Here is a 54,323-nt window from a genome sequence, read left to right as displayed (position 1 = left end):
CCCGTATTACGGGTGACGCCTAATACGGGCTACAAACTGGTGCCATGCCACATTCAGGAGATCCTTCGCGCCAAAAGACGCGATCAGGACGACGTGGAACTGGAGTGGCACAGTCTAGTAGCCCGGTCTGCTTGCAGCCGGGATCGAAGTGGCACGATCCCGGCTGCAAGCAGACCGGCTACACTACTAATTTAATCCTGAACATAATCCTGAATCTTCGCCTAATAAAGGCTTTTTATCCTCAGATTTATCGGTGCTTCCCATAAAGAAGGTAGAAGCTAATGGCACGGATTTTTTATCCTCACACTCAATATTCGTGCAAAAAGTGCGGTATTCGTCTTCATCAAAGGATTTTAATTCATCCTTAGCTGGCTTGAATATCGCATTAATCATTGAGTTAGAGACTATAGCCAGTAAGAGTCCCGCCCCCATGACTGCGAGACCAACTCCCAATGGTACAAAGACCAGGCCGACAAATACCAGTGCAGGAACCAACGCATCAATGACGATGGAGCGAATCAAATGCATGGTTTGAAATACGATCATTTGTTTTTGGTATTCATTTTCAGCTTTTAGCTTTTTAATTTCCAGGAACAGGAATTTTTTCTCGTTATCGTCCAAATCAGGATTTTCCAATAACAATAATTTGAATTCCTCAATTTTCTTAAGATAATCTTCCTTGGCCTCTTTCTTGGTAACATGGGTTTTATGCAATTCGAGACCACCTCTTACCCCACTGTAAATAACAGTGAAGGCGAAGCAAAGTACGGCTCCGGCAATTCCTATAATCAGAGCTGCAGGCCCGGTGATCGGCAGGAAAGGCATCGCAAGTAAGGCAAAAGCAATCATTAAACCAACAGCATAACCTATGGCCGCTATTAAACCCGTTTGCTGATGATCCCAATCTCTTTTGCCTTGTTTCTGTGCTCGTGTTAAAGCATCCAGTTGCAAATGATATTCCTTGAGTTTTTTCGGATCTTGCCCATTTTTTATATCCTGTTCTTCTTTCTCTATCAGTTCCCTGACTATCGCTATTTCTTTCTCAAAATGAAGCATTTCCTTATTATGTTTGGTCTTTTGTTCTTCATAATCCCAGACCGCTAAAGTAATATCAAAGACAAGCAAACCTAAAGTCAGTGCATCACCCCATACTCCCAATGCCTTTCCGGTAAGCCAAAAATAACAGGCCAGGTTGCCGGTGGCCCATATGGAGTCATTGAGTAAAGTAAATTTCCTTTGATCCCATTGGGTCATGAATCGTTCATACCAGGGCGTTTTCTTCTCTTCGGCATCCATCCAGGGGCCACTGATCGTATGTTTGAGTAATAAAGATAAATTAAGGCCAAAGCGGAAATAGTACAAAATCCAGCTCAACGCCCCAGTGTAGGGATCGGGTTTTCGGATGTTTACTGTTGCATCCTGAAGGTTGAAGAAATCAGGCGGCAAAGCATCAAAAACCGTTTTTAACAGAGCCGAATCCCAGACCCAGTTCAGCCTTTTTTCATTAAACCAACCCATAGCTTCTTTAATGGTTTTGGTTTGACGGTTCATCATGCCAATGATTTGTTCAGCCAGCCACTGACCCAGGAAGAAGCCCAGGAATTTAGCCGGATAACCATCCGTCGCAAAACCGTATTCCGGAGCTGGTTCTTCATTTTTTTCTTCACATGATTTTTTATAATTCAGGACATCAATTAATTGTTGGCATTTCCTGATGCTGCTGTCATACGATCGTGCATTTTCAATCTTCTGATGCGTGAGCTCATATTTTTTTTGTGCTAATAAAAGCAGATACGTCACCTGCAGGTCACGTAAGAGCTCATCTTTTTTTTCCTGGCTCATATAATGAAGCATGACTTCATCAGTATTTTCCAAAATGCTCAGGTAAAAACTCAGCGGAATAAGGAAATCTCCCCCGTGAATTTTTTTATTGTATTCCAGTAGGTCGTCCACGGTTTTATTACGGCGCAAATCATCCAGCTTCTCGTTCGTCATTGTTTGCAGATACGATTGGAGTATTAAGCCAGCGGTTGCCATAATGTCACCTCATTCATTAAATGTTTATTTTGGTGATTACCTATTTAATAATACTATAAAAAAGTAAACGTGTTCTTTTTTATAACATAGCATTTATTTTAAAAACAAGCTGAATATTTATGTATTTACGGAATTGATACTAAAGTTTGCATATATCAAAGATTTGGAATCTTGACTTTCAGATTACATGATGGGAGTAGATATCATGCTGAACGCACTGCGCTATTCCGGAGCAACTTCTCCCCGAATCCACGTCGTCCTGAGCGCGTCTTTTTGCGCGAAGGATCTCCAAATACTGGTACTATGCCGCGCTCAGGACGACGTAGATCGGACTACGACAAAGAGGTGTAGAACCTTAACCTTGCTGCATGAAAACCTTGATTACGCTATCGCTGCATCAAGGCTACGCCTAAAAAAACGCTACACAACAGCTTCCGCTTCAACGCCTCTGCGAGAATAAATATCATCGTAACGTTTAATGTCATCCTCACCCAGATAAGAGCCGCTTTGCACTTCAATAACGTACAAAGGTTCTGTGCTCGAATTACCCAAACGGTGTAAGGTATTTTGTGGTATGTAAGTAGATTGGTTTGCTGATAAATGTATGGTTTGTCGGTCATTGACTACTTCAGCCTTGCCACTAACCACTACCCAGTGTTCTGCACGATGCTGGTGGGTTTGAAGTGACAGCTTGGCTCCAGGTTTTACCATAAGGCGCTTTACCTTAAAGGTAGGGCCTTCGGCTAAAATCTCATAATAACCCCAGGGTCTTGATACGCGTTGGTGGTCTTGGGTCAGTTGATGATGATCTTTTCGTAAAGAGTTGACTAATTCCTTGACCTGTTGAGAATACTGTTTGTCAGCAACCAAAACAGCATCTCTGGTCGCCACGATAATTTGATCCTTAATTCCTACTGTGGTAACCAATAAATCCTGGCTGTTGATCAGGCAATTCTGACTGTCCTGAGCAATAACCTTTCCCGTTATTGTATTGCCCTGGCTGTCTTGCTCATTGGCATCAGCTACGGCTGTCCAGCAGCCTAAATCACTCCATTGCATGGAAACAGGTATAACCACTGCCTTGTCTGTTTTTTCCATAATGGCGTAATCTATAGATTCATCCTGACATTGGGCAAACTGATCTGCATCAAGACGTAAAAAATCATGATGCTGCTGTGCATGCTTCAGTGCTTCATGACTGAAGTGATGAATATCAGGAGCAAATTGTTCCAACTCTTTAAGATACACTTCAGCGCGGCACACAAACATACCACTGTTCCAGAAATAATTATCTCTGGCTATAAATTCCTCTGCCGTTTTTAAATCCGGTTTTTCACGGAAACTTAAAACCTTTTGTACTTCAGAGGCTAATTCATTTCCTCCCTCAATATATCCATAGCCAGTTTTGGGACTATCCGGTTTGATACCAAAGGTAACTATAGCTTCATTATCCGCTGCAAATTGCGCTCCGATGTTCATGGCCCTTTCCCAGGCAAGATCATCTGCTATCCAATGATCCGAAGGCAATACCAGCATCACAGCGTCTTTACCTGCCAGACGGATCAGCTGATGGGCAGCACAGGCAATAGCAGGGGCTGTGTTGCGTGCACAAGGTTCCAGCAAATAGCTGGTTTTCCTGTTAAAGCTCTGTAGTTGTTCCTGACACAGAAAGTAATGGGCATCATTACTGACTATTAATGTATGATCGCTATTCAGGTTCATCGCCCTTTTGATGGTTTGTTGTAAAAGGGATAATTCGCCATTCAGAGTTAAAAATTGTTTGGGAAAATTCTGGCGCGATAGCGGCCATAAGCGTGTTCCGGAGCCACCGGCAAGAATTACTGGATAAAGATTAGTCGTCATCACATTCCACATTGTGGCATAATTGGCCTGCATTTTAACAATATTTTTTAAGAGCAGGCAATGCCTGGTACGCACTTCGGGTTTTTTTTGCCAGGTTACATAGGTTAATACAGGGTTTTATTATGATGAAAAAAGCAGTCGTTTTACTTTCTGGCGGCCTGGATTCCACTACATGTCTGGCTTTAGCCAAATCAGAGGGCTATGAGTGTTTTGCATTGAGCTTTTCGTACGGTCAGCGTCACGGAGCGGAATTACTGGCTGCTGCTCGCATTGCCCGGCATTTTGCGGTCAAAGAGCATAAAATAGTGAATCTGGATACTGGTTTGTTTGCAGGTTCAGCCTTAACCGATGATACGATCAGTGTACCCGATTTTCAGGAAAGCACGGAAATCCCGGTTACTTATGTGCCTGCTCGCAATACCATATTTTTATCCATGGCCCTGGGATTTGCAGAATCTATTGGTGCCCGGGATATATTTATAGGAGCAAGCTCAGTCGATTTTTCTCATTATCCTGATTGTCGCCCCGAATTTATTCAGGCTTTTCAGACATTAGCGAATCTGGCAACAAAAGCAGGTGTTGAAGGTGATTCCTTTGTAATTCATGCCCCTTTACAATATTTAAGTAAAGTACAGACTATAGAACTGGGTGTCACCTTAGGGGTAGATTACGGTTTAACCCTTTCCTGTTATCAGGCTAATGAAGCTGGTGAAGCCTGTGGGCAATGTGACAGTTGTACGTTTAGAAAGCGGGGCTTTGCCAAGGCGGGTATAGCCGATCCAACAAAATATCATAATTTTGATCATAAATAGTGCACTTTGTCGGTGCAAAATGGTACAATCTTCGTAATTTTTAATTGGGGATCGGTTATGTGGGATAAAATAAAAGATTGGTATCACCGAAATAAATCCTATTTGGTAACACTTCTTCTTGCATCTTTGGGTGTTGGATTGGGTACAGCCTGTATTTGTCTTGCCTTTCCGGCAGCGTTACCCGTTTTTGCCAGTATTAGCCTGTTGGGATTAATTCCCTTAGCTTTCCTGGACACAATTCCTTTTGCTCTTGCTGTACTGGCCTTAAGTGCCATTATGGTTGCTGTCAGTTTCGCAGCCGTTGCTGTAAGTATTGTAGTATTAAAACAGTTGGCCAGTATCAGTATCAATCTGTATGAACTGGTCAGTGGAGAGGGTGAAACAAGCGAAGTGCCTCTCGAAAGCAGTCATGATTATTTACGCAGACATTTACAGGTAGAATCTTCCAGCTTGCGCCGCCCTGATTCAGACAATGAATTCGACGAGATAAGCTCGGATGAGATGAGGCCAACACCCAATTTGCTCACTCCTGCCCCTACAAGCCCTGCAGATGATGGGCATGCAGAACCAGGAGTTAGCTCCCTTTCATTCAGTTAAACTTCGTAGCCCGTATTAGCGAAGCGTAATACGGGAAATTGCCACTTCGATCCTGTATTACGCTTCGCTAATCAAGAGTACAAAAGAGCATCATGCCAAGAAAACCGAGCCGCGACCGTAAGGAAGCGGAACAGTTCGCTGCACTCCATGGTTGATTATTCATTAGGTGTACATCCAAAATTTCCGCTCCCTCACGGTCGCGGCTCGGTTTTCTTTAGGTAATGAGAGCATAAGCAAACAGAAGACGTGCTCAGGACGACGGATTTTGGTGCCACATTAACACCCTTGGTGTCTCTTTATTTCCCAGTTGAAACAATTAACAATCATAAGCGCCTCGCTAATTATTTGATTTATAGCCATAAATTTGTCAATACAGATATTTTACTTTACATTATTGTAACAATATACTGAACACTTTTGATTCACACATCGCTATAGGATTGCTACAATCCGCCTGGATTTATAACCTAGGAGTAAGATATGAAATTCAGTGATGTTGTTACATGGATATTTTATTTACCAGCGAGGATTTTTTCTGGTATGACCAACCTGTTATTGGGTTCCACATCTGTTGACAAATACGGTGATGAAGAACACTCTCGTGGCCTTTTTGGTTTTGTTGTTGATGCAGTCAGATTTGTTACTAATTTACTTTTTGATGCAACCAAATACGTAGCCAGAGGCTTTGCCGGTCTTTTAGGTAAACAAATGTTACCTATTACCGTAGCGCTATGGACTGCTTTAGCTGTTGGGTTAACTGTTGCTTTCTGGCCTGCTGCTTTAGCTGCTATTGCTAACTTCACCATTGCTGGTGTTTCTATTGCTTCTTTAGTCGGTAGCAATGTTATTCTTCAGGCTCTTGCTACCACTGGTCTTGCTGCTCTTGTAACAGGTACAGCTACATTCATTGGTGCCACAGCTGTTAGTGTGTTCAATGCAGTGAAAAACTTCTTTTCTGGTAGTAAACCACCAGTTGATCCTAATGAGCCTGCTTTTGAAGGAGACGATCTTGATGCTACGTCTTCTGCCGCTGCTCTGGCCGCGTTAAGCACCCAAAGTGCTCCTGCAAAAACGTCCTCCAGTTCCAGCGAAGAAGATGCTGAGCCAGTTCACACTGTCAGCCTGCATCAGGACGAGCCAGTTGTTTTATCTGCATCAGAGGCTACTCCTGCTCCTGCTGCTGGACCAGCTCAATAATCCTGTTAATAATCCTGTTATTGAGACACACTTTAAACGCGGCTCAGGCCGCGTTTTTGTTTTCTTCTGTCCTATTCCTCCATCTTTAAGTATAAAGAGCAGCATTTCATTTCTCTTTGCGTTATAATTAGTCGTTTTTATCTTCGAGAGTATTCTTAATTTATGGCTACAGAACGTAAAATGCTGGTGACCAGCGCGCTTCCCTATGCTAACGGACATTTACACCTTGGGCATTTGGTTGAGCACATTCAAACGGATATTTGGGTACGTACCCATAAAATGCTTGGCATTCAGTGCATTAGCGTTTGCGGTGATGACGCGCACGGAACGCCTATCATGCTCAAAGCAGAACAGATGGGGATTACTCCTGAAGAGCTGACGGCACAAATTAAATCGAGCCATGAAAGTGATTTTAAAGGCTTTGCCATTGATTATGATTGTTACCATACCACTCACTCTCCAGAAAATCAGCTTCTTGCCTCCGCCATTTACGAGCAATTGCAGGCAGGCGGCGATATTATTAAAAAAACCATTCGTCAGGCTTATGACCCTGAAAAACAAATGTTTTTGCCTGACCGCTACGTTAAAGGCACTTGCCCTAAATGCGGCGCTTTAGAGCAATACGGCGATAATTGTGAGTCCTGTGGTGCTACTTATGCTCCAACCGAACTGATCGATGCTGTATCTGCAATTTCTGGAGCCAAGCCCATTGAAAAAGATTCAGAGCATTATTTTTTTGATTTGCCAAAATACGAAACCTTATTGAAAGAATGGACGGCTAATGGCCATTTGCAAACCGAAGTAGCCAACAAATTGGGCGAATGGTTTGAGGCAGGATTAAAGCAATGGGATATTTCTCGTGATGCACCTTATTTTGGTTTTCCCATTCCCGGTACTACCGATAAATATTTTTATGTCTGGCTTGATGCACCTATAGGTTATATGGCCAGTTTTAAAAAATATTGCAATGAGCAAGGTGTTTCTTTTGATGAATTTTGGAATAAAGATTCCAAAACAGAATTATATCATTTTGTCGGCAAGGACATCGTTTATTTCCACGCCCTGTTCTGGCCCGCAATGTTGGCTGCCAGTGGTCATAGAATGCCTACAGCTGTATTTACTCACGGTTTTTTAACTGTAGACGGCCAGAAAATGTCAAAATCGCGCGGTACCTTTCTTGAAGCGCGAACTTATCTTGACCATTTAAACCCGGAATATCTACGCTATTATTTTGCTGCCAAATTAAATGGCCGCGTAGATGATCTGGATTTGAATTTTGATGATTTCACCAACAGGGTTAATGCTGATCTGGTAGGTAAAGTAGTCAACATTGCCAGCCGTTGTGCCGGATTTATTAACAAACGTTTTGATAACCGCTTAAGCGATTCATTGTCTGATCCGCAATTGTACGCTGATTTGCTTGGTGCCCGTGCAGCCATTATCGAATCCTTTGTCAGCCGTGATTATGCCCGTGCTATCCGACAAATTATGGAGTGTGCTGATAAAGTCAACCAATACATCGATGCGAATAAGCCCTGGGTTCTAGCAAAGGATGCAGACAAGCTGCCGGAAGTTCATGCGATTTGTACCATGGGGATCAATCTGTTCCGCGTTTTAATGACTTACTTAAAACCGGTACTGCCTACAATGGCTAAGGCTGCAGAGCAGTTTTTAAATTGCGACTCTTTGACCTGGAATGCTATTGATACTCCATTATTAAACCACCGGATTAACGATTTTCAACCTTTAATGGTTCGCGTTGAAAAAGAAAAAATTGAAGCGATGTTCGCCCAAACCAAGGAATCTTTGATGACAGCAACTGCAGTTAAAAGTGAAGCAAAGAATGATGAAAACATCATTAGTATTGAAGATTTTGCTAAAGTTGATTTGCGTATTGCCAAAATAGTAGCTGCGGAACCTGTTGAGGGTGCCGATAAACTGTTACGCCTGACTTTGGATTTGGGTGAAACGCAAAAGCAGGTTTTTGCTGGAATCAAGAGTGCTTATGAGCCTCAGGAGCTGGTTGGTCGCCTCACGGTTATGGTGGCAAATCTGGCACCGCGCACCATGCGCTTCGGGGTTTCTGAAGGTATGGTTCTGGCGGCTGGTGATGGTAAAGGAATCTATCTGTTACAACCTGATGCAGGAGCGCTCCCAGGCATGAAGGTAAAGTAATGGCTACTGTAAAAGAAATTGATGCCGTCTTGCCGCAAACGCAATGCGGCGAATGCAATTATGCTGGATGTTTGCCTTATGCGGAGGCTTTGGTTCAGGGTGTTGCCCCGATTAATAAATGCCCACCTGGCGGCGTTGCCACGGTGAAGGCACTGGCTGCCTTGTTGCATGTAGATGCTTCACCTTATCTGTCAGAAGCTTTAGAAAATACTCGAGAGCCTTCTGTGGCATTAATTCGTGAGGCTGAGTGTATAGGTTGCACCAAATGCATTAAAGCATGTCCAGTGGATGCTATCCTGGGTAGTGGCAAGTTAATGCATGCGGTAATAAGCCATGAATGTACTGGCTGTGGCTTATGCGTTGAACCTTGTCCTGTCGATTGTATTGAAATGGTTACTCTGCCAGAACCTCTATATCAAAAAGATACAGCGCGTGCACGGTTTATGGCAAAACAAGCCCGTCTGTTGCGTGAAGAACATGAAAAGCAGCAGATTTACCGTGAAAAACGCCAATTAACCCGTGACAGCGATGGCCACACAGAGGATGTTCAAGCCAAGCAGGATTACATCCAACAGGCATTGGCTCGAGTTAAAGCGAAACAGAATAAATGAACAAACAAAAGCGTCATGAAATTTTTTCCCGTTTTCGCCAACAAAATCCCCATCCCACAACGGAGCTGGTTTATAACTCTCCCTTTGAGTTATTGATTGCAGTAATACTTTCGGCTCAGGCAACCGATGTAAGTGTGAATAAAGCCACGGCGAAATTATATCCGGTAGCCAATACTCCTCAGGCTGTACTTGATTTGGGATTGGAAGGATTAAAAAATTATATTAAATCAATAGGTTTATATAACAGCAAAGCGCAAAATATTCTTAAAACCTGTGAATTGCTGTTAGAACGGTATCAAGGTGAGGTGCCCAATCAGCGGGAAGCCCTGGAAGCTTTGCCAGGAGTAGGGCGTAAAACAGCGAATGTAGTATTAAATACAGCTTTTGGCCAGCCGACCATGGCTGTGGACACTCATATATTCAGAGTAGCGAACCGTACGGGCATTGCCCCGGGAAAAACGCCTCTGGCAGTCGAGTTGGGATTATTAAAAAATATTGAGCCCGAATTTTTGCAGGATGCGCATCACTGGTTAATTCTGCATGGGCGTTATGTCTGCACCGCCCGCAATCCTAAATGCAGCACATGCCTCATTCGCGATCTCTGCGAGTATAAAGACAAAAATTTGCCGTAATTGTAGTGACTGTAGCCCGTATTAGCGAAGCGTAATACGGGATCGGAGTGCTTCTGTCCCCGTATTACGGCTATCGCCTAATACGGGCTACGCACTGTGCTATTCCGGAGCAACTTCTCCCCGAATCCGGGTAAATTCCTCTGCCCCCTCTATCTGCAAAAAGTCCAATTAAAACACTGGCATTTGTATTTTTTTACCCATAGAATGAAATTCCCGCTGTTGCAAGGAGTGCATTATGAGTTGGTGGTCATCAGTTGTAGATGGAGTGAGTTCTTTTGGTAGTGGCGTCAAGACTGGAGCCAAATGGCTTTGGAATAACGCATCCCTTTCCAGGATAACTGTAGGAGCTGTGACGTACACGGCAAATACAACCTTCCAGTTGTTAGAGCAAGGATTGGCTTTACGTAAAGCTGTTCCTACCTTGATTAATAATCCGGAAGCCCGCAAGGTGGTGAGTGGAATGGCATACATCGTCGTCAATGATGTATTACCCTTGCTCGCTTTGAATTATGCGAATAACACTGTTCAGGGTTATTTCCGTGAAGGGCATGAAGAAGATCCATGGCTTGCCCCTTATTCCGCTTTTTTATCGGCATTGACCCTGGTCAATTATGGAGTCAAGGCATATACCCTGCGTCAGGGAACTCAATCCTTTGTCCGCATCACTATTCTGGACGCTGTAGGGCCTGCCGCTTTTAATTCAAACAAAACCGAACTCCCGCACTCTTTGTGTTCAGAGCTTGATTGCAACTACAAGCGCAAATTAAAAGGTATGGGAAGAGAGCCTCTAATCCTGATGGCTAACGATGCTTTGACTTCTGCGATTAGTTATATTCCTTATGTGGGTATGCCCGCCTCGCAGGTATTAAGAGTCTATTTTAATGGTCGCTACATCACCAGACTGGCAACTCCAGAACGCTGCGAACGGCATAAGGCAATGATGCAGGAGTCTGTTTTAGCCCTAGGCTTGGGTTTTGAAGCGTCAACCATGCTTATGGATTATTTGCTGGAAGCAACGACTGGAATACCGCCATTTCTATATCACAGAACCATGCGCCATTTATTGCTTTTAATGCACGTCAATCTGGCAGCACACATGACAATTCCCCTGGTGGAGGATAAGGATGCAACTTTGCCTGCAGATCCCTTAAATATTTATGAACGGATTTGTCGCTTCATTGCCGATGTCATTTTTTCCGGTTTGGTGAAACGGGTACCTATTGATTTCAAACCGGAAAAAGGTGCTCCTCCATTAATCCCATTATCCCCTACGCTGCAATTGGGTACCCGATTGTTAAACAACGATTTGGAACGTGAAAATAAAAACATGCCTGGTTTGATTAAGAGGGTAATGAACGAAGCCAGTCAATGGGTTTTACCCCCTATATTTCAGGGTTCTGATGGCTTAATTAATGATCCCATAGTGAACATGTATTGGCCTAAAATAAGACAAGGTGGAATTTCGGCAGTTGAATTTGTTCAGTCAGTTGGAAAAACCAAGACTGCTGCGGCTTTGGCCTGGGCTCCTAAAAGCGTTGCTACCGCGTTAAACATTAAGTTCGGTATTCCCAAAAAACTGACCCGGATCGTTTTAATGCTGACTCAGGAAAAGGATTTTTGGGATTTTGCAGAAGCGATGAAACGTTGGTTTGAACGCCATAATATTAAATGTGACGTGGTGCTGGTAACAGATAACAATGCGCTGATTTTGCACGGTGAGAGACCTATTATTCCTTTGCCTGAGCAGGTTGACAATACACCTCATGTTGGTGTGGAAGAGGTCATTACCAAGAGGGCTGCATCAAATGATAACGCTATGATTTCTATCGCCCAATTACTTTCGGACAGAAGGTCGAAACCGGTGATTGAGGAACTGCCGGATGAGGATAGTGAGAGCTCTGCAGAGCAACTGATTACAAGGAGAAAGCCAAGCCCTGTGATTGTTTTGCCTTCTCACAGCGCAGAAAGTTTATTTACAACCCGCAGGCGTGGGGTAGCTGCAGTTAAAAAAGAACAGGTGATTGTCGAAGAGCTCGGCTTTGGAGGCGGCCCTGGTTAAGATGTGCAGGTTCTGTAGCCCGGCCTGCTTGCAGCCGGGATAGTGCCACTTCGATCCCGGCTGCAAGCAGACCGGGCTACACATCTAAAACAGTTTTTTACGCTTGAAATAATACAACATCAGAACCACCAGCAGAATCATACCCGTCAAAACTATCGGATAACCATAACGCCAATTGAGTTCAGGCATAAATTTAAAATTCATCCCATAAACCCCGGCAATGAAGGTTAAGGGAATAAAAATGCTGGCGAACAAAGTCAGAATTTTCATGGTTTCGCTCATGCGGTTATTGATGGTGGATAGATAAATATCCAGCATGCTGGCAGTCATTTCCCGGTGCAGATCAATAGACTCCACCAGACGCAGGCAATGATCATGTAAATCGCGGAAATAAAGGTTATAGCGATTATTGATAAGGCCACCATCATCGAGCAATAACAAATGGACAATATCACGTAATGGGGATATGGTTTTTCTTAAGGTCATAGTGCGTCTTTTGATCGAGTACAGTGATTGTAATTCAATACTTTCGGGTTTATTAATTAACTTATCTTCTATTTCTTCCAGTAAGTTAGCCGTGGTTTCAACGAAATTAAAATAATCATCAATGATATAATCCATGACCAGATAAGTCAGATAATCACTGCTGTGTTCACGAACCAGGGAATGCTCTGCGCTAAGCCGTTTATAAAGGGAGGATAGGTCATACTTATCAGACTCCCTGAATGTAATGAGTATATTATGTTTTATGATTAAACTAAATTGTTCCGAACTGTAGCTTAAACAATCAGAGGGTGATTCCAGCAGTTTAAAAACAATAAACAGATAATCATCAATGACATCCAGTTTGGGTCGTTGCCGCGTATTAAGCAAATCTTCAATAACCAGTGGATGAATCTTATATTCCAGGCATAATTTAGTGATTTTATCCGTATCTGCCAAACCATAAACATCAATCCATACATGCATGCCCTGACTTAAAGCCTCATTGATGGCTTTAAAATTAAGCTCTGTTAACACTTTATAATTTTTAGCGTCGTAAATATGGACATTAACTCGCGTAGGCTGTGGTGGATTTTCTCCCACATAGACCGCTGTCCCTGGTAATAAGCCTGCCTTTGATGAGGCTTGCTTTTTATGATGGTGCATCGCTCTCCCTTTATATAAGTGATACTCAAGGTTAATACATGTTTCAAAAACTATACCATAATAAAGTGTTCACTTCCCCCATGGAAATTATGATCTGTGTATATAATTATTATTAAGCAGGTAGATAAATCATTGGAAGGTATCCATGGCAAATGTAAGAAAAGAGACTGATGAAGAGTTAGGCAGAAGAAGAATAAAAGAAATAATTAAAAAAGAGCCTGAGCTTACCCAGTTACTATTAAATCCTGAACTCAATAACCGGCTCAAAGCGCCTGATATGAGCCTGGCTCATATTATTGCCTGTGTTTTTGATTGTTATGGTGACAGGCAGGCATTAGCTGAACGTGAATATGAGCTTGTCGTTGATAAAAAAACAGGCCAGACTTCAAGACATTATCTCCCGCGTTTTAAAGGTATAAGTTATGCTGATTTACATGCGCTAATTAAACAATTGGCTAATGTATGGAAATCCGGGGCTATTGTACCTCTTGAAGCAGATGATTTTGTATGTTGTATCGGTACTACAGGTATCGACGCAGTAATCGTAGACTATAGTTTAATTTATAATCACGTAACCATTGTGCCTTTGCCTCCTTGCAGCAACCTGAAGTATTCATCTGAAATTATTCAGGAAATTAATCCCAAGGTTGTCGTCACTACCCCTAAGGATTTGCCGCAGGTTGTAAAACTTGCCAATCAAAATAAAACGATAAAATACATTGTACTTATCAACTACGATCAGCGTGTTACTGAGGATTATTTAAGCTATGAGTCAGCCCAAAACATATTAAAAGAAAATCCGGCCTCTCCCGTCCTTGTCAGCCTGCATCAGTTGTTAGCATCAGGAAGAGATGAAGAGTGGCAATTTCTGCCTTTTGATAGCAGTGTGGAACAACGGATCACTTCTATTTTGTATACTTCAGGCAGTACGGGTTTACCGAAAGGAGTTCTGCGCACCGAGTTTCATGAAAAGCAATTATGGCAAACTGCCTTTTATCCATTTCCTGTCATTACTTTGCTCATCGTACCACTGTATCACCTGGGTGGAAGACGCATACTGGAAACAATTTTTATCAGGGGAGGGATCGCCTACTTTCCATGCAATCATGATATATTTTCCGTTTATGAGGACATCAGGTTAGTTCGCCCTACCTTCATTTCTGTATTCCCGCGCTTTTATGAGTTTATCTATACCTATTATCAAAATCAGATAAATCAAAGGATTAAAAAGGGGCAGGAAAATATTGAACTCGTCAAGGAGCAAGTGAAACAGGAAATCGGTAGCACCTTTCTGGGAGACCGTCTTGTTTTACTCGAAACGGGCAGTGCCCCCATTACGGCTGAAGTAAGTAAATTTATGGCCGAGTGTTTTGATGCCTGCTTTGTTCTCAGTTATGGATGCACAGAAGCCAATGGCATTATTACGATCAATGAGAGAATTAACAGGGCAACTGTCAGAGACTATAAATTGCGTGATGTACCTGAGCTTGGATATTTTAGTACAGATAAACCCTGGCCTCGTGGAGAACTGTGTGTAAAAGTAACCGCAGCAACAACACAATATTATAAACAACCTGATGCGACTAAACATCTTGCCGACGCCGAAGGATTTATTTTTACCGGTGATATAGTAGAAGATCAGGGAAATGATAAGGTCATTGTGATTGACCGATTAAAAAACGTGATCAAATTAACGCAGGGAGAGTTTGTTGCTTTAGATCGACTGGCGAATCTGTTTGAAACACACAGTCGTGTCATTCATCAGGTTTATTGTTATGGTAATTCAAGTTATTCCTACCTGTTAGCGGTGATAGTTCCTGAATTATCGGTCGCCCGGGAACTGCTCGGAGATGATTTTGATGTGCTGCAATTGAAACAGCTTATTAAATCTGAATTACAACGAGTGGCTCATCAGGAGAACCTTAAAGCATTTGAGCTACCCAAAGATTTTATTTTAGAAATGGAGCCATTTAGTGAAAACAATGGGTTGCTGTCTCCTTTACATAAGCGCCTGAGAAAGGTGTTAAAAGAAAAGTATGGGGCACGTCTTGACGACTTATATCAAAAATCAATACAGCAACAAGACCTGACGAGCAAAAAAAGCTTTAATTCAAGGCAAGAGGTGCTGGATCACTTGCTTGAATTAATCAAAATAAATTTAAACAGTGAAGAAATCGATTCTTCAAAAGAGCTGACTTATGCACAATTAGGTGGCGATTCTTTAAATGCCATTGCCCTATCTATGGCGATAAAAGAACAGTTCGGCATCCAATTAGCTGTAGATAGCCTGTTAAGCCCCAACGCCAGTATCAACCGCTGGACTGATGACATTATTAGCGCCTTGAATGACGAGGAAGAGAATTGTTTGTCCTTTGCAAATGTTCATGGAGCTAATGCAAAAAATCTGAAAACGGAACATTTGAATTTACAAAAATTGTTAGGAACAGAGTTTATTGAACAAGCAAAAACAAAACCGTTTACCCAAAATACCAAAACTGTCTTATTAACAGGGGCAAATGGCTATTTGGGGCGTTTTATCTGTCTGGACTGGCTTAAAACATTGGCAGCTACCGGAGGAAAATTGATTTGTTTAATCCGTGCACCAAGCCATGAGGAGGCTCAAAAACGCCTGGATGACGTATTTACAGGAAATGACAAGCGTCTTGAAGAGGAATATCTTGCCCTTAAAAAAGAGACACTGGAAGTTTTGGCTGGTGATATTTCCGCTGTCAATTTTGGACTGCGTGCCGCGGAATATCAACATTTAGCTGAACAGGTTGATCGCATTGTTCATGCTGCAGCATTGGTTTCACATATTTTATCTTATGAAGATTTATTCGCTCCCAATGTGCTTGGAACATTGGAAGTGATTCGCCTTGCCTTAACACATACGAAAAAACCCATTGATTATATTTCTTCCGGATCAATAGAACTGCATTTGGAAAATCCGCAAAGCATCAATGAAAATTCCCCTCTAAAACAGGAAATTTCACTACAAGAAGGGTATGCTGCAGGATATGCCGCCAGCAAATGGGCAAGCGAGCGATTATTGCATGATGCCCATGATCAATCGGGGCTGACAATTAATATTTTCAGAAATAATATGATGTTGGCTCACCAAATTTATCAGGGACAGATTAATACTCGTGACTTTTTTACCCGATTGCTTTACAGCATATTGGCCACTGGCCTGGCTCCAGAGTCTTTTTACACTAATAAAGACAAACCCGGTCATTATGATGGTTTGCCGGTTGACATCGCTTCGTTATGTATTGTTGCTGTGGGCTCCTCTTATCATCATGAATGCCATACTTACACCATGCACAATTATCATGTGAATGATGGTAATTCTCTGGATTCATTTGTTGACTGGATTATCAAAGCAGGTTATCCGGTACAAAAAATTTCTGATTACCAACAATGGCTGAAAGACTTTACGTTAAAATTACATCAATTGGATAATGCGACACAGCAGGATTCCATTATTGCATTACTCCATGCCTTGACCCATCCTTTTTATTCCGATTATGTAGCATCCGACTGTAATAATTTCAAGCATTTAATTAAAACAATAAACCCGCCGCTTAAGATACCGCATTTACATGAGGCGTTTATTCTAAAATGTATCGATGATATAAAATGCAATTACCAGGACTTTCCAACATTGATTAACAGGGTTCGAAATACCTGAATAATATCTGTCATTCTTTGTTGGCTCATATAGGGTTCAGCATAATTAAATGCGCCCTGGAGCTCATCATTGATGGTTGCAATATGAAAGCAGAAAGGCGAATCTCCAAATTGCCTTCCCGTGGCACGATGAATTGCATTTATTTTTAACATTTGGGGCTTCTCATTAAGAGGCACCCTACCCCAGTTGCTGACCACAAGGCCCAAAAGAAATCGGTCACGCTCCCAAACGGCCGACGATCTGAATAGTTGGTATAACTTTTTGGCTGGGTAATCATCTGAAGGGATATAAAACATCTTAAAATTTTCCGTAAACTGGCCTTGGTAATCCTGAGCCAACCGCTCAAGACTGTTATATTCGCCAATAGACTTCATAAGAACTTTTACACCATTTTCATAACAGCCAATGATCTCATCGGATAATTCTGGCTGCATCTGCTTTCTTAAATTGACCGGGATTTGTAGGAATGTTTCTTCCTGTCCAGTGACTACGTATGTTGCTCTGAGCAGGCTGGCAATTAAAACTGAAGTTATTGTAACACCATGCAACTTTGCAAATGCGACTGTCTTATCCAGAATATCCTTGGTAAAATCACAAAGTATTATGCGGGTTTTGGTTTCCGTTGGCAGAACCTTTTTTTCATACGCGAGTTCTTTAACCTTTCCGTATTTCCTGAAAAGAATCTCCTGGTTTTGGCAATGCTGGGCGTAATTCTTTTTCTCATTAATTAACACGCTCGCAGAAGGGCTGATCTTTAAACTTTTTGAATTAACTGTCTTTTGAGTTGCTAAGGCATGATAATAGTTGATTATACTTTTAACTACATTCAATACAGATATCCCATCAATGATGGCATGATGGAAGCCTAATACCAGATAATGGACAGGTTTTTCTCCTGTAGAACGTAATAAATTGACTCGCCAAAGTGAGCCTCGCGGTTTATATAATGTTCTGATGCAGTCTTCCAATGCAGCAATGCCTGATGACAGGTTGAGTACATCGACGTCTGTTATTGTTATTTCTATCTCATCAAATTCAATATCAAATTGAAAAAAATATTGGTATGTTTCAGTATCCTTTTCATAGCGAGATCTTAATGCAGGATTTCTTGCATAGACGTGATATAAAGCTTGTTTAAACACTTCAACGTCAAGGTTCCCTTCTATTTCAACTAAGGAAGCTGTATTACTGTTGTCTAAATTTAATTCGTGAACCAAACAGAAATATGTTTCTGAGAACCCTAATGGGTATTCTTTATTCATCAAATGGTGCCCCTGCATCAGGATTGTATTATTTCTTCATGATCATCATTAATTTATAGCATAAGAACTCTTCTATGTTCGCTAATGCTCGCAGAGGCGGACATCTTTTCATGCCTGGCTCTCTTTGTTCGATATCACAACTTGCTAAAATTGAGTCAATAGTGTTATATTTGTGATCCAGGTAGCACAATAAGAGACATTCGTCTCCTGAACATGAATAAATCAGTCCCCTCCCAACAGTCTCCCGGCTTTCTACTCTTGTCAGTAAGTATGATTACCTGTCTTATTTTATTGATCAATGTATCCTTTAAGATTGTTCTTTTGGAGGGCCTGGTTTTTTCCGTAAACAGCCTTCTTGCTCCCTTAATTGCGGGTATCTACCTTTTTACTTTAAGAAATTGTAATTTCAGAGAGCAACGTCATTTGCTGAATATCTCTTTGATGACCTTATATTTGTTTTGTATCGGTGTTTATGTACTGGTTAATTTACCTGCGGCTGATTACATGCATGATAACCCTGTTTATCAAATCATTTTTGAAGACATTCCCAAGAAATTTTTTGCTACAACTATTTCATTTACTTTGAGTTTTTATTTACCGCATTTATTGCTTTGCAACAAGACCAGGGCGTTTTTGTCCTCCCCCAAACAGTGCACGATGTTGAGTGTTTTTGGGGGGCTAAGCTTTTTTTGTATTGATTTTTATCTGCTGTTTTCAGATCCCCATGCCCATAGTTTCAAGCAGATTTTCATTGACTCCTTCATGATTACTTCTTTGTTGCTCTTGCTCATAGCTGTGAGTTATTTGTCTTTCTTTTTAGAAGAAAAGCATTCTGAGCAGAAGGAGCCGATACTAAGGAACGACATTGTTCCTTTTCCCATATATCATTATCTGCTCTGTTTTGCTGTGGCTGTCATGCTCGTATGTCTGGCCTGTGAATACCGTATCGTTTCTTTTAGTAAAGACAGCATTCTGTCTGCCAGTTGTATTTTTTTCCCCATCACGATGGTTATTAGCGCCATTATTGGCGAACTGTGGGGCTATAAAGCGAACTTGAAACTGGCTTTTACCCTGATCGCAGCTCAATTTGCTTTTGATGCGTTACTGATGACTATTGTGGCCTTTCCTTCTCCTCCCTTTTTTAATTTAAATCCCTTTTATCATTATATTTTGCCCAGAAGATTGCCGGCCGCTTCATTGTCCTTGTTTGTAACTTTTCTGGGTAATGCCATGTTGTTGCATTATTTAAAGCATTTGAAATGGGAATTGCAACGCCCCTTGCGTATCGTTATTGCTAATATTTGTTCCAGTTCACTCTTGTGTCTGGTGGACTATAGCCTGTTATTTGGCGGCATTTACCCCGCTGAGCAAATCATCAATCTGGCAGCTAACGTGTGGCAATACAAATTGTTTATGACTTTTATCACCTTACCTGCCATACTTTGGTTTTGCCGGATTCTTGAAAAAAAAGATTCCAGGTGGTATCGCCAGGTTCATAATAAATAATTAGTTTTTTAGAATCCCAGCCTTCGATTGCCTTTGTGCTGTATTTGCCTCCTTTGATTTTTTTTTAACCTGTCCTATAATTAAATTATCTGGAATAGCGAAGTATTGCTGTATTGCCAGGCTCTAACTAAATTAATGACTTGGTAAGGAGATTACGATGTCTGATGACACAGTTGGAAAAGACGCTCAGCAAGCGTTTTTAAACACTATGGATGATCCAAAACTTGATGCTGCCGACATGTTAGAACGAGGAACCTCTCAACAACAAGTCGGGGAGATGGGTGCGGAAACTTCTGTAACAATGCAAAAGGCGGATGATAAAAATACGGTATCTCATGCTCAGGCTGAAGCACAGGCAATGGGAATAGCTGATCAGGAAAAAAATAAAGAAAAGACAGAAGATACCATGACTGATGCTGCAGATGATCAGGTTACTAATGCGACATCTCTTGAGGATAGTGGAACTGGCGCTGTATCCGGTGTAGTTGGTGGTATAGGTGGCGTGTAATAAATGTTTGATTAAAGGCTTTTATCATATCCCGCGGGTTAATCCGCGGGATATGTTTTGGTATGATCCTTCATTTTTTTTTCACAGGTCTTTTCCACCCTGACAACGTCTTTTGCCGGGATTCTGTTAATGTAAGTTCATTTGCCGGAGCATTTTTCCGTATAGTACTTCCTGCGCCTATGGTAGCGTTAGCTCCTATAGTGACTGGAGCCACCAATTGCGTGTCTGAACCTATAAATGCACCGTCTTCTATAATGGTTTGATGCTTGTTTGCACCATCGTAGTTGCAGGTTATCGTGCCTGCACCAATATTCACTTTTTTGCCTACGCTGACATCACCTAGATAACTTAAATGATTAGCCTTGGAGCCTTCATCAAAAATCGCCTTTTTGGTTTCCACAAAATTGCCGATTTTGCAGTGTGCGGCGAGTCTGGTTCCTTCCCTTAAGCGGGCAAATGGTCCTATCTGGCACTCTTCTGCTGTAATACTTCCCTCCAGGACACTATTGGGATAAATTTCGGTACCAGCGCCCAAAGTGACATTGGTCAAACTGCAATTTGGGCCTATCTTGCAGCCATCCCCTAGAATTACGGTACCACTCAACACGCAATTAACGTCAATGAATACGTCTTTACCGCAGGTTAATTCTCCACGTAAATCAAAACGGTTTGCATCAGCTATCATCACTCCATCGGCCAGAAATTGTTCTGCTGTCCTTTTTTGCCAGACCCGTTCTAACTGCTGTAATTGTAAACGGTTATTTACCCCCTGGATTTCAAAACAATCGTTAACCGCCAATGAGGTAATAGGTACCTGATTTTTTACGGCCATGGCAATAATTTCAGTCAAATAATATTCGCCCTGAGCATTATTATTACCCAATTGGGGTAACCATACCTCTAAATCGCTGGCTTTAGCGCAGCAAATGCCAGTATAAATTTCTTTTATATTCTTTTCTTGCTCCTGTGCATCCTTTTCTTCTACAATGGCAGAAATTTCACCTTGGTTGTTTCTGATAATACGCCCAAGACCGCTCGGGTCTTCGAGGTTGGCAACCAGGAGTGCTAAAACGGATTGATGTATGTCTGCTGTTGTGCTGCGCTCTATCAAAGCGCGAAGCGTTTTTGCCTGAATGAGTGGCACATCAGCGGATAATACCAGGACTTGTGCATGAGGCGGAATATGAGGCAAGGCTTGCATTACTGCATGGCCAGTACCTAACTGTTCTGCCTGATGAACCCAATGTACAGGTAAATCAGGGAGTGAATTCTTAATTTGTTCACCACCATGACCATAAATAATATGAATTGCATCAGGATTTAATTGCTGTGCGGTTTCCACTACTCGAGTGAGCATGGGTTTTCCTGCTATAGGGTGGAGGACTTTAGGGGTGTTGGAGTACATCCGCTTACCTTGACCCGCAGCTAAAATAATAATTTGTAAATTCATGAGATTTGTGATTTCCTAGGTTGAAATACATAACAGATGCTGATTTAAACAGTCTGCCTCAATGTTATGAATGAAGTAAAGATGGATATAATAAAAAAATTGCAGTTAAAGGAGTAGTGCAATGACGATATTTATTAAAGCAGCTAAAACACTTATTCTGCGATGCCTGGATCAATCGATGAAAGAATCAAGCGCAGCTGATCAGGGGTGGTTTGGGGGATTGCGAAATGCTGATTTATCAGAAAAGCAAAGAAATCTGACACTGAAATTAAGACGGGCTGTTGAAGATTATGCCTCTGATGAGTCTGATAAAAAAAATCTGGAGAATTTAAAAGAACTGGTTCTTGGAATAGATACCGAAGTTGAAAAAATACGCAAGGAAGCTGCTTATACCAGAGGGCACTTAAATGATACGCTAACCAAGATTAACTCTGATTTAGATCGATTTTGTAATGTGCTTTCCGGTTTGTCTTACAAACTGATTGATATTCCCAGTGATGATGATCCTTTCCATATCTTATGTGCCCACTCTGCATTTTATTTCGGTGAAAATATTTTTACTCCCACAGAAGATGGTGTTTTAACTAAGGCATTTACTGCTGTTGGCGGAGCGTCTACGGTCGAGATCAGGGAGAAGAAAGAAGCATGCCTGCTGCTGCATCTTACTGCATGTGAAAAAAAATTACTGGCGATCAAAGATGGATATGAGGATGCGCGAAAAGAAGCAGTGCTCCTGGAAATTCAGGCCATTCAGCGAGATAACGCTAAAATCTGTGTGGGCTCTCAAGTGTCCAGCGCCATACCAGTCAGTGTAGGCTTTTTTGCTACAGCCCAGGTTTCCACCCCGACAATCAAACCAAGCAGAGGACGTTTGGAAGTCAGTATGCAGAATGCTATCAACGAAATTGACCCAACAAACAGTATCTTAAAGCAATCCAGTTTTGCGATGTAGCGGCGGAACTCACGTTAACTTAATGGCAGATCCCTAGCCCGTATTAGGCGATAGCCGTAATACGGGGTAATTCAAGCTTCGATCCCGTATTACGGCTATCGCCTAATACGGGCTACACGTTAACCATTCACCTGATGTAATTCGCCACAGAGATCCGTTTCCATCAATGTTTTAACTTCTGGAATACTTACATTTTTACTCAATAAATACAATAACTTGCAATGAGCTGCTTCAGGAGTCATGTCATGGCCGCTAATCAATCCCGCGTGCTTTAAAGTATGGCCGGTAGCGTATTGGCTCATTTCCACATGTCCTTCCTTGCATTGGGTACAGTTAATAATGATGATCCCCCGATCACAAGCCTCTTTGAGTAACTGTAAAAAGCGCGGATCGTTATTCTGGGCATTACCCGCGCCATAAGTTTCAAGGATTAAACCACGCAAAGACTGGCTTAACACATAAGCCAGAACATCGGAAGCAAAGCCTGGAAACAGCCGGAAATTGGCAATGAAATGTGGGGTAATCGTTTGCAAATGAAAAGGTTTTTCAGGTGCTTTGCGCAACAGATGTTGATGCAGTTCAATGTCTATTCCAATTGCGGCCAAATGAGGGTAATTCGGTGAGTCAAAAGCATTAAAGCGTTGGGCACTGATTTTTTGGCTTCTGTTGCCTCGTAATAAATGCTGATTAAAGTAAATGCAGACCTCATTAATGGGTTGATGTGCACAAAGCCATAAGGAGGTAATGACATTGTCAATCGCGTCATTACGCACCTCTGACAAAGGAATCTGCGAACCTGTTACAATAACCGGTTTCCCCAGGTTTTCTAACATAAAGGACAAAGCCGAAGCCGTATACGCCATGGTGTCAGTACCATGAAACACGACAAAACCATCAAAATGATCGTATTCTTTGGCTATGTCGTAAGCAATCCGGTTCCATTCATTTACTGTCATGTTGGAAGAATCCAGTAAGGGCTGATATTCCTTAATCGTGTAAATTGGCATGTCTTTATGCTTTAAAGCCGGAATCTGCGCCAGAGCTGATTCTACGTATCCCGGTGCAGGTTCGTAACCATGGTCGGTTTTGACAGAACTGATAGTGCCGCCCGTATTAATAATCAAAATGCGTTTTTTCATATCATTTTCAGATGGGAATATTTAGTTCCATTATGCCTTATAAGAAGAATATTGGAAAAGTGTTTATGGGCACCAGAGAAGGCAGAAAATAAAAGTACAAATAACTACTTGACACGATTCATGCTGCAAGGTAGAAATTAAAGCCATAATGGATGTAAAGGAGATAGTTATGCCCAAAGGACAGATCAAAAATTCCTCCGTGCTGCAACAGGAAATAAGCACTGTTATGGTTCCCATTTCATCTCGGCATAACTACTACGCGACTGCCAGAAAAAATATAGCAAAAAGTATCGGCGACTATTTCTTTATCGAAGCAAACAATCAAAAAATCAAAGAAGTTATGGGATGCATTGGCGGCTATCCTGTGCCGGCTTTAGTGAGTAAAGAACTATTGAATATAGATTTCCAGTCTTTAACTGAATTTACCGACATTATGTTGCAAGCGGGTCTGGGCTTAAAATTGGAAGGGGAGTTTTTTGCATTTAATCATACCGAAGTAGATGGTCTGGAGAAAGATACACTTATTTTTATGAGAAAGCTGACCTATGCATTGACTGCGTTGCGAATTTGTTACGGCATAGAGCTGGTATATGATTTATTGTTACAGCATGAGCACGTGCAAACAGAAAGTTATCAATCCTATCTGCCCCAAATACAGCAATTAATTACTGATTATGAAGCAGGTAATACAACAGAAAATTTGGCTGATCATACCCAGTCTTATTATTTCCAGGCCAAAAAAATTCAAAAGGAAATTGAGCAACACCACAATCAAATCAATCAAGCAAAAGAATCATTTACAGAATGTACGCAAATGGCTGTAGCAACCATTTGCGAAGGCTTAAACAAAGTCGGTTCCTTATTAATTAAGGCGAACTCTGAATTTCCTGACCAAACCTGGTTCGGTGATGGATGGAGCCCTTTCATCATTGGTTTACTTAAAGAGATATTTTCGGGATATTACAGTTATGCCTGGTTAGTCTCAGGTTCTGTATCGATTAACGAGAATTATTTTGGACTTTTAACTACGGAATTAGCAAACTATTCAATGACCATGCAAGATCAAATGGAACATTTAAAACTTGCCCTGTTAAGAGAGGCCGGGAATGAAGTCAATTCGTTAATCAGCACTATTCAGGCTGATGCGTCACTGCATCAGGTGATACTCACAGAACAGTCAACATATTATAGAGAACCAAGTTTTGGCTTAATGTTTTCGGGGTATTTAAACGCATTAAATCGCGAGCGAACAAGAGCTGCTGAGAGGACTCTTGATATTGATTTTGACGCAGATTTTTCACCAGGAATGGGCTCATCGCAATAATATTTACGGATTTAATTGCCAATGTCTTGTATTTTGTGGAAAAATCAAGATATTAACGGTTTAGTCTAAGCAGTGACATCATGGTGATTGATCGTGCCGGTTATCGGTTGAATGTAGGTATTATCCTTGTCAACGGATCTGACAGGGTATTTTGGGGAAGACGAAGTGGCCATGACGCCTGGCAATTCCCGCAAGGTGGATTGGCAGCAGGTGAAACAGCCCTGGAGGCTATGTTTCGGGAATTACATGAAGAAGTAGGGTTAGAAAAGCATGATGTTGAAGTCATTGGCTCTACCAAACGCTGGCTGAAATACCGGCTTCCGAAACAGTATCTGCGGCATGGCAGTGAACCTCTGGTTATAGGGCAAAAGCAAAAATGGTATTTGCTAAGGCTTGTTTCCAGCGAACAAAAGGTAAGGCTGGATTTAAGTGACTCCCCGGAGTTTGACAGTTGGCGCTGGATAGATTTCCATGAGCCAGAAGATCAGGTTATCTTTTTTAAAAGGCAAGTGTATACACAAGCTTTAAAAGAATTGGAACCCTTACTAAAAAATCGCCGTACTCCCTACGGTATGAAACGTAAAAGAGGTAATCATAGGCCCTAGATGCTAAAAGTACTTAAACGGATAGTTCAAGATGTCACCGCCGCCAATCATTTAACTGAAGCTCTTGGCATATTGGTGCAACGCATAAATAAAGCCCTTAACGCTGAGGCCGTTTCCGTTTATCTTATCGATAACAAACATGCCGAATATGTTTTAATTGCCACTGAAGGTTTAAATAAACAAGCTGAGTTTCGGGTGCGCATTGCTCTCGATAGCGGTCTTATTGGTTTGATCGGTCGCAGGGAAGAGCCCATTAACCTGCAGGATGCCCCCTTGCACCCTGATTTTTATCATAATCCTTTGCTAGGCGAAGAGCATTTAAATGCCTTCATGGGTGTGCCCATTATTCAGCACAGAAAGCTCTATGGCGTCTTAATCGTCCAGCAGGTAGAGCAGCGTTGTTTTGATGATGCGGAGGAATCCTTTTTAATCACTCTGGCAGCCCAACTTGGCGGGCTTATTGCGCATGCGGAAGCCACAGGGGAGCTGGCTGAGCTGACCCAACCCAAACCTTTAGGCGTTGCCAAAGTTGAGTCTGCCCAGACCGCGTTGACCGGGGTGGGCAGTGTTCCTGGTATTGGTATTGGTACTGCTGTGGTGGTTTATCCCATGGCTGATATTGATGCTGTACCGCGTAATCCGGTTGAAGATCTGGATGACGAAATCAATGACTTTTATGAGGCTTTGGAAGCCGCCAGAGATGATATGAGACGCTTAGGCAAGCGGATGAAGGACACGGTTGCCGAAGAAGAACATGCACTTTTTGATGTTTATTTACGCATCCTTGATAAAGACAGCCTTGGTGCTGAAGTGGAACATGTCATTCGCGATGAACACATCAGCGCCCAGGCGGCACTGGCTACAGTCATTAAAAAACACGTCTCACAATTTGAGAGCATGGAAGACGATTACCTGCGCGAACGGGCTAGCGATTTCCGTGATTTGGGTCGCCGGGTACTGGCAGAATTACAACGTACACAACGTGAAGAAATCGCCTATCCCAAACGCACTATTTTAATTGGTGAAGAAGTTACTGCAGCCGCTCTCGCGGAAGTTCCTGAAGGGCAATTGGCGGGGGTAGTTTCTGCCAAAGGCTCAAATAACTCTCATGTCGCCATTTTGGCCCGTGCACTGGGTGTGCCGACAGTAATGGGCGTTCGCGGGCTTAAACTTGAATCTGTATCACGTAAGGCATTAATTGTCGATGGCTTTTACGGTCATGTCTACGTTTCGCCTTCCAAAACCATCTTAAGTGAATTCAAGCAGTTAGCTCAGGAAGAGCTGGAATTAAATCAAAGCCTGGTGAGCCTGCGTGACAAGCCGGCTGAAACCACGGACAGTTACCGGGTTTCCCTGCAAGTGAATACGGGTCTGGCTATGGACGCAGGTATGTCCATGAGCGTGGGCGCTGAAGGGGTCGGCCTGTACCGCTCAGAAGTACCTTTTATGAGCCGGGACAGGTTTCCTTCCGAAGACGAACAAACCATTATTTACCGACAGACGCTTAAAGCCTTCGCCCCTCGTTTTGTCACTATGAGAACTCTGGACATTGGTGGTGATAAAGTGCTGCCTTACTTCCCGATGGAAGAAGAAAATCCCTATCTGGGATGGCGTGGCATACGCGTTACTCTCGATCATCCTGATGTGTTTCTGGTTCAGGTGCGTGCGATGATGCGGGCGAGTGAGGAATTAAACAACCTTCGTATTATGCTGCCGATGATCACCAATTTAAGTGAAGTAGAAGAGGCAACCTATCTGATTGAACAGGCATTCGAAGAATTGCTGGAAGAAGGCTGTGTGATTGAAAAGCCCAAATTGGGAGTGATGATTGAGGTGCCAGCGGCAGCTTATCTGGCTCGGGAAATGGCCAAACGCGTTGATTTCATCTCCGTTGGCAGCAACGATTTGACCCAATATTTATTAGCTGTAGACAGGAATAATGCGCGAGTAGCCGGCCTTTATGATTCCTTGCATCCGGCCATGTTACGGCTCTTGCTTAAAATTGTTGAAGGGGGGCATGCGGCTGGGGTTGAAGTGAGTATTTGTGGTGAAATGGCCAGTGATCCTTTAGCGGTTATTTTATTGATTGCCATGGGTTTTGATACCTTGAGTATGAACTCAGCCAGCTTGCCGCGGGTGAAATGGGTGATTCGTAATCTGGCTATTGCCAATGCCCGTAAAATTCTGGCTGAAGTTCTTGAATTTGAGCATCCTGCTGAAATTCGCTTTCATTTACAAAGGGCTTTAGAGGAAGAGGGGCTGGGAGGATTAATCAGAGCCGGTAAGTCATGACCTTTCCCGAAATTTTGCTGCACGGCTCCATTTATGCCTTCATCGGGATTTTTGCAGGATTGATGGCCGGGATTTTTGGCATAGGTGGCGGTATTCTTGTTGTTCCCGGATTGATTCTTATTTTTCAACTGAATCAGTTAGTCCCTGAAAGCCTTGCCATGTATGTTGCTTCAGGTACCTCACTGGCCGTAATGGTTTTTACTTCTCTGGCATCAATAAAAGCCCACCATAAAATAGCAGCAATTCTTTGGCCTGTTTTCAATAAACTGTGGCCAGGTATCGTTCTTGGTGTGATTGCTGGCGCGTTACTTGCCGAATTTATTCCGACTTATTGGCTAAAGTTCATCCTTGCAGTGTTTCTCTTGTTCGTTGCTTTTAAAATGCTGACAAACCGCCATGATCGTCTTCATGTACATTTTCCGGCAGGCTGGATCAATAAGCTCATCACTTTCTTAATAGGCATGAAATCAGGTCTTTTAGGAATTGGGGGTGGTACTTTGATTATTCCTTACCTCGCATATTGCGGAGTAAAAATGCGACAAATCCCTCCGGTATCCAATTTATGTACTTTAATCGTGGGCTTCATTGGCGCCCTGGTGTTTCTTATTACTGGCCGCAAGGAAATGGCCGCCATTCCTTATGCCACAGGCTATGTCTATTGGCCTGCCGTTTTATTAATCGCTATTCCCAGTAGCATCATGGCCCCTTTAGGTGCTAAATTAAATTATCTTTTGCCGGTGAAGCAATTAAAATACGCTTTTATTGTCATTTTGTTACTTACGGCAATTAAAATGTTTTTTTAGAATTTTAAGGACACGTTATCCTACATGTAGGTACGTCGTCCTGAGTGAAGCGAAGGATCTCCTGCAATTGGCATCGTGCTTATATCGGGAGATCCTTCGTTTCACTCAGGACGACGTGGTACGTGGTAAATATTATAAAAGGAATATAAAGACCCATGCTTACTTTTCCCTACATAGATCCCGTTGCTTTCTCATTAGGACCCATTAAGGTGCACTGGTATGGTTTAATGTACCTGGTCGGTTTTGTCGGCGCCTGGTTACTGGCCTACTGGCGGATGAAACATTACCAATTAAACTGGAATGCAGATCAAATCAGTGATTTGATTTTTTACGCAGCCCTTGGGGTGATTCTGGGTGGTCGTATTGGTTATATGCTGTTTTATAATTTCCAGGAATTAATTCACCAGCCCTGGATTTTATTCAAAATCTGGGAAGGTGGAATGTCCTTCCACGGGGGGTTAATTGGTGTCATTATTGCCATATGGATTTTTTCCTGGAAATTCGGGAAATCATTTTTAGAGGTGGGAGATTTTGTTGCGCCCCTGGTCCCATTGGGTCTGGCTGCCGGGCGTGCTGGCAATTTCATCAATGGCGAATTGTGGGGGCGAGTAACTGATGTACCTTGGGCTATGATTTACACTCATGTTGATAACCAGCCACGTCACCCATCACAAATTTATGAATTTGGCCTCGAGGGCATAGGCTTGTTTATTCTGGTATGGTGTTATGCGTCCAAACCCAGACCTGTTGGACGCGTTTCAGCAGTATTCTTGATTGGTTACTCTATTTGCCGTTTAATCGCCGAATGTTTTCGTGAACCCGATCCGCAAATGGGCTTTATTGCTTTTGGCTGGTTGACTATGGGGCAGATTTTATCGATTCCTATGTTATTATTGGGACTTTGGTTATGGTGGCGGGTTAAACAATGAAAACTTATTTAAATTTGCTAGAACATATTGTACAGCATGGTACAGAAAAGACAGACAGGACAGGCACCGGTACCTTATCCGTTTTTGGTTATCAAATGCGTTTTGATTTGGCGCAGGGTTTTCCTTTGGTGACTACCAAAAAACTGCACATGCGCAGCATAGTCCATGAATTGTTATGGTTCCTGAAAGGCGATACCAATATTACTTATCTAAAAGAAAACGGTGTGACTATTTGGGATGAATGGGCAGACAGTAATGGTGATTTGGGTCCTGTATATGGGAAACAGTGGCGCAGTTGGCCTACTGCGGACGGCCGTACCATCGATCAGTTAAGCGATATAGTCCAGCAGATTAAAAGCAACCCGGATTCACGCCGCCTGATTGTCAGCGCATGGAATGTCGGTGAATTGGATAAAATGGCATTGATGCCCTGTCATGCCTTATTCCAGTTTTATGTAGCAAATAACAAGCTGTCCTGTCAGTTATATCAACGATCGGCGGATGTGTTTTTGGGGGTTCCCTTTAACATAGCTTCTTATTCTTTGTTAACACATATGGTAGCGCAACAGTGTAATCTTGATGTGGGCGAATTCGTCTGGACTGGCGGCGATTGTCATTTGTACCTTAACCATTTGGAACAGACCCGCACCCAATTGGCAAGAGATCCGCTTCCAGCTCCCGAATTACTCATTAAGAGAAAACCAGGATCTTTATTTGAATACCAGTATGATGATTTTGAATTCGTGAATTATCAATCACATCCGGCGATTAAGGCGCCTATTGCGGTGTAGGTTTTTGCGTTAATCAAAAGTTCCGCTTCCTGACGGTCGCGGCTCGGATTGGGTCATGAATATTTAAAGAAAACCGAGCCGCGACCGTCAGGAAGCGGAACAGTTAATCACATATCATCCAAACAAACGACGAATATCATCCGGCAAGGTCACTGATTTGTTTCGCGTGTAATCAACCCAAACAATCTTACAAACACCCTGTGCCACCAGCGTTTCGCCCTGGTAAAGATCATGATCCATGATCATGCTGGAATTACCCAGACTGTGTATTTTACTGGTTAACAATAAAGTTGCAGGATAAACAACCGGTTTTAAGTACGTACAGGCTATGTGCAGCACTATAGGCCCTGTCTGCCCGGTCATTGGGATATTCAGATCCCTTAACCATTCAATACGCGCTTCCTGAAAATAATCAAAATAGCGGACATTATTGACATGTCCTAAAGCATCCATATCGCCCCAGGCAATATCAAAGGTTTTTTGGTGTACCGTAATTTTTTGGTCAGTCATGATAAGTCCATAGGATCAACGTCCACATTCCAGCGAATTCCATTAGATAATTTATTTATTGTTAACCACTCCCGCAATTGCGTCAATGAACTCTTCAGTGCTTTTCTGGACGGCGATTTCACCAACAATTGCATACGGTGTTGATTGGCCTTACGTGGCATAGGGGCAGGTGCAGGTCCCATAACCGTCACAGGATTTATTTGAATTTGATCTTTAGTGGCATGCAAAAATTTTAAAACATGAGCAATCGCCTTCCCTTGAGCCCTGATTACCGCCAAATAATGGAAGGGTGGTAATTCAGCCTGTTGGCGAGTAGTAAGCAGTGCATCGGCAAATTGATCATAACCCTGCTGAATCAGCAGGTTAAGCAAAGGATGATCGGGTAAATGAGTTTGAATCAGTACCTGGCCTGGATGTTCCGCGCGTCCAGCCCGTCCTGCAACCTGGGTTAATAATTGCCCTAAATGCTCTACTGCCCTGAAATCCTGATTGTAGAGTCCCGCATCGGCATCAAGCACTACGACCAATGACAGCCTGGGGAAATGATGCCCTTTGGCCAGCATTTGTGTGCCTACGATTAATTGTGCCTCACCCGTATTGATCTTATCCAGATGTTCATCCAAAGCATTTTTTTTGCGAACAGCATCACGATCGATGCGCAAGACACTCGTCTCAGGAAAATAAGAACTGAGAAACTCATGGATCCTTTGTGTTCCGGCCCCAACCGGGATCAATTCCTTACTCTGACAGCTCTGGCATTGGCTGGGTATCCTGTGGATTAGTCCACAATGATGGCAAATCATTTGTCCTGATTGCCGGTGCATGGTCAAATGGCTGTCGCAGGCTCTGCAATCAGCCATCCAGCCGCATTGATGGCAGAGCAGGACTGGTGCAAAACCACGGCGATTAATAAAGACTAAAACCTGATTCTGCTGTTGCAAATGTTCTTTAATAATCTGTAAAACGGGTGCAGCCAAACCATGTTGCAAGGTCTGGGAACGCAAATCAATCAATTGGTAATGCAAGGGTACTGTAGATAATGCTTTATGATTTAAACGTAACAAAGAATATTTATTCTGTTTGCAATTATGCACGCTTTCAAGACTGGGAGTGGCAGACCCAAGGATAATCGGGATATTGGCCTGATGCGCGCGCATTAACGCGGTATCGCGTGCAGAATAGCGAACCCCTTCCATTTGCTTTAAGGAGCTGTCATGTTCTTCATCAATGACAATTAAACCGAGGTCGGGCATAGGCGTGAATACAGCAGAACGTGTGCCAATGACCATTTTTACCCGATTTTCTTTAGCTAATTGCCAGGCTATCTGACGTTCAGAATCATTCAGATTGGAATGGATGACTGCAATGGGTTGCTTAAATCGAGCCGTAAAACGAGCCAGTAATTGCGGGGTCAGCCCAATTTCAGGGACTAACACCAGCACCTGTTTCCCCGCTTTCAGAATTTTATCGATGATCTGTAAATACACTTCCGTCTTACCACTTCCGGTAACGCCTTGTAATAAAAAGCACTGATAATTATTCTGATGCTCAAGAACCCGTGATACGGCGACCGCCTGCTCAGGATTCAGAGCCAAAGGCGGTGACGGTGTATTATTTAAACTTTCGGGCAGCAGTATTTCCTGTGACAAGCTGATGATTTCCGCAGAAAGCAGAGCCAATAATTGGCTTGAAGTAAATCCTTGCCGGGTCAGGGTTTGTTTGGAAACGGGTTTTTCATGGCTCGCTAAAAAATCCACCAGCTCCAGCTGCTTACGCGCACGCGCGGGGATGTTCTTTCTGGCTTCATCAACGGATAATGCTAATTGATAGAAATCACCCACCGGTAAATGACAGGGCTCACCTGCACGGTATTTCTTGGGTAAAGCTAAAGGCAAAACTTCAGACAAAGGGGATTGGTAATAGCTGCCAATCCAGGAACAAAGGGTGAGTAATTCCTCATCCAGAACAGGTTCATCATCGATCACACTGTGAATGTTTTTCAAACCAGTACAGGAATCGGACTGGCTCTTGTTAAGGACTATGCCCAACCGCGTCTGTTTACGAAAAGGAACCCATACACGAGCACCAACACAGGGAGCTAGCCCTTCTGCCGTGTAGTCAAAGTAATCACGGCTGGTATGGGGTATACAGACATGATATACATCGTTCATTTTACTCTGTGCCATTCGTGATTTGCTGATTGTCCCGGTGCTGAAAAGACCTTAACCACCACCTTCTCAATACGATGCCTGTCCAGTTCTTCAGTGTCTTTAATTAACTCATTAACAAACCAGCGCGACAATTCCTCAACAGTAATATTGCTCAGCGGCATTAAGGTTACGTCTTCCTTTAAAAAGGGAATTTTTTTATGGTTGAAGGTAAAATAGTAATATTCATCATCCTCTGCATACTGCAAAAAAGGCGAAAACTGTGGCATGAGAAACGTCTGATTTAACTGGTGGCACAAAACGTGAATCCGCTCTTTATAATAACGATAATCAAAAGTCATTCCATTCTCTTCCACCCAGGTAGTCAGGGCGAGATAGACGCAATACATGTGTCCATGCAAGGGTTCTCTTTCGGTCGCAGAGAAAATGGTAGTATGTCCTGCAGAAAACTTCATGGATTCTTTTTGCAATTCTACAGTGGTAAGGTATCTTTTCATTTATAAACTCACTCGTTTATCATTTAATAGAAATCCATTCAGGTCGATTTCCATATTTTTTGTCAGCGCCATTACTTTAAACAGTTCACCCATTTCGCTGGGCTGAGTCAATTGTTTTATAGCCTGTTTGGCGCGAAATTGATCTTTCTCGCTGTCCAGGCTGTGGAGAAAGCCCAGCACGCCATTGGCCAGTAAAAAAGAAGCCTGATTTGTATAACCAGCCACATGAAATCCAGCCTGCTGCGCCGCTTCTGCTACATGAGTAAAATCAACATGAGCAGTAATATCCTGTTCCCCGGGATGCAATAAAGGATTGGTATGGGCGTGATGCTGGTAATGGCACATCAGAGTCCCTTGATTGCGATCAGGATGATAGTATTCGTGTCTTGGAAAACCGTAATCTATGAGTATGACAGCCCCTTTATTTAACATGCGATAACTACTAAGTAACCAGTCATCGATAAAAAGATTTACCTCAGAAAGATAAGGCGTGAGATTGTTTGGCACGTTTTTGTTAATGTAAGACAATAAACGTGTATTGTCACAAGCCTTGAACACTTCAGCCAGTTGCCCTTCTTCATTGAGTGTAATAAAACTTTCCATAACGGTATTTACGGTTTGCATAAAGCGATGTACGGGCATGGCATCCAAAACTTCATTCGCCAGCACTACTCCATTAAAAGGAGTTTCAGGCCAACGATCCAGCCAGATTACTTTATTGGCAAGATGCGGAATTTGCTCATTAATCCATTCTTCTTGCCGGTGCCGTAAATTGGCGCTGACTTCCAAAATATAATACGCATCGGGCAGGCAGTTGAGTTCTTCCAGATGGCTTAGCACATCAACACAGAGTTTCCCGGTGCCGGCACCAAATTCAAACAAAGAAGGATTGCTCAGGTGTTGCAGGACCTGTTGGCATTGGTTGGCCAGGGTTTTACCAAATAAAGGAGTGAGTTCAGGAGCGGTCATAAAGTCACCGTGTTTCCCAAGCTTTTGCAGTCCCGAACTGTAATAGCCTTGCCCTGGCGCATAGAGTGCCAGATGCATGAATTCAGCAAAGGGTATCTCCAGGTGCTTTTCCAGATGGTCATGCAGCGTTTGTATTAAATTCATAATCGATTAAACTTGTTAAAAATAAGGTGTTCATTGCGTTGGGTAGTTTATCATTAAACGCAGAAGAATAGTGAATAATTGCGAACAGGGGAACATACCTTGAATAAGGGAGACAAACAAGAAGCAAAAGTTGCTTTGGTGACCGGTGGCGCCAGACGTATCGGAGCAGCCATTGTTACAACATTACATGCTGCCGGTTATCGGGTAGTCATTCATTGTCATCATTCCTTGAATGAAGCCCATGCCCTTGCTGCAGAGTTGAATAATCAAAGAATTGATAGCGCTTTTGTTTTACAAAGAGAATTAACCGAACAAGGTGCTGCCGCGGAAATGATGAGTACAATCAGTGAGTGGGCGGGGCGTCTCGACTTATTGGTAAATAATGCTTCTGTCTTTATCCGAACAGATTGTCCTTCATTTGAAGAGGCAGATTGGGCCGGTCTTTTTGATACCAATGTCAAAGCCCCATTTTTATTGAGCCTCGCCGCCCGTCCTTTATTGAGTAAAACCTCCGGTTGCATCATTAATATCACTGATATTCATGCTGAACGCCCACTTAAAGGCTACTCCCTGTATTGTCAAAGCAAGGCAGCACTAGAAATGCAGACCAAAACTCTGGCGCGTGAACTGGCACCATCAATCAGGGTCAATGCAGTAGCACCAGGTGCTACGATCTGGCCTGAAAAGGCAAATACCCTGACCGCTCCCGAACAACAAAAGATTATCGATAAAACACCATTAAAAAGTCACGGCAATCCAGAATGTATTGCCCACGCAGTTTTGTCTTTAGCAGAAAATCCATTTATTACCGGCCAGACATTAAAAGTAGACGGCGGAAGAAGTTTGACAGGATAAGTTTTTGGCCGCGCACGGAACGTAGCCCGGTCTGCTTGCAGCCGGGATCGAACTCGCACTGATTTACGTCGTCCTGAGTGCGTCTTTTTGCGCGAAGGATTCCAAATATTGGCACCATGCCGTTTTCAGGAGATCCTTCGCGCAAAAAGACGCGCTCAGGACGACGTGGCTCGGAGAATGGCAAAGAGATGGAGTGTGTAGCCCGTATTAGGCGATAGCCGTAATACGGGATCGATGTAGCACTAGAGTCCCTTATATTCACATACCAAAAAATCCCGAATATCCCCTAAAGAATTCAACCTATAAAAACTATTGAACTGCTCTTCAGAAAACTCACCCCGAAAATAATACCGTATGAGCGATTTACTCTGTAACACCGCTTTATACTCATCTTCCAAAGAGGCCAAACCTTCCAGGTGGCTTATGAACAAAGTTCTCTTATCAGACGCAGAAATCTCCATTTTACGCTGCTCCAGCAACTCCTGATAAAGCCAGGGACGCCCACTGCCAGCCCTGCCTATCATAAATCCATCACAACTACTGATGCTCATTGCCTGCTGCAAAGAATCAACAGAACGGATATCGCCATTGGCTATCACGGGAATAGTGATCGCTTTTTTTATGGTCGCTATTTGATGGAAGTCACATTGAATATCATAATCATCTACCCAACGCCGGCCATGTACTATCAATGCATCGGCCCCAGAGGCTTCAATTAATTGTGCCAGCGCAACATCATGAGCATTACCCTGAATACGGATTTTAACCGTTAAAGGAATAGTAATCGCTGCACGCACTGCTTTAATAATGCAACTTAATTGTTCGGGTTGTTCCAGCAAAGCGCTTCCCGCGCCCTTTTTACGGATTTTGGTTTTGGGACAACCGCAATTGATATCAATTAAATCAGCCCCCTTATTTTGTAATTGCAAAGCTGCCTGAGCCATAATTTGCGGATCAGTACCCGAAATCTGGTAAGCAAGAATCTGTTCCTGCGGAGAACGATAAATATAACGCGATTCATCAGAGTGTTTATGGACAATATCCATAGCGGAACTCATTTCTGACACACAATAAGCTGGCGCTCTGAACCGATAAAACAATTCCCTGAACGGCGCACAACTATATCCCGCTAAAGGACCTTGAATCAGTCGGTGTGGCAGTTTCAGATCGCCAATAGTGAAAGGGCTGTTAATAATGGTGTGCATCAATCAAATTAGCAGATATAATTGCGCCTGATTTTAACACATTTTCACAAAGTTGTTGCAAAGAACAACAGATATCAGGAGAAGCTCCTTAATGGACAAGCGTTATTTATCCCCTTTGGAATTACTGAGTATCGCAACACAACATGCCTATTCAGCAGATTACATGTTGAATCAAATTCCGCGAGATATGATAAGAGGCGGCGACTCTATTGAAGCCTTATCTCCCATAACTACCTTAATGTATCTGGCTTTTCAGCTCACTTTTAAAGCCTATTGCCTGCATGAACACCGCCCCATAAAAGAATATAAAAACCTGATGGAGCTGGTAGAGTTAAACAGCCATCTCGGCTTCTCAAGCCAGGAGCTTTTTTTACTGAAAACCTTATCCAGACAACAAGTGTTCACCAAAGGCATTGATTACGATCTGTGGGAAAACCATCAGCAATTACATGTGTTTTGTGCCCAGGTTATTGATTTGTATGAGCGGGTTCAGATGTTAATGCCCCTGGAACTCCAACGCGACTACCAACTCTGAACGGGCGTATTTGGTGCATCTTGCACGATCTCCGGGTTAAAAAAATGCTCATGTACTTATTGTACACTCCGCTTTTTTTAACCCGGGGATCGTGCAACCTGCACTCAAATCCGTCCGTTCAGGGCTTCGGTGTGGGTTGTTCCGTATTGCGCTTCGCTCATACGGGTTAGGTATTGCTAATGTGTGTTACGACTCTTGCTCTTACCCTTACCCGATCCACGTCGTCCTGAGCGCGTCTTTTTGCGCGAAGGATCTCCCGAAATGCGGTATGGTGCCAGTATTTGGAGATCCTTCGCGCAAAAAGACGCGCTCAGGACGACGTGTGTGGCTACAAACACCGAAGCTTTACATCGGCAGCAAATAGCTTAACGTTGGGACGGATCTCTCGGAAAGGTTTTGCCGGGCCGGGTTTTTAGAGCGTTGCGCACAGGGACGTGCGCGCCGATCGCATGGATGCGGGGTTCTCTAAAAACCCGGCCCGGCAAAACCTTTCACACACCGGAGTGTCGCAGTGGCACGTCCTTGTCCATCATTTGGCACTGCGCCTTCATTTTACCAACCAGAAGCATTTTAAACCCCCTTGGCATCCGGCTCGATTCACGTTAGGATAAGATTTTTTTCAAAGGGTAAATGCAATGGAGCAATTGGACGATAAAGTCGTGGATTCTGTGCAACAGAAAGTGTTGCAATTAAGCCATCATCTTAATTCCCGGATTTTAGGCCAGAAAGGTTTAATTTCCCGCCTCTTGATTGCCTTACTTGCCGATGGCCATTTATTAGTAGAAGGGGCTCCCGGATTAGCTAAAACCAGAGCCGTTAAAGAACTATCCGATGGCGTTGAAGGTGATTTCCATCGTATCCAGTTCACTCCTGATTTACTTCCCGGAGATTTAACCGGTACAGACGTATACCACCCGCAAAATGGCTCGTTTGTCTTCCAGCCCGGTCCCATATTCCATCATCTGATCCTCGCTGATGAAATCAACCGTGCACCAGCCAAAGTACAATCAGCCCTGCTTGAAGCCATGGCGGAAAGGCAAGTAACCATTGGCGGTAAAACCTATCCCTTGCCCGAATTATTTTTAGTAATGGCAACCCAAAACCCCATTGAACAGGAAGGAACCTACCCTCTGCCAGAAGCCCAGTTAGACCGATTTTTAATGTACGTAAAAATTGGTTATCCCGATGCCAAAGTAGAACAGGATATTTTGACCCTGGCCCGCAAAGAAGCTATGGGAACTTCCATAACCAAACAAGATAAAATTCCACAGCTATCACAAAAAACCTTATTTGAAGCACGCAAACAAGTATTAAAAGTTCACACCAGCGAAGCTTTGGAAAACTATCTCGTGCAACTGGTCATAGCAACACGTAACCCAGGCGTTTACAGCGAAGAACTCGGACGTTGGTTGCGTTTTGGCGCCAGCCCTCGAGCCACAATTGCTTTAGACAGATGCTCAAAGGCTCATGCCTGGCTTGCTGGACGAGATTACGTAACACCAGATGACATCCATGTAATCGCCCATGACGTACTACGCCATCGCATTCTCTTAAGCTTTGAAGCCGAAGCGGAAGGAGTCAACAGCGATGATTTCATTGATGCCTTACTGCGCCTGGTTGCTATTCCTTAGAGGTTTTTATGGTTGATGGTGTCGTTGCAGAATTAAATGAACTTATTGATCTCAGACGTTATGCCCAATCAGTTCATTACAAGCCCGAAGGCAGAGCCTTACGTTCTGGTACCCACTTGTCCAAATTACGCGGCCGCGGCATGGATTTCTCTGAAGTGCGGAATTACCAGGCCGGGGATGAAATCCGCCACATGGAATGGCGTGTTACCGCACGCACCGGACGTCCTCATGTCAAGATTTATCAGGAAGAGCGCGAACGCCCTGTTGTCATTCTGGCAGACTTCAACCCATCAATGATTTTCGGCACCCGAGTCGCCTTTAAATCAGTAGTAGCCGCGCGATTGGCATCCATGCTGGCATGGACCGTCATCAAGCAGGATGACCGGATTGGCGGTTTCTTTTTCTCCGCCACCGAACACAGTGAATTTACTCCCAGAGGGAGAGATTCCGGAGTGCTGCCTTTACTTGCCTCTCTAAGCCATTACACCAATCAGACTGATGCACAACGGGAAGAAAAACCCAGAATGCTAAGCGATGCTTTAGCGAGATTACGCCGCGTTATCAGACCCGGGAGTATTCTGGTGCTCATCAGTGATTTTTATACCATGGATGCAGAATGTGAAAAGCATTTGCACCGTTTAAGAGCCCATAATGATATTCTGGCCTACCAGATTTGCGATCGCGTAGAACTGGCTCCGCCAAAACCACAGCAATATGCAATTACCAATGGCCAACAGGAAATCATTCTGGATACCAGCATCAGTGCAGTGAATACAGCCTATGAACTCTATTGCCAGCAACGCATAGAAAAACTCAAGGAACAATTCAAACGATTGCAGATTCAATACGTGCAGGTCACATCGGATACTGATCTGTCACAATTGGTAAGACAGACTTTCCCCAGGAGAACTCGTGGCTGAAGCAGAACCATTAGCTCAATTGAGAGATATTCATCTTCCTGAACAAATAGGCTGGTGGCCTTTAGCTTCCGGATGGTATGTCTTAATGGCGCTTGTTTTAATTTTAGTAATTGCTTTGGTTTATTATTTCTATAAAAAGTATCTGAATAGCCTGCCAAAGAAAAAGGCATTAGAACTATTGAAAACCTACACACAGCAATACGAAAAAGATCGTAATACGCAATTAGCCAGCGCCCGAATTTCCGAACTGTTGAGACGCGTTGCCCTGGTCTATTATCCCAGAACGCAGGTTGCCAGTATTCATGGTGATGGCTGGATAGATTTTTTAAATCAAACCGGCAAAAATGTTGATTTTACCCCGGTTAAATCCATGTTGCTGGATTCACCTTTTAAAACATCAGAAACCGTTAATCTTAAACCGCTGATTACCCGCGCAGAGCAATGGATTAAGCAAAGAGGAGTGCCATGTTTGAATTAGCCGCTCCATGGGTCTTGGTACTTTTGCCTTTACCTTTACTCCTTTGGTATACACTACCGCGAGCCAAAGCCAAATTACCCACCGCTTTGAAAGTCCCCTTTTTTGACGCAGTGGCAGGAATAGTGGAACAAGAGAAACGTTCCATATCGGCACAAAGCATGTTATTGCTACCTGCCTTGATTTGGGCACTGCTGGTTATTGCCTTGTCTGGACCACGCTGGATTGGTGAACCAAGACCCGTAACCCGAGATGGCTACAACATTATGATGGCTTTGGATCTTTCTGCCAGTATGGAAATTTCCGATATGTTATTGCATGGTCGTCCGGTAAGTCGTTTGACTGTGGTGAAACGCGCTGCAGAACAGTTTGTCGAAGATCGCAGTGGGGATCGCATTGGCTTAATCCTTTTTGGTACCCGTGCCTATCTGCAAACCCCTTTAACTTATGACAGACACAGTGTGCTCATGCGTATTGAAGATGCAACTCCCGGGCTTGCCGGTAAAACTACGTCTATTGGGGATGCTTTAGGTTTGGCAGTCAAGCGTTTGAATAACGTACCTAAAGAAGGCCGCATCATTATTCTTTTGACCGATGGTGCGAATAACTCAGGAGTTCTGGCTCCTTTAAAAGCCGCAGAATTGGCTAGAGATGATGGCATAAAGGTTTATACTATTGGCTTAGGATCCGAAACCGATCCGCGCGCAATGACCGGTGATTTCTTTGGCATGAATGCATCAGCAGAGCTTGATGAAGATACCTTAAAGAAAATAGCTGAAATGACTGGCGGCCGTTATTTCCGTGCAACGGATACTCAATCATTAAATTCGATTTATCAAATGATTAACCAGTTAGAAACCGTCAAACAGGAACAAGCTACTATTCGTCCTCAAAAAGAATACTATGCCTGGTTTGTTGGCCTGGCATTATTACTCTGCTTTTATTGGTTGGCCAGGAATGCTGATATAGCTTTTAAGAGCAAGTCATTGGTTCACAATCGTGAGGAGTTCAATTCATGATGGCTGAATTTCATTTTTTAAGGCCTTGGTGGCTTTTAGCGATAATCCCTTTACTCTTTTTTATTGTGCTGTTATGGCAACAAAAACCAAGACTGCATGCCTGGAGTGAAATTTGTGACAGCCATTTACTGGATCATTTGTTGCAAAGAAAAGGATCAGGAAAACGCATGTTTTCCCTTTCTTTTTTATTCCTGAGTATCCTGTTTATGATTTTAAGCAGTGCAGGCCCCTGTTGGTATAAACTGCCCGTTGCCACATATAAACCGATACAACCCAGAGTCTTAGTACTGGATATGTCGGACAATATGATGGCTACTGACTTGACTCCCAATCGTTTAAGCCGAGCTAAATTCAAGTTACATGATTTGTTCGGCCGTAAGGAAATAGGACAATTTGGCTTGATTGTTTTTACCGGCGAGCCCTTTATCGTGTCCCCCTTAACGGATGATGGTCAGACTATTTCTGCTCTTTTATCTACGCTAACCCCTGACATTATGCCCGTGGGTGGACAAAAACTGGATTCAGCTTTGGATGAGGCAAGTAATTTAATCAAGCAGGCAGGCTATAAGCAAGGACAAATTCTGGTATTGACTGCCGATACCCCCTCATCCAATGCAATGAAAACAGCCGAAAAATTGGCAAGCAAAGGGATTGATACTTCCATCATGCCCGTGAAAGCAGATAAAAATATAAACCCGCTCTATCAGAATTTTGCTAATGCAGGTAACGGACAATTATTAGAGTATTCTTCCGATTCAAGTGATTTGGAACAATGGATCAAGGCCAGCAGTAAAAATGAAGAATATGCCTTGAGTAAAGATGATGATGTTCCTGTCTGGCGTGATGAGGGGCGTTGGTTTTTAATTCCGGCTTTATTTTTGTTATTACCGGTATTTCGCAGAGGCTGGTTACAGAGGGTGGCAGTATGATCCGTAGCGTACTCATTTTATCCATTACCTGTATTTCATTTCAGGCTCAGGCATTGAGCTGGTCTGATCTGTGGCTCACTCCCGATCAGCAGGGGCAACGCTCCATGCAAAAAGGTCAATTTGGTAAAGCAAAAGAACAATTTGAACGTGAGGATTGGCAAGCAGCGGCCTCTTACAAAGCTGGTGATTACGAACATGCCGCAGAGTTATTCAAAGAGTTGAAGACAGAACAGGGATATTACAATCAGGGCAATGCCTTGGCTCATCTGGGAAAGTATGAACAGGCTATAGAAGCATATGATAAAGCATTGGGGTTGAATCCAAATAACCAGGATGCGATCTATAACCGTAAGCTGGTAAGCGACTTGTTGAAAAAAGATAAAGAGCAAAAGCAAAATCAGGAGCAGGACAGCCAAGACCAAAAGAATAAAAACCAGGACAATAAAGATCAACAAAACAAAAATCAGGACAATAAAGATCAGCAGAACAAAAACCAGGACAACAAAGATCAGCAGAACGAAAATCAGGACAACAAAGATCAGCAGAACAAAAATCAGGATAACAAAGATCAGCAGAACGAAAATCAGGATAAGCAAGATCAGCAGAATAAAAATCAGGGCAATAAAGATCAACAGGATAAAAACAAAGGCGATAAAACGCCGCAAAGTCAGGAGCAAGACAAGAATAAAGAGGGAGATAAAAAGCAGGAAGGCGAAGTGCAATCAGAAGCAGATCAGGAAAAACAGCAGGCAAATGAGCAATGGTTGCGATTGATTCCAGATGACCCTGGCGGTTTGATGAGAGAGAAATTTTTACGTGATCATTTACGAAGAGAACGCGGATGGTATCAATGAAAAAGTTATTATTAGTTTTTTTATGTTTCTTTTCTTGTGTTGTACTGGCTGAAATTCAGGTAGAGGTTGAGCCGTCACAAGTAACAATGGGTGATGTGTTTAAACTGACTTTAACTCAGGATAACGCTCAAGGCGGTGGCGTTCCTGATTTGACTGCCTTACAAAAGGATTTTGTTATCCTTGGTACGGAACGTCAGATAAATTACGCGATCGTTAACGGACAAGCAGAGTCAGCCAGCCAATGGGTCATTACCCTCAAAGCATTGAAGCCGGGTATTTTGACTATTCCTGCAATTAAATTTGGTGCAGATAAAACCAATCCTGTCACTATAAATGTGAGTGAGAATGCCCAGGACCAGGATTCACAACTGGATCCATCCCGGCAAGACGATATAATGATCACCACTGAGGTCGATGAGAAAAAACCTTACATCAACCAACAAGTGCTTTACACCGTAAAATTATATACCAACAAACGTTTGCTGGATGCAAACTATCAAGGCCCAAAAGTGGAAAATGCCTTGTTAATTCCACTGGGTGATGCAAAGCGCTACCATTCCATACAGAATAATATTAATTACGTGGTGGAAGAGCAGTCTTATGCTATTTTCCCACAAAAGAGCGGCACTTTAACCATTACAGCCCCAACCTTTACTGGTCTGGTTTATGATATTCATCCACAACGCGTACAAGCCACCGATAAACCGATCAGCTTATCAGTGCAACCTGTTCCAGCCCAATTCAAAGGTAAGCCATGGTTACCGGCAAAAGCGGTGAAATTAACCGAGCAATATGAAAATACCAGCCAGACTCTGGGGCAGGGTGGTACTTTAACTCGAAATGTAACGATGGAAGGTATAGGTATTCCTGCACAATTGTTACCCACACTCAATTTTGAAGAAACCGACGCGTTTAGTGTGTATCCAGAAAAAGGCGCAGATCGTAACCAGGTAAAACAAGGGGAGTTAGTCAGTCAGACAGAGATTAAAGTGACCTATTTGTTTAATAAGGCTGGCAAAGTAACCATCCCGGAATTACGCCTTCCATGGTTTAACATAGAGACAGGAAAAGAAGAGTTCGCTGTTTTAGCGCCAAGGAGTATGGATATTACTCCTGCAGCAACTCAGCCTGACAAGGTTGCTGCTAAAGCCGATAGCCAGGGTACTGTCAGGCCATCATCTACAGTTTCAGATTCAACATCACAAAATTCATTGAGCTGGGCATGGATCGCAGCTATTCTTTTTGCCTGTGCTTGGATAATTACTTTAGGCCTGTGGTTTTGGCAACGCCGTTCCCCTTCCAGGTCTATAAATAAAAGACAAGATAAAAAAGCACTGGATGAATTAGCCAAAGCCTGCTCGACCTGCAATCCCCAAAAAGCACGTGATGCCTTGCTACACTGGGCTTCATTCAATTGGCCTGATGCAACAGTTTTAAACCTTACTGACTTGAGCAAACTGGTTAGAGATGCCCATTTGAAGAAACAACTACATATCCTGTCTCAGGCTTTGTATCAAGGCAAAGACAAGACCTTATGGCGAGGCGATGAATTGTTACGAGCCGTCAAGGCCCTGAAACGGGCAAATGCCGCGAAAAAGAGCGCTCCTAACGTTTTGCCACCTATTAATCCCTTCTAACGCGCTCAGGACGACGTGGAAAGGATCGTAGCCCGTATTAGCGAAGCGTAATACGGGACATTGCCACTTTGATCCTGTATTACGCTCCGCTAATACAGGCTACAGCTCTTACGCAAGGATTATTGTCTATAATTCAAATACCAATCCTGTCCACACGAGAACGACATGCTAATCCGCGAATACATTCAGTACGATGCATATGAGCTAGCAGCCCTAATCAAAAGCCGCCAGATCAGCGCGCAAGAAGCACTGACTTGCGCCCTTACCAGGATTGATGAAGTCAATCCCGTTCTCAATGCGGTAGTAACGGATTGTAGTGAATTTGCCAATAACTGCCTGTCAGAAATGAAAGGAAATGAACCCTTTTATGGTGTTCCCTTGTTAGTAAAAGATTTAGGGCATGCATTGCAGGGAATAAGGATGACGGAAGGTTCGCGCTTTTTTGCCGACAATTTGGCAAAAAAGAACAGTGATTTGGTCAGCAAACTTATTGCTATGGGTTTTATCCCCATTGCCAAAACCAACACTCCTGAATTAGGGCTTTCCTATGTCACTGAATCGCTATTACTTGGCCCTTGTCGTAATCCCTTTGAACCAGGCAGAACACCTGGCGGTTCATCGGGCGGTTCTGCTGCCGCAGTAGCTGCCGGTATTGCCCCAGTAGCTACCGCAAGTGATGGTGGGGGATCCATTCGTATTCCTGCTGCATGTTGCGGGTTATTTGGCTTTAAACCCACAACCGGCCTGACGCCAACAGGCCCCTGGGTTGGCGAACTTTGGTCTGGTATGGCCACTAATTTTGTGCTCACCCGTACAGTCAGGGATTCGACATTAATATTCAATCACTTAATGAAGCAAAATCTGGACTATCCGCTGAGCAGGGAAAAAAAATCATTGAACATCGCCATCCTGGAAGGGGCGTTTGCTCAGGTTCCCGTTGCTACAGAGTGTCTTAATGCAGTAAAAAACATGGAAGAAATACTGAAAAGTGCAGGGCATCAGGTGGTTCAGAAGCAATTGCCTCTTGATCTTGACCTTATTGGCAGCAGTGCAATGATATTAATTGCTGCAAATACTTGTGCGGCTATAAAAGCCCGTGAGCAGGAAACAGGCCTATCCGTACAGGTTCATGATGTGGAACCTGTAACCTGGGAATTTTATCAACGTGGACTGACTATTTCTGCTTATGAACTGATTTTGGCAAAAAACAGGTTGTATCAGGCATTAAACCCTTTGCATGAATTTTTAGAACACCACGATATGGTACTAACACCTGCATTGGCGCAATTACCTTTATTAATAGGCCAATTAAGAACGGATGACCAATTCGACAGTTACCTGCAAAAAAACATCAATTTTTCTCCCTTTACATCTTTATTTAATCAGGCTGGATTACCGGCGATGACGGTTCCTGTCATATGGCACGAAGAACTTCCTGTATCAGTACAAATAGGCGCTGCCAAAGGAGCCGATCTGCTTTTATTGTCATTAGCTCATGAGTTGGAAGCAGTAATACCCAAATTTACTCCAAAATTGAATTTAATATAGGCTGTAGCCCGTATTAGCAAAGCGTAATACGGGTTCAAAGTGTATAAATATATTGTAGCATTACTCGCTATTTGCTCAACGCCATATTATAATTTTAATTACTTATAGAGGATTATGACGTGTTGCAATCATCTCTTTGTGCCAATATTTTTGAGCATTCAGAAAAGATAAAAATACAGTAAGTAAAACTCATAAGTGCTTGTTTAATTTTATTTGGAACGTAGAAATGTCTGTTAAAGAAACTGGCCACGTTAAGTGGTTTAATGATGATAAAGGGTATGGCTTCATAAGTCGTGATAATGGTCAAGATGATGTGTTTGTGCATTTTCGCTCTATCATAAGTAGTGCCGGGCGTAAAACTTTAGTTGAAGGGCAACGGGTAGAATTCCTGGTGACTAAAGGTGCTAAAGGACTACAAGCTGAAGAAGTAACAGCGTTATAATGTCTTTAGAGCTGTAGCCCGCATTAGCCTAATGCGGGAATTAGCTCATTACCACTTCGATTCCCGGCTGCAAGCAGACCGGGTTACGAATCGTGCCAGGACTTGGTGAGAGCTGTATCACGGTTACGACATCATTTGTTTTTGGATTTACGTCCCTTGCTGATGATTTGCACTGCTACTTGTTTGGTATAAAAACTGGCGGTCAGATAGCGATATTTAACCCTGTTTTCTTTAACCCATTCCTGAAAAGCTTTAAATTCATCCTCCCGCCAATTGGGATTGCCTATATATTCGTCGAAAACAATGACTGTGCCAGGAATAATTTGTTTTCCTAATTCATCCAATACAAGCTTGGTTGATGAATACAAATCACAATCTATATTGATAAAGGCTATTGGTTCCTGATGATTCTTTTTAAAATCGGGTAAAGTTTCATTAAACCAGCCTGGGACAAGAGTTATATTCTTCGCCAGTTGAGGTATTTTACCTTGAGTAGTATAAGAGCCAGCCATTTCCCAATACCAGTTTTCAGGCAAGCCCTGAAAACTGTCAAATCCAAAGACAGTACGTGGAGCGAATAATTTAGCAAGATGGGATATAGAATAACCAAAGCGGACACCAAATTCCAAAATCAGGCCTTCTTTGGCAACAAATTGGGATAAGACATCAAAAGTCTGATAAGTGGTTCCGGTATATATCAAATCCTTATTTGCATGTTTACTTAAATAATCTGCCGCATCAATAATGTCAAAGCGTTTGAGACTTCGGTAGGCATCTATAGGTGTTTTATTCTCGCCACTGAGTACATCAATAGCGATTCGCTGGCAGCAAAAATAATCAGGAGCCTTAATACGTTTGATTGCCCTGTCGAGTAACGAGGTTATTGCTGCTTGTTTTTTCAGAAAAATGTAAACTGGATGCAGCAAGATAGTAATATGGCCTTCAAGATCAACATCATCATACGGTTCCAGAATTCGCTGCGCTTCTTTAACATGATTCAGGTCAATCAAAATAATAGCTTTGGCCCAATTTGAGAGCAGATTATTCATTCCATCTAACCTGGGAAGAAGGGGCAACGCTTCACTGGGGCGCCCTTGTTGCCTTAATGCAAAAATATAATAAATCAAACTTTCGTTATCGATTTGATCTGTGCTGAAAGCATCGAAAATGTTGCATGCTTCTAAAGAATATTCTCCTTGCGCCAGAGCACGTGCTGCCATGAGAGCTGCAGTAATATTCGTTTTATTGAAGAGATAGGATTGCCAGAACATACAACTTGCTTCCAGGTATTGTTGCAATTGCATTAATACGTTGCCTTTTTGATAGCAGGCAGCAAAAAATTGGGGGCGGAGAGTTATTGCCTGATTATAATAGTCAAGAGCAAGAGTGAGATCTCCTGCTGCAAATGCTTTATCTCCATTTTCTTTTAAAACAAAGGGGTCGTTCATACCCTTCTCCAATCCTTTAGAGGCGTTACTTATCTATAGTAGTCCATATTTGCAAAATACTTAAGTCAAATATCATATAAAAATCCTTATTTATCAATAAGGCATTTAATTCTGGCTTTCAGAGCAAACATCGGTATAATAAAAGGTATCAAACTTGGCCAGGATGCTTAATGAAAAAAATCATCACCCTGTTTTTGATCTCTTTTTCCTTTAATATCAATGCTTCACATCCAGTTAGCGGTACTTTCGAAGCGACACAATCATGCCCTGCATACCTCTCTAAAAACAGTAAATCCAATCCTGACAATTTAAGTGTAGAGCCCAATAAACATTATCAGCTAAAAGAAATTAATAAATCACCACCCGACTGGGTACGAGTCGAGTTTCCAGATCATCATCACACATTGCGTTGGGTCAGTGCCAGTTGCGGCGTATCAGAATACAATGAGCGTAATCCTAATAATTGTGATGGCAGTTCGGGGAAAGCTGATTCCCATGTATTAGCCCTTAGTTCACAGGCGGGCTTTTGTGAAACTTACGGTTACGAAGCAGGAAAACCTGAATGCTTTAAATTATCCAAAAATTCTTATCAGGCCAGGCATTTAACGTTACATGGCCTGTGGCCAAATCAAGAGAGTTGTGGCCAGCGCTATGGTTTTTGTGGCGTCAAACCGCGGCCAAACCATTGCGATTATTCGCCACTTGAATTAAGTAAAAATGTTTCAGAAAATCTGAAAAAATTAATGCCCAGCTATCATTACGGCAGTTGTCTGGAACGGCATGAATGGAACAAGCATGGAAGTTGCCAGATTTTAAGTACGGACGACTATTTTAGCCTGGCCATGCGTTTGGTTGAGGAAGTAGATCAATCCGCATTTGGCAAATATTTAACAGCTAATAAAGGAGAAACCGTACCTCTGGCTACTTTGAGGGAGCTGATAGGGAAAGCTTTTGGCAAAAACAGTCAGGGTAAAATTTATCTTGGTTGTAAAAATGGCAAATTAGTCGATATCTTCATCCAATTACCAGCATTGTTGCCTGCTGATGAGTCCATCGAATCGCTAATTGCCAAGGCACCTGACAATCAATACCACGATGCCTGTACCAAATATGTAACTATTTCCAACTTCAGCCGCGAGTCCTGGATTTAGAAATCCAGGAGGATCTACGTCGTCCTGAGCGCGTCTTTTTGCGCGAAGGATCTCCTAAAAGCGGCATGGTGCCAGTATTTGGAGATCCTTCGCGCAAAAAGACGCGCTCAGGACGACGGGGAGTCGAGTGATGATATGGATCGACAACCACGTATCACGGAACGATGTACGAATGATCTTACCCTTGCACATTACCAGAACTTCCTCTAATGTAGAGAGATTATTGATACAGGAACAAAGACTATGTTAAAGCAGCGCTATTTATTGATTTTACTTGCCTTTTTTTTAGCAGGTTGCGCTCATCACCATAAAGAAAAAGCTCCCGACCCCGTTGTAAAGTACTCAAAAAGCAGTACAAAACAATACCGACAGGTTACAGCCTTTAACCGAGTTGACGTTCAGGGACGCGTTAATGTGCATTTACATACCGGCTACAAAAAGCCACAACTTATTCTGACGGGCGATCCCAGAGATTTGGCTCAAGTGAAAGTTCAAGTTAACCAGAATACTTTATATGTGTCTTTAGGTGAAGGTTACCCTCGTTTTGGTGCGGTCAATGCAGATGTGCGTGGTCGTTTTCTCAATGGATTTCATTATGAAGGAGCTGGCTTTATAACCGGTAATCGATTACACACCAGCTACCTTGATTTATATTTGGCAAATCAGGGGACTACCCGATTAGCCGGAAGTATTGGCTTGCAAAAACTCGTTGTTGTTGGCAACGGACAGACGCAAATAAATGGTATCACAAGCCGGAATTTGCGAGTTACTTTAAAAGGAAATCCTAAAGTACAATTAACCGGTTTTGTCAACCTGGCAAAAATAAATATCGATGGCGATGGCTGGTTAAGCTTATATTGGGTGAAAAGTGATAACCTCACCGTAAGGGCGAAGAAAGCATCCAAAATCCAATTGGCGGGTATTGTAAATCGCCTGGACGTTGAATTATGGGGAGTCGCCCAATTTAAAGGGAGGTATTTACGCGCCCAACGCAGTTTTGTGAAAACACATGATAAATCTGTAGCAGAAATTTCATCAGTGAATCATCAAAGCAGTCTCGCTACCGATGCCAGTGACATATACTATTTTAATATTCCTGTAACCCGTGCAGATTTTATGGCATACAGCGGTTCAGTTTTGAATATGCGCGAGTGGAGTCCATACGATACGCAAGACTTTAACCGTTACAATAAACAGTTCCCTTAGATTAACGGAAATTTCCAGGGGCTTCCCCGACTTCTACCAGAGCCACGTCGTCCTGAGCGCGTCTTTTTGCGCGAAGGATCTCCAAATTGTGGTACCATAGTATAGCAGAGCGTAATACATGATCGAAGTGTGGCACTATCCCGGCTGCAAGCAGACCGGGCTACGAATCAGACATGTCCCCAGGTTCAAAAAATGAAATCCGGAGCAATAAGTAAACTCTCATCATTGTCATGCCTGCCATGATTCATTTGTTCACAAAAGCTATCCAATATGAAGTTTGTTGTTTCTTCATCTTCAAACAGGTCACATGCCGCATACATGGCAGCAGCGATTGCTGCGGTACATACTAACAAATCACCTGGAGATAAAAGAAGTCCAGATGAACGCCCAAAAAATGAATTAAAATTCACAAAATACTCCTAATGTCACAAAAAATGGCCGATAAAAATACAGTGGATTTGCTTTTTTTGCAATAACTATTATGAATATGCCTATTCGTATAAGGTGAAAAGGTGTAGGGGCTACTTCTGGCGGTTAATACAGTCGATAATTTCCTGCAGATCATTATCCAGAGGTAACACATGAGCTGAATTTTCCAACCAATGGATGGATACATTAGCAAAAGGTGCAAACAATTGCCCTACTTCTGCTGAAGCTACCACAGCATCATCAGTTCCCAGAAACAGATCAGTAGGGCACGTTGGCGCGACCCATTGAAACTGTTTTGCCAGTGTCAGCATCTCGATGATCGTAGCAACAGGCAATTTCCTGTAAGCAATTTCAGCATTGATATTTGTTTTCAGATTTCCGGCTGCATTACGCATGTAACGAAATCCTAAAAATTGGAGTGTTTTAGCCAATTTCAACATGGCATCAATATTCATATGCAATTTCAAGGCTGGCGCTAAAAGAAAAAGATGATTTAATGAAAAGCGCTGGCTTAAATCACAAGCCAGTAAACCGCCCAGAGATAACCCCAAAACATCCACTTTTTTATATTCTTTAACCAATCCTGCACAAGCATCGTTTGCGCTTTTTAGCCATTCTGCAGATTTACACTGGGAGAACGCTTCAATGCTTTGCGCATGACCAGGTAAAACAGGACAGACAATCGCATCATAATTTTTTAGTTTGGGAATAATAAAGCGATAGACTGCTGGTGAGGAGGAAAATCCATGCAGAACCAGCAAGGCTCGTTCTTTTCCGGCTCCACGCTGGTTTATCGGTTGAAGTAAATCAAGCTCTTCCTGATTTAAACCAGAGAGGTGTTTGCCCCGGCGCATAAAACGAAAATCATTGTAATTCATAATCAGCCTGTTTATCAATGTATCAGATGATTGATATTTGAGTTATATAACGGGATAAAGTGTATGGTTTTTGTAAATTATTTTATTCTGTATTTATTATAGGATTAATTTTGCTATGATGACACCTTCTTATTTTATTGTGTGGGTGTGTATGCCAGATTTACAACCAATGTCTATAGACAGTTCTTATGAACCCAGGGATTCAGTAGATGTTTTTAATTCATATGATGGTATGGCTCAAGGACATAATCAAAAAATAGATGGGAAAAAACTGATAAATCAAGGGATTAAATTTGTAGCCGATCATCCTGAACTTATGGCCGCATTAGCTCTTTAATTTTATTTAATCTTTATTCTGACTATTTTGTTTTCTTTTTTTTATGCTAACGGCAGGGTTCATAATGATGTGCTATCTTTAAATTAATAGCATAATCAGATTGAGGTCTATTTCTATGGCTGATGAGAGCAGTACTAATTCTGGTTCTAGCGGTTCTGGCTCTCCCAGTATAGGCAGTGGTTCCAGTTCACCGAGCATGGGCAGCGGCTCCAGTTCCCCCAGCATGGGCAGTGGCTCCAGTTCCCCCAGTATGGGTAGTGGTTCCGGTTCTCCTAGTTCGGGCAGTGGCTCTAGTTCCCCCAGTATGGGCAGTGGTTCCGGTTCTCCCAGTTCGGGTAGTGGTTCCAGTTCGCCGAGTATGGGCAGTGGCTCTAGTTCTCCCAGTATGGGCAGTGGTTCCAGTTCTCCTAGTTCGGGCAGTGGCTCCAGTTCCCCTAGCATGGGTAGCGGTTCCGGTTCACCGAGTATGGGCAGTGGCTCTAGTTCCCCCAGCATGGGTAGTGGTTCCGGTTCTCCTAGTTCGGGTAGTGGCTCCAGTTCCCCCAGCATGGGCAGTGGCTCTGGTTCACCGAGCATGGGCAGCGGCTCCAGTTCCCCCAGCATGGGTAGTGGTTCAGGTTCCCCCAGCATGGGTAGCGGCTCCGGTTCTCCTAGTTCGGGTAGTGGCTCCAGTTCCCCCAGTATGGGTAGCGGTTCAGGTTCCCCCAGCATGGGCAGTGGCTCTAGTTCCCCCAGTATGGGCAGTGGTTCCGGTTCTCCTAGTTCGGGTAGTGGCTCCAGTTCCCCCAGCATGGGCAGTGGTTCCGGTTCTCCTAGTTCGGGTAGTGGCTCCAGTTCCCCGAGCATGGGCAGTGGTTCCGGTTCCCCCAGTATGGGCAGTGGTTCCGGTTCTCCTAGTTCGGGTAGTGGCTCCAGTTCCCCCAGCATGGGCAGTGGTTCCGGTTCTCCTAGTTCGGGTAGTGGCTCCAGTTCCCCCAGNATGGGCAGTGGTTCCGGTTCTCCTAGTTCGGGTAGTGGCTCCAGTTCCCCCAGTATGGGCAGTGGCTCCGGTTCTCCTAGTTCGGGTAGTGGTTCAGGTTCCCCCAGCATGGGCAGTGGTTCCGGTTCTCCTAGTTCGGGTAGTGGTTCAGGTTCCCCCAGCATGGGCAGTGGCTCCGGCTCTCCTAGTTCGGGTAGTGGTTCAGGTTCCCCTAGTATGGGCAGTGGCTCCGGCTCTCCTAGTTCAGGTAGTGGTTCAGGTTCCCCCAGCATGGGCAGTGGCTCCGGTTCTCCTAGTTCGGGCAGCGGTTCAGGTTCCCCCAGTATGGGCAGTGGCTCCGGCTCTCCTAGTTCGGGTAGTGGTTCAGGTTCCCCCAGTATGGGCAGTGGCTCCGGTTCTCCGACATCAGGCTCTTCTCACTCGCATGGCATACAAGATGTGAGTGTTAATACGCAACAGCAAATTCTTGGCACTCAGAAAAAAATGGATAAGCAGGAAGCTGATGACGAGAAAAAAGTTGATAAAGCCGGAAAGGCTGCAACTAGTGGTGTAGATACAGCTCTTGATGCATCCAAAAAGGCAAATGATGCTGTTTTACCTAAAAAAGATCCTAAAGGTTCCGACATGCAGCAGCTTTTGGACGAATTAGGTCAAATGGTTAAGGATATTAACAATTCAGTAAACGGCGTAATAGCTGATGGTATAAAACTTGGCATAGATACTGGTTCGAAAGTTACACAAAAAACAATGCATAAAACGCAGAAAGAAGGTGTTGATTTTGCTGCGGCGGAGACAGATTACGGGGTAGAACAGACTGGGTCTAAACTGCATAAGGCTGAGTCGGGATCAGGTTCGCAGAGCATGGGCAGCGGCTCCAGTTCCCCCAGTATGGGCAGTGGTTCCGGTTCTCCTAGTTCGGGTAGTGGCTCCAGTTCCCCCAGCATGGGTAGCGGTTCCGGTTCTCCTAGTTCGGGTAGTGGCTCCGGTTCACCGAGCATGGGCAGTGGCTCCGGTTCCCCCAGTATGGGCAGTGGCTCCGGTTCTCCTAGTTCGGGTAGTGGCTCCGGTTCACCGAGCATGGGCAGCGGCTCCAGTTCCCCCAGTATGGGCAGTGGTTCCGGTTCTCCTAGTTCGGGTAGTGGCTCCAGTTCCCCGAGCATGGGCAGTGGTTCC

46 protein-coding genes are annotated in these 54,323 nt (G+C 43.3%); 32 read left to right on the top strand and 14 right to left on the bottom strand.

The window, feature by feature from the left end; genetic code table 11:
* Positions 1 to 186: 186 nt before the first annotated feature.
* Together B094_RS0113455 and B094_RS0113450 are read right to left on the bottom strand one after the other, a co-directional pair.
* Entirely contained in the window at positions 187 to 2,037 is a 1,851-nt protein-coding gene (locus B094_RS0113455) for a hypothetical protein (RefSeq protein WP_018578337.1), read from the bottom strand.
* 420 nt (positions 2,038 to 2,457) lie between these two features.
* Positions 2,458 to 3,900: a mannose-1-phosphate guanylyltransferase/mannose-6-phosphate isomerase gene (locus B094_RS0113450; protein ID WP_026254031.1), complete on the bottom strand. Its 1,443-nt coding sequence runs from the start codon at positions 3,898 to 3,900 to the stop codon at positions 2,458 to 2,460.
* A 125-nt stretch (positions 3,901 to 4,025) separates the two neighbouring features.
* Between B094_RS0113450 and queC the strand changes: the two genes are divergently transcribed.
* The 7 genes from queC (at position 4,026) to B094_RS0113415 (ending at position 11,983) form a co-directional block, all read left to right on the top strand.
* Entirely contained in the window at positions 4,026 to 4,712 is a 687-nt protein-coding gene (queC, locus tag B094_RS0113445; RefSeq protein WP_026254030.1) for a 7-cyano-7-deazaguanine synthase QueC, read from the top strand.
* Positions 4,713 to 4,769: 57 nt separating this feature from the next.
* The gene (locus B094_RS16295; protein WP_018578334.1) at positions 4,770 to 5,309 is read left to right on the top strand and encodes a hypothetical protein; all 540 of its coding nucleotides are present in this window, start codon (positions 4,770 to 4,772) and stop codon (positions 5,307 to 5,309) included.
* A gap of 480 nt (positions 5,310 to 5,789) precedes the next feature.
* Positions 5,790 to 6,506, top strand: coding sequence for a hypothetical protein (locus B094_RS16595; RefSeq protein ID WP_018578333.1), 717 nt, complete (start codon positions 5,790 to 5,792; stop codon positions 6,504 to 6,506).
* A 162-nt stretch (positions 6,507 to 6,668) separates the two neighbouring features.
* On the top strand, positions 6,669 to 8,681 hold the full coding sequence (gene metG / locus B094_RS0113430) for a methionine--tRNA ligase (protein WP_018578332.1): 2,013 nt from the start codon (positions 6,669 to 6,671) through the stop codon (positions 8,679 to 8,681).
* Positions 8,681 to 9,292, top strand: coding sequence for an RnfABCDGE type electron transport complex subunit B (locus B094_RS0113425; RefSeq protein ID WP_018578331.1), 612 nt, complete (start codon positions 8,681 to 8,683; stop codon positions 9,290 to 9,292). The genes metG and B094_RS0113425 overlap by 1 nt, the downstream gene beginning before the upstream one ends.
* Positions 9,289 to 9,924, top strand: a complete 636-nt coding sequence (gene nth / locus B094_RS0113420) for an endonuclease III (RefSeq protein ID WP_018578330.1) — start codon at positions 9,289 to 9,291, stop codon at positions 9,922 to 9,924. Before B094_RS0113425 ends, nth begins: the two co-directional genes overlap by 4 nt.
* Before the next feature lie 235 nt (positions 9,925 to 10,159).
* Positions 10,160 to 11,983, top strand: coding sequence for a hypothetical protein (locus B094_RS0113415; RefSeq protein ID WP_018578329.1), 1,824 nt, complete (start codon positions 10,160 to 10,162; stop codon positions 11,981 to 11,983).
* 84 nt (positions 11,984 to 12,067) lie between these two features.
* Here B094_RS0113415 and corA read toward each other — a convergent pair whose 3' ends face one another.
* Positions 12,068 to 13,132, bottom strand: coding sequence for a magnesium/cobalt transporter CorA (corA, locus tag B094_RS0113410; RefSeq protein ID WP_018578328.1), 1,065 nt, complete (start codon positions 13,130 to 13,132; stop codon positions 12,068 to 12,070).
* Positions 13,133 to 13,277: 145 nt separating this feature from the next.
* On the opposite strand from corA, the gene B094_RS16285 reads away from it, so the two are divergent.
* Entirely contained in the window at positions 13,278 to 16,823 is a 3,546-nt protein-coding gene (locus B094_RS16285) for a thioester reductase domain-containing protein (protein WP_018578327.1), read from the top strand.
* On the opposite strand, the gene B094_RS0113400 is transcribed toward B094_RS16285, so the two are convergent.
* Positions 16,778 to 18,085: a condensation domain-containing protein gene (locus B094_RS0113400; RefSeq protein WP_018578326.1), complete on the bottom strand. Its 1,308-nt coding sequence runs from the start codon at positions 18,083 to 18,085 to the stop codon at positions 16,778 to 16,780. The genes B094_RS16285 and B094_RS0113400 overlap by 46 nt on opposite strands.
* Before the next feature lie 213 nt (positions 18,086 to 18,298).
* Here B094_RS0113400 and B094_RS0113395 point away from each other — a divergent pair, with 213 nt between their 5' ends.
* Positions 18,299 to 19,591, top strand: coding sequence for a VUT family protein (locus B094_RS0113395; RefSeq protein WP_018578325.1), 1,293 nt, complete (start codon positions 18,299 to 18,301; stop codon positions 19,589 to 19,591).
* Positions 19,592 to 19,748: 157 nt separating this feature from the next.
* Positions 19,749 to 20,099 (top strand): hypothetical protein, encoded by a 351-nt coding sequence (locus B094_RS0113390; RefSeq protein WP_018578324.1) that lies wholly within the window; start codon positions 19,749 to 19,751, stop codon positions 20,097 to 20,099.
* Positions 20,100 to 20,169: 70 nt separating this feature from the next.
* Here B094_RS0113390 and glmU read toward each other — a convergent pair whose 3' ends face one another.
* On the bottom strand, positions 20,170 to 21,549 hold the full coding sequence (gene glmU / locus B094_RS0113385; protein ID WP_018578323.1) for a bifunctional UDP-N-acetylglucosamine diphosphorylase/glucosamine-1-phosphate N-acetyltransferase GlmU: 1,380 nt from the start codon (positions 21,547 to 21,549) through the stop codon (positions 20,170 to 20,172).
* 121 nt (positions 21,550 to 21,670) lie between these two features.
* On the opposite strand from glmU, the gene B094_RS0113380 reads away from it, so the two are divergent.
* Positions 21,671 to 22,501: a hypothetical protein gene (locus B094_RS0113380; protein WP_018578322.1), complete on the top strand. Its 831-nt coding sequence runs from the start codon at positions 21,671 to 21,673 to the stop codon at positions 22,499 to 22,501.
* 119 nt (positions 22,502 to 22,620) lie between these two features.
* On the opposite strand, the gene ansA is transcribed toward B094_RS0113380, so the two are convergent.
* The gene (gene ansA, locus B094_RS0113375; RefSeq protein WP_018578321.1) at positions 22,621 to 23,640 is read right to left on the bottom strand and encodes an asparaginase; all 1,020 of its coding nucleotides are present in this window, start codon (positions 23,638 to 23,640) and stop codon (positions 22,621 to 22,623) included.
* A gap of 169 nt (positions 23,641 to 23,809) precedes the next feature.
* On the opposite strand from ansA, the gene B094_RS0113370 reads away from it, so the two are divergent.
* The 6 genes from B094_RS0113370 (at position 23,810) to thyA (ending at position 30,384) form a co-directional block, all read left to right on the top strand.
* Positions 23,810 to 24,964, top strand: a complete 1,155-nt coding sequence (locus B094_RS0113370; RefSeq protein ID WP_018578320.1) for a hypothetical protein — start codon at positions 23,810 to 23,812, stop codon at positions 24,962 to 24,964.
* Positions 24,965 to 25,044: 80 nt separating this feature from the next.
* Positions 25,045 to 25,569: an RNA pyrophosphohydrolase gene (locus B094_RS0113365; RefSeq protein ID WP_018578319.1), complete on the top strand. Its 525-nt coding sequence runs from the start codon at positions 25,045 to 25,047 to the stop codon at positions 25,567 to 25,569.
* Positions 25,570 to 27,861 carry a phosphoenolpyruvate--protein phosphotransferase gene (gene ptsP, locus B094_RS0113360; RefSeq protein WP_018578318.1) on the top strand — a complete coding sequence of 764 codons (2,292 nt, stop codon included), beginning with the start codon at positions 25,570 to 25,572 and terminating at the stop codon, positions 27,859 to 27,861. It begins immediately after the preceding gene.
* Complete coding sequence (locus B094_RS0113355; RefSeq protein ID WP_018578317.1) at positions 27,858 to 28,664, top strand: sulfite exporter TauE/SafE family protein; 807 nt, start codon at positions 27,858 to 27,860, stop codon at positions 28,662 to 28,664. Before ptsP ends, B094_RS0113355 begins: the two co-directional genes overlap by 4 nt.
* 155 nt (positions 28,665 to 28,819) lie before the next feature.
* On the top strand, positions 28,820 to 29,593 hold the full coding sequence (gene lgt / locus B094_RS0113350; RefSeq protein ID WP_018578316.1) for a prolipoprotein diacylglyceryl transferase: 774 nt from the start codon (positions 28,820 to 28,822) through the stop codon (positions 29,591 to 29,593).
* Complete coding sequence (thyA, locus tag B094_RS0113345) at positions 29,590 to 30,384, top strand: thymidylate synthase (RefSeq protein WP_018578315.1); 795 nt, start codon at positions 29,590 to 29,592, stop codon at positions 30,382 to 30,384. Before lgt ends, thyA begins: the two co-directional genes overlap by 4 nt.
* A gap of 114 nt (positions 30,385 to 30,498) precedes the next feature.
* Here the strand turns inward: thyA and B094_RS0113340 are convergent, their stop codons facing one another.
* Genes B094_RS0113340 through B094_RS0113325 form a run of 4 tightly spaced genes read right to left on the bottom strand, consistent with a single transcriptional unit; the run spans position 30,499 to position 34,672 of the window.
* On the bottom strand, positions 30,499 to 30,894 hold the full coding sequence (locus B094_RS0113340) for an acyl-CoA thioesterase (protein WP_018578314.1): 396 nt from the start codon (positions 30,892 to 30,894) through the stop codon (positions 30,499 to 30,501).
* Positions 30,891 to 33,065, bottom strand: coding sequence for a primosomal protein N' (locus tag B094_RS0113335; protein ID WP_018578313.1), 2,175 nt, complete (start codon positions 33,063 to 33,065; stop codon positions 30,891 to 30,893). Before B094_RS0113335 ends, B094_RS0113340 begins: the two co-directional genes overlap by 4 nt.
* Positions 33,062 to 33,559, bottom strand: coding sequence for a 6-pyruvoyl trahydropterin synthase family protein (locus B094_RS0113330; RefSeq protein WP_018578312.1), 498 nt, complete (start codon positions 33,557 to 33,559; stop codon positions 33,062 to 33,064). The genes B094_RS0113335 and B094_RS0113330 overlap by 4 nt, the downstream gene beginning before the upstream one ends.
* Positions 33,560 to 34,672 carry a class I SAM-dependent methyltransferase gene (locus B094_RS0113325; protein WP_018578311.1) on the bottom strand — a complete coding sequence of 371 codons (1,113 nt, stop codon included), beginning with the start codon at positions 34,670 to 34,672 and terminating at the stop codon, positions 33,560 to 33,562.
* A gap of 99 nt (positions 34,673 to 34,771) precedes the next feature.
* Between B094_RS0113325 and B094_RS0113320 the strand changes: the two genes are divergently transcribed.
* Positions 34,772 to 35,527, top strand: coding sequence for a pteridine reductase (locus B094_RS0113320; protein WP_018578310.1), 756 nt, complete (start codon positions 34,772 to 34,774; stop codon positions 35,525 to 35,527).
* 242 nt (positions 35,528 to 35,769) lie between these two features.
* Here the strand turns inward: B094_RS0113320 and B094_RS0113315 are convergent, their stop codons facing one another.
* Positions 35,770 to 36,732 (bottom strand): tRNA dihydrouridine synthase, encoded by a 963-nt coding sequence (locus B094_RS0113315; RefSeq protein WP_018578309.1) that lies wholly within the window; start codon positions 36,730 to 36,732, stop codon positions 35,770 to 35,772.
* Between the two features lie 91 nt (positions 36,733 to 36,823).
* On the opposite strand from B094_RS0113315, the gene B094_RS0113310 reads away from it, so the two are divergent.
* From B094_RS0113310 to B094_RS0113265, 10 genes are all read left to right on the top strand, one after another.
* Positions 36,824 to 37,267: a hypothetical protein gene (locus tag B094_RS0113310; RefSeq protein ID WP_018578308.1), complete on the top strand. Its 444-nt coding sequence runs from the start codon at positions 36,824 to 36,826 to the stop codon at positions 37,265 to 37,267.
* A gap of 635 nt (positions 37,268 to 37,902) precedes the next feature.
* Positions 37,903 to 38,898 (top strand): AAA family ATPase, encoded by a 996-nt coding sequence (locus B094_RS0113305; protein ID WP_018578307.1) that lies wholly within the window; start codon positions 37,903 to 37,905, stop codon positions 38,896 to 38,898.
* An 8-nt stretch (positions 38,899 to 38,906) separates the two neighbouring features.
* A complete protein-coding gene (locus B094_RS0113300; RefSeq protein WP_018578306.1) occupies positions 38,907 to 39,818 on the top strand; it encodes a DUF58 domain-containing protein in 912 nt (303 codons plus the stop codon).
* Positions 39,811 to 40,296 (top strand): DUF4381 domain-containing protein, encoded by a 486-nt coding sequence (locus B094_RS0113295; protein WP_018578305.1) that lies wholly within the window; start codon positions 39,811 to 39,813, stop codon positions 40,294 to 40,296. Before B094_RS0113300 ends, B094_RS0113295 begins: the two co-directional genes overlap by 8 nt.
* The gene (locus B094_RS0113290; protein WP_018578304.1) at positions 40,284 to 41,312 is read left to right on the top strand and encodes a vWA domain-containing protein; all 1,029 of its coding nucleotides are present in this window, start codon (positions 40,284 to 40,286) and stop codon (positions 41,310 to 41,312) included. The genes B094_RS0113295 and B094_RS0113290 overlap by 13 nt, the downstream gene beginning before the upstream one ends.
* Entirely contained in the window at positions 41,309 to 42,241 is a 933-nt protein-coding gene (locus B094_RS0113285) for a vWA domain-containing protein (RefSeq protein WP_018578303.1), read from the top strand. Before B094_RS0113290 ends, B094_RS0113285 begins: the two co-directional genes overlap by 4 nt.
* The gene (locus B094_RS0113280) at positions 42,238 to 43,095 is read left to right on the top strand and encodes a tetratricopeptide repeat protein (RefSeq protein ID WP_018578302.1); all 858 of its coding nucleotides are present in this window, start codon (positions 42,238 to 42,240) and stop codon (positions 43,093 to 43,095) included. The genes B094_RS0113285 and B094_RS0113280 overlap by 4 nt, the downstream gene beginning before the upstream one ends.
* A complete protein-coding gene (locus B094_RS0113275; RefSeq protein ID WP_018578301.1) occupies positions 43,092 to 44,732 on the top strand; it encodes a BatD family protein in 1,641 nt (546 codons plus the stop codon). The genes B094_RS0113280 and B094_RS0113275 overlap by 4 nt, the downstream gene beginning before the upstream one ends.
* Positions 44,733 to 44,897: 165 nt before the next feature.
* The gene (locus tag B094_RS0113270) at positions 44,898 to 46,280 is read left to right on the top strand and encodes an amidase (protein ID WP_018578300.1); all 1,383 of its coding nucleotides are present in this window, start codon (positions 44,898 to 44,900) and stop codon (positions 46,278 to 46,280) included.
* A 226-nt stretch (positions 46,281 to 46,506) separates the two neighbouring features.
* Complete coding sequence (locus tag B094_RS0113265) at positions 46,507 to 46,722, top strand: cold-shock protein (RefSeq protein WP_018578299.1); 216 nt, start codon at positions 46,507 to 46,509, stop codon at positions 46,720 to 46,722.
* A 131-nt stretch (positions 46,723 to 46,853) separates the two neighbouring features.
* Here the strand turns inward: B094_RS0113265 and B094_RS0113260 are convergent, their stop codons facing one another.
* Positions 46,854 to 48,170, bottom strand: a complete 1,317-nt coding sequence (locus B094_RS0113260) for a TylF/MycF/NovP-related O-methyltransferase (RefSeq protein ID WP_018578298.1) — start codon at positions 48,168 to 48,170, stop codon at positions 46,854 to 46,856.
* Between the two features lie 170 nt (positions 48,171 to 48,340).
* Here B094_RS0113260 and B094_RS0113255 point away from each other — a divergent pair, with 170 nt between their 5' ends.
* Both B094_RS0113255 and B094_RS0113250 read left to right on the top strand, forming a co-directional pair.
* Positions 48,341 to 49,321, top strand: coding sequence for a ribonuclease T2 family protein (locus tag B094_RS0113255; protein WP_018578297.1), 981 nt, complete (start codon positions 48,341 to 48,343; stop codon positions 49,319 to 49,321).
* A gap of 243 nt (positions 49,322 to 49,564) precedes the next feature.
* Positions 49,565 to 50,527, top strand: coding sequence for a GIN domain-containing protein (locus B094_RS0113250; protein WP_018578296.1), 963 nt, complete (start codon positions 49,565 to 49,567; stop codon positions 50,525 to 50,527).
* A 185-nt stretch (positions 50,528 to 50,712) separates the two neighbouring features.
* Here the strand turns inward: B094_RS0113250 and B094_RS0113245 are convergent, their stop codons facing one another.
* Together B094_RS0113245 and B094_RS0113240 are read right to left on the bottom strand one after the other, a co-directional pair.
* The gene (locus B094_RS0113245; protein WP_018578295.1) at positions 50,713 to 50,937 is read right to left on the bottom strand and encodes a hypothetical protein; all 225 of its coding nucleotides are present in this window, start codon (positions 50,935 to 50,937) and stop codon (positions 50,713 to 50,715) included.
* A 111-nt stretch (positions 50,938 to 51,048) separates the two neighbouring features.
* On the bottom strand, positions 51,049 to 51,834 hold the full coding sequence (locus B094_RS0113240; protein WP_018578294.1) for an alpha/beta hydrolase: 786 nt from the start codon (positions 51,832 to 51,834) through the stop codon (positions 51,049 to 51,051).
* Between the two features lie 115 nt (positions 51,835 to 51,949).
* On the opposite strand from B094_RS0113240, the gene B094_RS0113235 reads away from it, so the two are divergent.
* Both B094_RS0113235 and B094_RS17515 read left to right on the top strand, forming a co-directional pair.
* Positions 51,950 to 52,171 (top strand): hypothetical protein, encoded by a 222-nt coding sequence (locus B094_RS0113235; protein ID WP_018578293.1) that lies wholly within the window; start codon positions 51,950 to 51,952, stop codon positions 52,169 to 52,171.
* A gap of 1,249 nt (positions 52,172 to 53,420) precedes the next feature.
* The coding region (locus B094_RS17515; protein WP_018578291.1) for a hypothetical protein at positions 53,421 to 54,323 on the top strand (903 nt) is incomplete at its 3' end.

Source organism: Legionella shakespearei DSM 23087 (assembly GCF_000373765.1).
Lineage (GTDB): Bacteria > Pseudomonadota > Gammaproteobacteria > Legionellales > Legionellaceae > Legionella > Legionella shakespearei.
The sequence above is the reverse complement of the archived record's forward strand: the minus strand, read 5'-3'. Positions and strand labels throughout refer to the sequence as shown.

Bases quoted from the DNA above. Each gene is read 5' to 3' on its own strand.
- B094_RS0113310 (WP_018578308.1), top strand. From the start codon at position 36,824: ATGGACAAGCGTTATTTATCCCCTTTGGAATTACTGAGTATCGCAACA.
- B094_RS0113380 (WP_018578322.1), top strand. From the start codon at position 21,671: ATGACGATATTTATTAAAGCAGCTAAAACACTTATTCTGCGATGCCTG.
- lgt (WP_018578316.1), top strand. From the start codon at position 28,820: ATGCTTACTTTTCCCTACATAGATCCCGTTGCTTTCTCATTAGGACCC.
- B094_RS0113305 (WP_018578307.1), top strand. From the start codon at position 37,903: ATGGAGCAATTGGACGATAAAGTCGTGGATTCTGTGCAACAGAAAGTG.
- B094_RS0113300 (WP_018578306.1), top strand. From the start codon at position 38,907: ATGGTTGATGGTGTCGTTGCAGAATTAAATGAACTTATTGATCTCAGA.
- thyA (WP_018578315.1), top strand. From the start codon at position 29,590: ATGAAAACTTATTTAAATTTGCTAGAACATATTGTACAGCATGGTACA.
- B094_RS0113335 (WP_018578313.1), bottom strand. From the start codon at position 33,065: ATGAACGATGTATATCATGTCTGTATACCCCATACCAGCCGTGATTAC.
- B094_RS0113325 (WP_018578311.1), bottom strand. From the start codon at position 34,672: ATGAATTTAATACAAACGCTGCATGACCATCTGGAAAAGCACCTGGAG.
- B094_RS0113240 (WP_018578294.1), bottom strand. From the start codon at position 51,834: ATGAATTACAATGATTTTCGTTTTATGCGCCGGGGCAAACACCTCTCT.
- glmU (WP_018578323.1), bottom strand. From the start codon at position 21,549: ATGAATTTACAAATTATTATTTTAGCTGCGGGTCAAGGTAAGCGGATG.
- B094_RS0113250 (WP_018578296.1), top strand. From the start codon at position 49,565: ATGTTAAAGCAGCGCTATTTATTGATTTTACTTGCCTTTTTTTTAGCA.
- B094_RS0113255 (WP_018578297.1), top strand. From the start codon at position 48,341: ATGAAAAAAATCATCACCCTGTTTTTGATCTCTTTTTCCTTTAATATC.
- B094_RS0113275 (WP_018578301.1), top strand. From the start codon at position 43,092: ATGAAAAAGTTATTATTAGTTTTTTTATGTTTCTTTTCTTGTGTTGTA.
- queC (WP_026254030.1), top strand. From the start codon at position 4,026: ATGAAAAAAGCAGTCGTTTTACTTTCTGGCGGCCTGGATTCCACTACA.
- B094_RS0113260 (WP_018578298.1), bottom strand. From the start codon at position 48,170: ATGAACGACCCCTTTGTTTTAAAAGAAAATGGAGATAAAGCATTTGCA.
- ansA (WP_018578321.1), bottom strand. From the start codon at position 23,640: ATGAAAAAACGCATTTTGATTATTAATACGGGCGGCACTATCAGTTCT.
- B094_RS0113390 (WP_018578324.1), top strand. From the start codon at position 19,749: ATGTCTGATGACACAGTTGGAAAAGACGCTCAGCAAGCGTTTTTAAAC.
- B094_RS0113355 (WP_018578317.1), top strand. From the start codon at position 27,858: ATGACCTTTCCCGAAATTTTGCTGCACGGCTCCATTTATGCCTTCATC.
- B094_RS0113370 (WP_018578320.1), top strand. From the start codon at position 23,810: ATGCCCAAAGGACAGATCAAAAATTCCTCCGTGCTGCAACAGGAAATA.
- corA (WP_018578328.1), bottom strand. From the start codon at position 13,132: ATGCACCATCATAAAAAGCAAGCCTCATCAAAGGCAGGCTTATTACCA.
- B094_RS0113455 (WP_018578337.1), bottom strand. From the start codon at position 2,037: ATGGCAACCGCTGGCTTAATACTCCAATCGTATCTGCAAACAATGACG.
- metG (WP_018578332.1), top strand. From the start codon at position 6,669: ATGGCTACAGAACGTAAAATGCTGGTGACCAGCGCGCTTCCCTATGCT.
- B094_RS0113270 (WP_018578300.1), top strand. From the start codon at position 44,898: ATGCTAATCCGCGAATACATTCAGTACGATGCATATGAGCTAGCAGCC.
- ptsP (WP_018578318.1), top strand. From the start codon at position 25,570: ATGCTAAAAGTACTTAAACGGATAGTTCAAGATGTCACCGCCGCCAAT.
- B094_RS16595 (WP_018578333.1), top strand. From the start codon at position 5,790: ATGAAATTCAGTGATGTTGTTACATGGATATTTTATTTACCAGCGAGG.
- B094_RS0113235 (WP_018578293.1), top strand. From the start codon at position 51,950: ATGATGACACCTTCTTATTTTATTGTGTGGGTGTGTATGCCAGATTTA.
- B094_RS0113425 (WP_018578331.1), top strand. From the start codon at position 8,681: ATGGCTACTGTAAAAGAAATTGATGCCGTCTTGCCGCAAACGCAATGC.
- B094_RS0113395 (WP_018578325.1), top strand. From the start codon at position 18,299: ATGAATAAATCAGTCCCCTCCCAACAGTCTCCCGGCTTTCTACTCTTG.
- B094_RS0113280 (WP_018578302.1), top strand. From the start codon at position 42,238: ATGATCCGTAGCGTACTCATTTTATCCATTACCTGTATTTCATTTCAG.
- B094_RS0113290 (WP_018578304.1), top strand. From the start codon at position 40,284: ATGTTTGAATTAGCCGCTCCATGGGTCTTGGTACTTTTGCCTTTACCT.
- B094_RS0113450 (WP_026254031.1), bottom strand. From the start codon at position 3,900: ATGACGACTAATCTTTATCCAGTAATTCTTGCCGGTGGCTCCGGAACA.
- B094_RS0113315 (WP_018578309.1), bottom strand. From the start codon at position 36,732: ATGCACACCATTATTAACAGCCCTTTCACTATTGGCGATCTGAAACTG.
- nth (WP_018578330.1), top strand. From the start codon at position 9,289: ATGAACAAACAAAAGCGTCATGAAATTTTTTCCCGTTTTCGCCAACAA.
- B094_RS0113400 (WP_018578326.1), bottom strand. From the start codon at position 18,085: ATGAATAAAGAATACCCATTAGGGTTCTCAGAAACATATTTCTGTTTG.
- B094_RS0113365 (WP_018578319.1), top strand. From the start codon at position 25,045: ATGGTGATTGATCGTGCCGGTTATCGGTTGAATGTAGGTATTATCCTT.
- B094_RS0113265 (WP_018578299.1), top strand. From the start codon at position 46,507: ATGTCTGTTAAAGAAACTGGCCACGTTAAGTGGTTTAATGATGATAAA.
- B094_RS0113415 (WP_018578329.1), top strand. From the start codon at position 10,160: ATGAGTTGGTGGTCATCAGTTGTAGATGGAGTGAGTTCTTTTGGTAGT.
- B094_RS16285 (WP_018578327.1), top strand. From the start codon at position 13,278: ATGGCAAATGTAAGAAAAGAGACTGATGAAGAGTTAGGCAGAAGAAGA.
- B094_RS0113340 (WP_018578314.1), bottom strand. From the start codon at position 30,894: ATGACTGACCAAAAAATTACGGTACACCAAAAAACCTTTGATATTGCC.
- B094_RS0113285 (WP_018578303.1), top strand. From the start codon at position 41,309: ATGATGGCTGAATTTCATTTTTTAAGGCCTTGGTGGCTTTTAGCGATA.
- B094_RS0113330 (WP_018578312.1), bottom strand. From the start codon at position 33,559: ATGAAAAGATACCTTACCACTGTAGAATTGCAAAAAGAATCCATGAAG.
- B094_RS16295 (WP_018578334.1), top strand. From the start codon at position 4,770: ATGTGGGATAAAATAAAAGATTGGTATCACCGAAATAAATCCTATTTG.